Annotated in this window: 49 protein-coding genes (1 of these 49 only partly in view); 29 read left to right on the top strand and 20 right to left on the bottom strand. The window is 31.9% G+C overall.

The window, feature by feature from the left end; all coding sequences use genetic code 11:
* The 3 genes in view from KHA98_RS07415 to KHA98_RS07405 are tightly spaced (at most 39 nt apart) and all read right to left on the bottom strand, a layout consistent with a single transcriptional unit that may run on beyond the window.
* Positions 1–1,059, bottom strand: partial view of a bifunctional UDP-3-O-[3-hydroxymyristoyl] N-acetylglucosamine deacetylase/3-hydroxyacyl-ACP dehydratase gene (locus KHA98_RS07415; RefSeq protein WP_213256845.1) — the 5' portion only. 330 nt of this gene lie to the left of the window's left edge; only the first 1,059 of its 1,389 coding nucleotides appear in the window; the start codon lies at positions 1,057–1,059; its stop codon lies beyond the left edge, outside the window.
* Positions 1,052–2,095: a UDP-3-O-(3-hydroxymyristoyl)glucosamine N-acyltransferase gene (gene lpxD, locus KHA98_RS07410; RefSeq protein ID WP_213256844.1), complete on the bottom strand. Its 1,044-nt coding sequence runs from the start codon at positions 2,093–2,095 to the stop codon at positions 1,052–1,054. The genes KHA98_RS07415 and lpxD overlap by 8 nt, the downstream gene beginning before the upstream one ends.
* Positions 2,096–2,134: 39 nt before the next feature.
* On the bottom strand, positions 2,135–3,364 hold the full coding sequence (locus tag KHA98_RS07405) for an HD domain-containing protein (protein ID WP_213256843.1): 1,230 nt from the start codon (positions 3,362–3,364) through the stop codon (positions 2,135–2,137).
* Between the two features lie 221 nt (positions 3,365–3,585).
* Between KHA98_RS07405 and porX the strand changes: the two genes are divergently transcribed.
* The 5 genes from porX to KHA98_RS07380 all read left to right on the top strand — a co-directional run bounded on the left by porX (position 3,586) and on the right by KHA98_RS07380 (position 7,944).
* Positions 3,586–5,139: a T9SS response regulator signal transducer PorX gene (porX, locus tag KHA98_RS07400; RefSeq protein WP_213256842.1), complete on the top strand. Its 1,554-nt coding sequence runs from the start codon at positions 3,586–3,588 to the stop codon at positions 5,137–5,139.
* Positions 5,140–5,356: 217 nt separating this feature from the next.
* Positions 5,357–5,764, top strand: coding sequence for a tRNA (adenosine(37)-N6)-threonylcarbamoyltransferase complex ATPase subunit type 1 TsaE (gene tsaE / locus KHA98_RS07395; protein WP_213256841.1), 408 nt, complete (start codon positions 5,357–5,359; stop codon positions 5,762–5,764).
* A 4-nt stretch (positions 5,765–5,768) separates the two neighbouring features.
* On the top strand, positions 5,769–6,236 hold the full coding sequence (locus tag KHA98_RS07390) for a GNAT family N-acetyltransferase (protein WP_213256840.1): 468 nt from the start codon (positions 5,769–5,771) through the stop codon (positions 6,234–6,236).
* An 85-nt stretch (positions 6,237–6,321) separates the two neighbouring features.
* A complete protein-coding gene (locus tag KHA98_RS07385; RefSeq protein WP_213256839.1) occupies positions 6,322–7,521 on the top strand; it encodes an alanine dehydrogenase in 1,200 nt (399 codons plus the stop codon).
* 36 nt (positions 7,522–7,557) lie between these two features.
* Positions 7,558–7,944, top strand: coding sequence for a DUF4258 domain-containing protein (locus KHA98_RS07380; RefSeq protein WP_213256838.1), 387 nt, complete (start codon positions 7,558–7,560; stop codon positions 7,942–7,944).
* A gap of 61 nt (positions 7,945–8,005) precedes the next feature.
* Here KHA98_RS07380 and KHA98_RS07375 read toward each other — a convergent pair whose 3' ends face one another.
* On the bottom strand, positions 8,006–8,677 hold the full coding sequence (locus tag KHA98_RS07375; protein WP_213256837.1) for a uracil-DNA glycosylase: 672 nt from the start codon (positions 8,675–8,677) through the stop codon (positions 8,006–8,008).
* A gap of 111 nt (positions 8,678–8,788) precedes the next feature.
* Here KHA98_RS07375 and KHA98_RS07370 point away from each other — a divergent pair, with 111 nt between their 5' ends.
* Positions 8,789–10,954 (top strand): endonuclease MutS2, encoded by a 2,166-nt coding sequence (locus tag KHA98_RS07370; protein ID WP_213256836.1) that lies wholly within the window; start codon positions 8,789–8,791, stop codon positions 10,952–10,954.
* Between the two features lie 340 nt (positions 10,955–11,294).
* Here the strand turns inward: KHA98_RS07370 and KHA98_RS07365 are convergent, their stop codons facing one another.
* Positions 11,295–11,879: a glutathione peroxidase gene (locus KHA98_RS07365; RefSeq protein ID WP_213256835.1), complete on the bottom strand. Its 585-nt coding sequence runs from the start codon at positions 11,877–11,879 to the stop codon at positions 11,295–11,297.
* 874 nt (positions 11,880–12,753) lie between these two features.
* On the opposite strand from KHA98_RS07365, the gene KHA98_RS07360 reads away from it, so the two are divergent.
* The 4 genes from KHA98_RS07360 to KHA98_RS07345 all read left to right on the top strand — a co-directional run bounded on the left by KHA98_RS07360 (position 12,754) and on the right by KHA98_RS07345 (position 15,315).
* Positions 12,754–13,284: an RNA polymerase sigma factor gene (locus KHA98_RS07360; protein ID WP_213256834.1), complete on the top strand. Its 531-nt coding sequence runs from the start codon at positions 12,754–12,756 to the stop codon at positions 13,282–13,284.
* Positions 13,284–14,072, top strand: a complete 789-nt coding sequence (locus tag KHA98_RS07355; RefSeq protein WP_213256833.1) for an anti-sigma factor — start codon at positions 13,284–13,286, stop codon at positions 14,070–14,072. The genes KHA98_RS07360 and KHA98_RS07355 overlap by 1 nt, the downstream gene beginning before the upstream one ends.
* 93 nt (positions 14,073–14,165) lie before the next feature.
* The gene (locus KHA98_RS07350; protein ID WP_213256832.1) at positions 14,166–14,555 is read left to right on the top strand and encodes a DoxX family protein; all 390 of its coding nucleotides are present in this window, start codon (positions 14,166–14,168) and stop codon (positions 14,553–14,555) included.
* A 22-nt stretch (positions 14,556–14,577) separates the two neighbouring features.
* Entirely contained in the window at positions 14,578–15,315 is a 738-nt protein-coding gene (locus KHA98_RS07345) for a DUF3667 domain-containing protein (RefSeq protein ID WP_213256831.1), read from the top strand.
* A gap of 88 nt (positions 15,316–15,403) precedes the next feature.
* Here KHA98_RS07345 and ccsA read toward each other — a convergent pair whose 3' ends face one another.
* A complete protein-coding gene (ccsA, locus tag KHA98_RS07340; RefSeq protein ID WP_213256828.1) occupies positions 15,404–18,625 on the bottom strand; it encodes a cytochrome c biogenesis protein CcsA in 3,222 nt (1,073 codons plus the stop codon).
* Between the two features lie 314 nt (positions 18,626–18,939).
* Between ccsA and KHA98_RS07335 the strand changes: the two genes are divergently transcribed.
* On the top strand, positions 18,940–20,625 hold the full coding sequence (locus tag KHA98_RS07335) for a glycoside hydrolase family 28 protein (protein WP_213256826.1): 1,686 nt from the start codon (positions 18,940–18,942) through the stop codon (positions 20,623–20,625).
* Positions 20,626–20,677: 52 nt separating this feature from the next.
* Here the strand turns inward: KHA98_RS07335 and KHA98_RS07330 are convergent, their stop codons facing one another.
* The 3 genes from KHA98_RS07330 to KHA98_RS22885 are packed head-to-tail and all read right to left on the bottom strand — an operon-like array spanning position 20,678 to position 23,307.
* Positions 20,678–21,415 carry a hypothetical protein gene (locus KHA98_RS07330; RefSeq protein WP_213256824.1) on the bottom strand — a complete coding sequence of 246 codons (738 nt, stop codon included), beginning with the start codon at positions 21,413–21,415 and terminating at the stop codon, positions 20,678–20,680.
* 6 nt (positions 21,416–21,421) lie between these two features.
* Positions 21,422–22,405, bottom strand: coding sequence for a hypothetical protein (locus KHA98_RS07325; RefSeq protein ID WP_213256822.1), 984 nt, complete (start codon positions 22,403–22,405; stop codon positions 21,422–21,424).
* A 2-nt stretch (positions 22,406–22,407) separates the two neighbouring features.
* Positions 22,408–23,307: a hypothetical protein gene (locus KHA98_RS22885; RefSeq protein WP_246522217.1), complete on the bottom strand. Its 900-nt coding sequence runs from the start codon at positions 23,305–23,307 to the stop codon at positions 22,408–22,410.
* A 153-nt stretch (positions 23,308–23,460) separates the two neighbouring features.
* On the opposite strand from KHA98_RS22885, the gene KHA98_RS07315 reads away from it, so the two are divergent.
* The 11 genes from KHA98_RS07315 to KHA98_RS07265 all read left to right on the top strand — a co-directional run bounded on the left by KHA98_RS07315 (position 23,461) and on the right by KHA98_RS07265 (position 36,659).
* A complete protein-coding gene (locus KHA98_RS07315) occupies positions 23,461–24,222 on the top strand; it encodes a Rossmann-like and DUF2520 domain-containing protein (protein WP_213256820.1) in 762 nt (253 codons plus the stop codon).
* On the top strand, positions 24,206–24,733 hold the full coding sequence (locus KHA98_RS07310) for a KdsC family phosphatase (RefSeq protein WP_213256818.1): 528 nt from the start codon (positions 24,206–24,208) through the stop codon (positions 24,731–24,733). Before KHA98_RS07315 ends, KHA98_RS07310 begins: the two co-directional genes overlap by 17 nt.
* A gap of 83 nt (positions 24,734–24,816) precedes the next feature.
* Entirely contained in the window at positions 24,817–25,743 is a 927-nt protein-coding gene (locus KHA98_RS07305; RefSeq protein ID WP_213256816.1) for a geranylgeranylglycerol-phosphate geranylgeranyltransferase, read from the top strand.
* Complete coding sequence (locus tag KHA98_RS07300) at positions 25,736–26,320, top strand: Maf-like protein (protein WP_213256815.1); 585 nt, start codon at positions 25,736–25,738, stop codon at positions 26,318–26,320. The genes KHA98_RS07305 and KHA98_RS07300 overlap by 8 nt, the downstream gene beginning before the upstream one ends.
* A 10-nt stretch (positions 26,321–26,330) precedes the next feature.
* Positions 26,331–26,861 (top strand): mechanosensitive ion channel domain-containing protein, encoded by a 531-nt coding sequence (locus KHA98_RS07295; protein ID WP_213256813.1) that lies wholly within the window; start codon positions 26,331–26,333, stop codon positions 26,859–26,861.
* Between the two features lie 111 nt (positions 26,862–26,972).
* Complete coding sequence (locus KHA98_RS07290; RefSeq protein ID WP_213256811.1) at positions 26,973–28,073, top strand: AI-2E family transporter; 1,101 nt, start codon at positions 26,973–26,975, stop codon at positions 28,071–28,073.
* 86 nt (positions 28,074–28,159) lie between these two features.
* Positions 28,160–29,989 carry a hypothetical protein gene (locus tag KHA98_RS07285; protein ID WP_213256809.1) on the top strand — a complete coding sequence of 610 codons (1,830 nt, stop codon included), beginning with the start codon at positions 28,160–28,162 and terminating at the stop codon, positions 29,987–29,989.
* 193 nt (positions 29,990–30,182) lie between these two features.
* Complete coding sequence (locus tag KHA98_RS07280) at positions 30,183–30,692, top strand: hypothetical protein (protein WP_213256807.1); 510 nt, start codon at positions 30,183–30,185, stop codon at positions 30,690–30,692.
* A gap of 469 nt (positions 30,693–31,161) precedes the next feature.
* Positions 31,162–33,693 carry a PIG-L family deacetylase gene (locus KHA98_RS07275; protein ID WP_213256805.1) on the top strand — a complete coding sequence of 844 codons (2,532 nt, stop codon included), beginning with the start codon at positions 31,162–31,164 and terminating at the stop codon, positions 33,691–33,693.
* Between the two features lie 123 nt (positions 33,694–33,816).
* Positions 33,817–35,553 carry a sodium:solute symporter gene (locus tag KHA98_RS07270; protein ID WP_213256803.1) on the top strand — a complete coding sequence of 579 codons (1,737 nt, stop codon included), beginning with the start codon at positions 33,817–33,819 and terminating at the stop codon, positions 35,551–35,553.
* 476 nt (positions 35,554–36,029) lie between these two features.
* Positions 36,030–36,659 (top strand): MCP four helix bundle domain-containing protein, encoded by a 630-nt coding sequence (locus tag KHA98_RS07265; protein ID WP_213256801.1) that lies wholly within the window; start codon positions 36,030–36,032, stop codon positions 36,657–36,659.
* 11 nt (positions 36,660–36,670) lie between these two features.
* Here the strand turns inward: KHA98_RS07265 and KHA98_RS07260 are convergent, their stop codons facing one another.
* From KHA98_RS07260 to KHA98_RS07230, 7 genes are all read right to left on the bottom strand, one after another.
* On the bottom strand, positions 36,671–37,084 hold the full coding sequence (locus KHA98_RS07260) for a nuclear transport factor 2 family protein (protein WP_213256799.1): 414 nt from the start codon (positions 37,082–37,084) through the stop codon (positions 36,671–36,673).
* 2 nt (positions 37,085–37,086) lie between these two features.
* Complete coding sequence (locus tag KHA98_RS07255) at positions 37,087–37,611, bottom strand: TetR/AcrR family transcriptional regulator (RefSeq protein ID WP_213256798.1); 525 nt, start codon at positions 37,609–37,611, stop codon at positions 37,087–37,089.
* Between the two features lie 155 nt (positions 37,612–37,766).
* Positions 37,767–38,609, bottom strand: a complete 843-nt coding sequence (locus tag KHA98_RS07250; protein WP_213256796.1) for a DUF2911 domain-containing protein — start codon at positions 38,607–38,609, stop codon at positions 37,767–37,769.
* Positions 38,610–38,679: 70 nt separating this feature from the next.
* Positions 38,680–39,342: an HAD family hydrolase gene (locus tag KHA98_RS07245; protein WP_213256794.1), complete on the bottom strand. Its 663-nt coding sequence runs from the start codon at positions 39,340–39,342 to the stop codon at positions 38,680–38,682.
* Positions 39,343–39,442: 100 nt separating this feature from the next.
* Positions 39,443–40,156: a tRNA threonylcarbamoyladenosine dehydratase gene (locus KHA98_RS07240; protein WP_213256792.1), complete on the bottom strand. Its 714-nt coding sequence runs from the start codon at positions 40,154–40,156 to the stop codon at positions 39,443–39,445.
* A gap of 118 nt (positions 40,157–40,274) precedes the next feature.
* Positions 40,275–40,922: a TatD family hydrolase gene (locus KHA98_RS07235; protein WP_213256790.1), complete on the bottom strand. Its 648-nt coding sequence runs from the start codon at positions 40,920–40,922 to the stop codon at positions 40,275–40,277.
* The gene (locus KHA98_RS07230; protein ID WP_213256788.1) at positions 40,922–41,521 is read right to left on the bottom strand and encodes a DUF1684 domain-containing protein; all 600 of its coding nucleotides are present in this window, start codon (positions 41,519–41,521) and stop codon (positions 40,922–40,924) included. Before KHA98_RS07230 ends, KHA98_RS07235 begins: the two co-directional genes overlap by 1 nt.
* Positions 41,522–41,619: 98 nt before the next feature.
* Between KHA98_RS07230 and KHA98_RS07225 the strand changes: the two genes are divergently transcribed.
* From KHA98_RS07225 to KHA98_RS07200, 6 genes are all read left to right on the top strand, one after another.
* Positions 41,620–42,837 (top strand): MDR family MFS transporter, encoded by a 1,218-nt coding sequence (locus KHA98_RS07225; RefSeq protein ID WP_213256786.1) that lies wholly within the window; start codon positions 41,620–41,622, stop codon positions 42,835–42,837.
* Positions 42,838–43,000: 163 nt separating this feature from the next.
* Entirely contained in the window at positions 43,001–43,369 is a 369-nt protein-coding gene (locus tag KHA98_RS07220) for a BlaI/MecI/CopY family transcriptional regulator (protein ID WP_213256784.1), read from the top strand.
* 4 nt (positions 43,370–43,373) lie between these two features.
* A complete protein-coding gene (locus tag KHA98_RS07215; RefSeq protein WP_213256782.1) occupies positions 43,374–44,954 on the top strand; it encodes a M56 family metallopeptidase in 1,581 nt (526 codons plus the stop codon).
* A 118-nt stretch (positions 44,955–45,072) separates the two neighbouring features.
* Entirely contained in the window at positions 45,073–46,830 is a 1,758-nt protein-coding gene (locus KHA98_RS07210) for a M56 family metallopeptidase (RefSeq protein ID WP_213256780.1), read from the top strand.
* A 281-nt stretch (positions 46,831–47,111) separates the two neighbouring features.
* Complete coding sequence (locus tag KHA98_RS07205) at positions 47,112–47,252, top strand: SsrA-binding protein (RefSeq protein WP_213256778.1); 141 nt, start codon at positions 47,112–47,114, stop codon at positions 47,250–47,252.
* 63 nt (positions 47,253–47,315) lie between these two features.
* A complete protein-coding gene (locus KHA98_RS07200) occupies positions 47,316–48,161 on the top strand; it encodes an EamA family transporter (protein ID WP_213256776.1) in 846 nt (281 codons plus the stop codon).
* Between the two features lie 63 nt (positions 48,162–48,224).
* On the opposite strand, the gene KHA98_RS07195 is transcribed toward KHA98_RS07200, so the two are convergent.
* Positions 48,225–48,779 carry a fasciclin domain-containing protein gene (locus tag KHA98_RS07195; protein WP_213256774.1) on the bottom strand — a complete coding sequence of 185 codons (555 nt, stop codon included), beginning with the start codon at positions 48,777–48,779 and terminating at the stop codon, positions 48,225–48,227.
* A 213-nt stretch (positions 48,780–48,992) separates the two neighbouring features.
* On the opposite strand from KHA98_RS07195, the gene KHA98_RS07190 reads away from it, so the two are divergent.
* The gene (locus tag KHA98_RS07190) at positions 48,993–49,523 is read left to right on the top strand and encodes a biopolymer transporter ExbD (RefSeq protein ID WP_213256772.1); all 531 of its coding nucleotides are present in this window, start codon (positions 48,993–48,995) and stop codon (positions 49,521–49,523) included.
* Between the two features lie 113 nt (positions 49,524–49,636).
* Here KHA98_RS07190 and KHA98_RS07185 read toward each other — a convergent pair whose 3' ends face one another.
* The 3 genes from KHA98_RS07185 to rpsA form a co-directional block, all read right to left on the bottom strand.
* The gene (locus KHA98_RS07185) at positions 49,637–52,237 is read right to left on the bottom strand and encodes a DUF7619 domain-containing protein (RefSeq protein WP_246522215.1); all 2,601 of its coding nucleotides are present in this window, start codon (positions 52,235–52,237) and stop codon (positions 49,637–49,639) included.
* Between the two features lie 107 nt (positions 52,238–52,344).
* A complete protein-coding gene (locus KHA98_RS07180) occupies positions 52,345–54,966 on the bottom strand; it encodes a DUF7619 domain-containing protein (RefSeq protein WP_213256770.1) in 2,622 nt (873 codons plus the stop codon).
* A 137-nt stretch (positions 54,967–55,103) separates the two neighbouring features.
* Positions 55,104–56,882 (bottom strand): 30S ribosomal protein S1, encoded by a 1,779-nt coding sequence (gene rpsA / locus KHA98_RS07175; RefSeq protein WP_213256767.1) that lies wholly within the window; start codon positions 56,880–56,882, stop codon positions 55,104–55,106.
* Positions 56,883–57,671 lie beyond the last annotated feature (789 nt).

The raw sequence follows: 57,671 nt of genomic DNA, 5'->3' as shown, positions 1-57,671 counted from the left end.
TTTCATTCCCACAACATGACTGTCAGACATTTCTATAATTCTGTCAATTAATAAAAATGGAGGTCTGTGTGGCAAAACAGCCATAATTTTATGAATATCCATCAATGGCTCCTGATTTAGATCGTAAACCGGAACATGATTTCTTTGTTCAATTTTGATAATTTTTGCTAATTTTTTAGCAAACTGAGTGTTTACATAATGCCCTGGTTTGTTAGCAATAATCTTTCCTTGAATTCTAACTCCAATTAAAGATAAATCTCCAACAACATCAAGCAATTTGTGTCTTGCAGCTTCATTTGGGTAATGTAAAGTGAGATTATCTAAAACTCCGTTTGGTTTAACAGATATTTTATCTTTTCCAAAAGCTTTCTTTAAATTTTCCATTGTAGCTTCAGATATTTCTTTATCTACGTATACAATAGCATTATTTAAATCTCCACCTTTTATAAGTCCGTGCTCTAATAAAGATTCTAACTCATGCAAGAAACTAAAAGTTCTTGAATTTGCAATTTCGTCTTTAAAATCGGCAATACTTTTCATTGTAGCATTTTGAGTACCTAAAACTTTAGTACCAAAATCAACCATTGCAGTTACCTGATAATCATCACTTGGCATTACAAGGATTTCGCTTCCTGTAGTTTCATCTGTAAACGAAATAACTTCTTTTACAACATATACATTACGTTTAGCGTCTTGTTCTTCGATTCCTGCGTTTTCGATTGCTTCAACAAAATATTTTGATGAACCATCCATAATTGGAAGTTCTGAAGCATTCAATTCTATGATAACATTATCCAGATCACAGCCAACTAATGCAGCCAAAACGTGCTCCGGAGTCTGAATTTTTACACCTAATTTCTCTAAATTGGTACCTCTTTGGGTATTAACAACATAATTAGCATCAGCCTCAATGACTGGTTGACCTTGCAAATCTACTCTTATAAAAGTGAAACCATTATTAATAGGAGCAGGTTTAAAAGTCATTGTAACTTCTTTTCCAGTATGTAATCCAACTCCTGTTAGTGAAATTTCATTTTTGATGGTCTTCTGTTTAACCATTATTTCCATTTTTTGGGTTTATTATTTGTTTCTTTAATTCTTCAACTTCGGCTACAATTTTAGGGAAGTTTTTAAAATGAACATACGATTTATTAAAATCTGTATATCCAAGTGATGGAGTTCCTTGCAGAATCTCGCCATCTTTAATGTTTCTTGCTACACCAGACTGCGCCTGAAGTCTAACATTATTTCCTATAATTAAGTGGCCTGCGATACCAACTTGCCCGCCAATCATACAGTTTTCTCCAATTTTAGTAGAACCTGCAACACCAGATTGGGCTGCAATAACGGTATTTTTACCAATTTCTACATTGTGAGCAATCTGAATCTGATTGTCTAATTTAACTCCGTTTCTAATAATTGTAGAACCCAGAGTTGCTCTGTCTATTGTTGTATTTGCACCAATATCTACATTATCTTCTATAACAACATTCCCGATTTGAGGAACTTTGCTGTAAACACCTTCTTCATTTGGCACAAAACCAAAACCGTCTGCACCAATAATAGTTCCTGAATGAATAGTACAATTATTTCCTATTATAGTTTCAGAATAAATTTTAGCGCCTGCAAAAATATACACATTATCGCCAATAACAACATTATCGCCAATAAAACTGTTTGGGTATATTTTTACATTATTACCTAACACTACATTTTGTCCCACGTAACTAAAACTTCCTAAATACAGATTTTCTCCATATTTAGTACCTTCAGAAATAAAAGAATTAGCTTCTATTCCTGTTTTGTTCAATTTTACCTGATTATAAAAGTGTAAAAGTTTAGAAAAAGAAGCATAAGCATCTTCAACCTTTATCAATGTTGTAGTAATTTCCTGTTCAGGCACAAAGCTGTCATTAACTATAGTTACTGAAGCTTTTGTTGTATATATATAGTTGATATATTTAGGATTAGCCAAAAAAGTAAGTGATCCTTCCTCGCCTTCTTCGATCTTAGATAGTCGAGAAACTTCTGCATTGGGATTCCCAACAACTTCTCCTTCTAAAATTCCTGCTATTTGTTCTGCTGTAAATTTCATCGCGACAAAAATATAAAAAATAGATTTTAAATGTTAATTTTAGATAAGTTGTTTTGGAAAACAGATGTAATATTTTGTCACCAATTTAGATAACGATTTCAAATTCAACTGATCAGAAGCTTCTACAACATCCTCAATTGTTTTATCTTTTTTCAAAATTCGTATCGGTTCTGCTTCTTTACTATAAGCCTGGTTTTTTATTTTACCGCTAAAAATAAAATATCCAGCTTCTGATTGCGAGATATGATGTTCTTCTGCAAACTCTTCTTTCATAACCTGAGATTCTTCAGCCGGGATTTTCTCTGCACTTAACTTTATTTTAAGCAAATCTCTGTTAATGATCATTTTACTTAAAGTAGAAAGTATAAAATCATCTTGTCTTTGCCATGCTTTCAAAGCGCTTATAATGTCAAAATCATCTAGTTGAGAAAATAAATCTAACTTTTCGGCATCAAAATCTTCAAGCGCTATTTTGTTTTGCATAAAATACAAAAGCGGTTCGCTACAAGGCAGCTTTACTCCTTTTAAAGTCAGTTCTTTTGCTCTTTTTAAAACTTTCATCAAAATTAATTCGGCTACTAAACTTGTTTTATGCAAATAAGCCTGCCAATACATTAACCTTCTCGAAAGTAGAAATTTCTCTACAGAATAAATTCCTTTTTCCTCAATAACCAAAACATCGTTTTCAACATTCATCATCTGAATTAAACGCTCTGAATTTACATTTCCTTCTGCAACTCCTGTATAAAAACTGTCACGTTTCAGGTAATCCATTCGATCCATATCTAATTGACTTGAAATCAATTGCAACATGAATTTTCTGTGGTATTCTCCTCTAAAAACCTGAATAGCCAAACTTAATCTTCCGTCAAACTCTTCATTCAGCTGATTCATAAACAAAAGCGAAATAGCTTCATGATGCACATCTTCAACAATACTTTTCTCCATTGCGTGAGAAAAAGGCCCATGCCCTATATCGTGAAGTAAAATTGCAATTAATAGTGCATTTTCTTCTTCTTCAGAAATGACAACATCTTTAAATCGAAGCGTATCTATCGCTTTTTGCATTAAATGCATACAACCAAGCGCGTGATGAAAACGGGTATGATTGGCACCCGGATACACTAAATACGATAATCCCATTTGTGAAATACGGCGTAAACGCTGAAAATAAGGGTGCTGAATTAAGTCGTAGATAAGTTCGTTCGGGATGGTAATAAACCCGTAAATGGGATCATTGAATATTTTTAACTTATTGATATGAGTCACTATTTGGTTATTTTTTAGGTCAACAAATATAACTAAATAACTACAAATCATTTTGAGTTTTTTTCTTAAATAATAATCCTAAATACTATTGAATATCAAACTACTACCTAAACTCAACAAAAAATATATCATTAAATCTCTAATAGAAATTCTGAAATTTATACTATTTTTAATACTTTTTAAGTTCTATACTTCTAAATTGCATTAAAATTAATTTTGTTATGGATAAGATAAAAATACTTTGGGTCGATGACGAAATCGATCTTTTAAAGCCTCATATATTATTTCTTGAAAAGAAAAACTACGAAGTAACGACTTGTAACAACGGTCTGGACGCAATTACGCTATTTGAAGAAGATAACTTTGACATTGTTTTTCTTGATGAAAACATGCCCGGAATGAGCGGTTTGGAAACCCTTTCTGAAATGAAAGAGAAAAAATCGGCCATCCCGATGATTATGATTACAAAAAGTGAGGAAGAATATATAATGGAAGAAGCAATCGGCTCTAAAATAGCCGATTACCTGATAAAACCAGTAAATCCTAATCAAATTTTACTGAGTTTGAAGAAAAATCTTGACGATTCCAGATTGATTACTGAAAAAACAACTTTAGATTATCAGAAAGAATTCAGAAAGATTTCAATGGAATTAGCCATGGTTAATTCCTATGAAGATTGGGTTGAATTGTACAAAAAACTTCTTTTTTGGGAATTGAAACTAGAAGACATCAACGATACTGCAATGATTGAAATTCTGGAATCGCAAAAAGTAGAAGCCAATTCTCAATTCGGAAAATATATTGAAAGAAATTACGAAGATTGGTTTGCTCCAAAAGCAGATAAACCAATTCAGTCACATAATTTATTTAAAGAATTAGTAGTTCCTGAGCTTAAAAAGAAAGACAAACCCGTTTTATTTGTTGTAATTGACAATTTAAGATACGATCAATGGAAATCTTTTGAAACTGTAGTTTCTAATTATTACAAACTGGAAAAAGAAGTTCCTTATTTCTCTATTTTGCCTACCGCTACACAATACGCCAGAAATGCTATTTTCTCAGGTTTACTGCCTATTGAAATGGAAAAGCAATTTCCGCAATATTGGAAAAATGATATTGAAGATGGAGGAAAAAATCTTTACGAAGCTGAATTTCTTTCGGCACAATTAAAACGCTTAGGATTAAATATTAAGGAAGATTATTTTAAAATAACCAATTTTGCAGGCGGAAAAAAACTCGCAGAAAATTTCAAAGCGTTAAAAGGCAATGATTTGGTAACGGTTGTTTACAATTTTGTAGATATGCTTTCACATGCAAAAACTGAAATGGAAGTAGTTAAAGAATTAGCTTCAGATGACAAAGCTTATCGCTCATTAACATTAAGCTGGTTTAAAAACTCTCCTTTGATAGAGATTATCCAGCAGGCACAATTATTAGGTTTTAAATTGATTCTAACCACAGATCACGGAACTATTAATGTAAAAAACCCGTCTAAAGTTGTTGGAGATAAAAATACCAGTCTGAATTTACGCTATAAAACCGGGCGTAGTTTAACCTACGAACAAAAAGATGTTTATGTGGTAAAAGAACCTAAAACTATTGGTTTACCCGCTATAAACATGAGTAGCTCGTTTATTTTTGCCAAAAATGACTTTTTTCTGGCTTATGTAAACAACTACAACCATTATGTAAGTTATTACAAAAACACTTATCAGCATGGCGGAATTTCATTAGAAGAGATGATTATTCCTTTTCTGGTGTTTAATCCAAAATAAAGATATATTGCCACGAATTACTCGAATTGATACAAATTTTCAGCCTTTCTATATTAAAAATGTAATTAGTGTTAATTAGTGAAATTCGTGGCAATAAAAAATCGCTTTACGGCAAGCCCCAAATAAGCTGCAAATTAAAAATCCTTTAAAATCTTTTAATCTGTGGCAAAAATAATTCAATAAAATTCGTGAAATTCGTGGCAAAAATAACATCACAATGAATATCGTTTTTTCTTTAGATCAAATTCAGGAAGTAGCAGAAAAAATTCTGGCTTCAAATCCTAAAAAAATTATTCTTTTTAACGGGGAAATGGGAGTTGGAAAAACAACTTTAATCAAACAATTATGTAAAAGTTTAGGTGTTCAGGACGCAACAAGCAGTCCAACCTTTTCTTTAGTTAATGAATATTATACCTCTGATAACAAAATAGTTTACCATTTTGATTTTTATCGATTAAATAAAGAAACCGAAGCTCTTGATATGGGAGTTGATGATTATCTATATTCCGGAAACTGGTGTTTTATAGAATGGTCAGAAAAAATCACTAATTTACTTCCTGAAGAATATTCTACTATAAATATTGAGTTATTGCCTGATGGGAAAAGAAATTTAGAATTAGCATAAAACAATGAATAATACAGTAGAAATAATCCCCTTTTCTCCAGATTTAAAAGAGCATATTAAAACTTTAAATATTGCCTGGCTTGAAAAGTATTTTAAAGTAGAGGAAAAGGACAAAATCACACTTTCAAATCCGCAAGAAGAAATCATTGACAAAGGTGGATTAATTTTTTATGCCAGACATCAGAATGAAATTATTGGAACCGTTTCATTAATCAAAACCAATGATTCAACTTTTGAGTTAAGTAAGATGGCTGTTTCAGATAAGGCGCAAGGACTTGGAGTTGGTAATAAACTTCTTGAATATTGTATCGATTTTGCTAAAGAAAATAGCATCAAAACGTTGTTTTTATATTCAAATACTATTTTACTTCCGGCAATTCATTTGTATCGAAAATTTGGTTTCGTTGAAATCCCTTTAGAGGCAGGTGTTTACGAAAGAGCAGACATTAAAATGGAGAAAAAGATATCTTAACATTTGCGTTGTAGTATTAGCAGAATTTTTGCATTCATTTTAAAACTTTTTACGTAATTTGTACCTTTAATTTTTTGCATAACCCATGTCAATCACATTAACTCCATTTACAAAACAACAATTATTGCCACAAGAAGAAAAACTTGAGGTTGGTCGTTTTAAAAGAGAACTTTTCATAGGAATACCTAAAGAAACAAGCTATCAGGAACGTCGTATCTGTCTAACTCCCGATGCTGTAAATTCTCTTACATACGAAGGGCATCGTGTTATGATTGAATCCGGAGCCGGAGAAAGTTCCAGTTATACGGACAAAGAGTATTCTGACGCCGGAGCAGAAATTACAAAAGATACAAAAAGAGTTTTTGGGTGTCCTTTATTATTAAAGGTAGAACCACCAACCTTGGCTGAAATTGAAATGATAAACCCGGAAACTACGATCATTTCTGCTATTCAGCTAAAAACTAAGAAAAAAGCTTACTTTGAAGCTTTAGCACAAAAAAAAATAACAGCATTAGCTTTTGAATATATTAAAGATGAAGATGGCTCATATCCCGCTGTAAAATCTTTAAGCGAAATTGCAGGAACAGCTTCTATTCTTATTGCGGCCGAGTTAATGATTACTGACGAATTCGGAAAAGGACTTCTATTTGGAAATATTACCGGCGTCCCTCCTACTGAAGTTGTTATTCTCGGAGCTGGAACGGTTGGGGAATTTGCTGCAAAAACTGCCATTGGACTTGGTGCAAGTGTAAAAGTTTTTGACAATTCAATTACAAAATTACGTCGTTTACAAAACAATTTAAATCAAAGAATATTTACTTCTACGATTCAGCAAAAAGCACTTTTAAAGGCTTTAAGACGTTGTGATGTTGCTATTGGAGCCATGCGCGGTAAAGAACGCTGCCCAATTGTAGTCACCGAAACTATGGTAGAACACATGAAAAAAGGTGCCGTAATTGTTGATGTAAGTATTGATACAGGTGGTTGTTTCGAGAGTTCTGAAGTAACAACACACGAAAAACCAACTTTTATAAAAAATAATGTTTTACACTATTGTGTACCTAATATACCATCGCGTTACTCTAAAACAGCTTCATTATCAATTAGTAATATGTTAACGCCTTATCTTCACCAAATAGCGGAAGATGGCGGTTTAGAGAGTGCTATTCGTTGCAACAAAGGTCTTAAAAACGGAATCTACTTATATCACGGAATCTTAACAAATAAAGCCATTGGCGACTGGTTTGATTTACCAGACAACGATATTAATTTACTTGTATTTTAAAGGAACTTTAATGTACCTTTGCAAAAATTTTATTTCATGAAGTTCGTACACCGTTTTGCATATTATTTGATTGGCTTAGTTATGGGATGCTTTTTTGTAGCCCTTGTGTTTAGTGGAAAAGATACCCGTTGTAACTATTTTCCAAATGCCAGAGTTTTAAATGATTTAAGAACTAAACCTTTTCAGTATTCAGATAAAGCAATTCAGACTTTAAACGAAAAATGGATTGATACTGCAGATATCAAAAGCACGCTGACTTTTGGAGATGTTGATTTTGATCAAAGTAATGTTCCGTTCAATAAAGGAAAACTTTATGTAATTGAAGGAAAAACTGCTAAAAATCAGGAAATTGTTTTAAAAGTAGTTAACTACGAAAAGAAAGCCGTTTTAGAAGAAATTATAAAAAAAGAAACTAAAGAATAGTTCTTATACTATTTAAGCCTAAAATTTATATTTCTATATATTTATTTTAGGCTTAAACATTTTAAAACCACTCAATTTCATCAATTCCTTTTGATTTTAGAAAAGCATTTGTTTGGCTGAAATGCTTATTTCCAAACCATTTTCCCTGATTAGCACTCATTGGTGACGGATGTCCGGATTCTAAAATATAATGTTTTGAACGATCAATTTTTGATCCTTTTTTCTGTGCGAAGCTTCCCCATAACAGGAAAACGACATTTTCTTTTTGATCAGAAATCGCCTGAATTACTGCATCTGTAAAAAGATTCCATTTTAAGTGTTTATGACTATTTGGACTATCTTTGCGAACCGTTAGCGTAGCATTTAAAAGCAGAATTCCTTGTTGCGCCCATTTTTCAAGATTACCTGAACTGGGCATAAAAATCGAATCTAAATCGGTATTAATTTCTCTGAAAATATTGCGAAGTGAAGGCGGAATTTTAACATCATCATTTACAGAAAAGCTTAAACCATTGGCTTCTCCTTCTCCATGGTAAGGATCTTGCCCAATAATTACAACTTTTAAATCCTGAAAACTGCAGTTATTAAAAGCAGAGAAAATCAATTCTGCCGGAGGATAACAAGTATGCGTTTTATATTCAACATCCAAAGCCTCCGTTAAGGTGGAAAAATATGGTTTTTGAATTTCGTCTTTTAAGACCGCTTGCCATTCAGGAGATAAATTAATTTTCATTTTAAAAATTTTATTACAAATAACGCAAAGTTTTTTTCAAACTGCCAATTAATAATGCATTTTAGTTTTAAAACTTTGTAACTTTGAAATCTTTACAACTTACGATATATAATGATATCTATTACAGAAAAAACATTACAAGATTTACAATTTCCAACGGTGCTCGAAACAATTTCGGCTGGCTGTAATACAGACATTGGAAAAGAAAAAGCTTTACAAATAACACCATTTAGAGACAAAGAAACTTTGATGCAGGCTTTAATGCAAACATCGGAATATGTCTCTTCTTTTGAAAACAACAACGCCATCCCGAATCACGGATTTGAGGCTATAACACATGAAATTAAGTTTCTGGCAATAGAAGACAGTTTTCTTGAAGTGGGCAGTTTTAGAAAAATTGCCAATCTTTCTTCAACGACAAATTTCTTATTGAATTTTCTTAGAAAGTTTGATGACTATTATCCGAATCTAAATGCAAGAGCTTCTCGTGTAGAATTAACTAAAGACATCATTACATATATTGATGCAATCGTTGATAAATACGGAGAAATTAAAGACAACGCCTCTCCTGCACTGTTGAGTATTCGTCAGAATATGAACTTAGTTCGCGGAAAAGTAAACCAAAGTTTTGGAGTTGCTTTAACGCAATATAACGGATTAGGATATCTGGACGATATTAAGGAAAGTTTTGTACAAAACCGCCGAGTTCTGGCTGTTTTAGCAATGTACCGACGTAAAGTTAAAGGTTCAATTCTGGGAAGTTCCAAAACCGGAAGCATCGCTTATATTGAACCGGAAGCTACTTTAAAATATTCTCGCGAATTAGCTAATCTTGAGTATGAAGAAAAAGAGGAAATCACAAGAATCCTTAAAAACTTATCAAATTCTATTCGTCCCTATTTACCTTTATTAGTTGAATATCAAGACTTTTTAAGTGATATTGATGTTGTTGCAGGAAAAGCAAAATATGCCAACCGAATCAACGGAATATTACCAACAATTACAGAAGAAAGAAGATTGTTTTTTAGAGAAGCCTATCATCCTATTTTGTATTTAAACAATAAGCAAAAGAACGAAGTTACGCATCCGCAAACTATTGAATTAAAACAAGATAACCGAATTATTGTAATCTCGGGACCAAATGCGGGTGGAAAGACAATCTCGCTTAAAACAGTTGGTTTACTTCAATTAATGCTTCAGTCCGGAATGTTGATTCCAGTTCATGAACGCAGCGAAACTTTCTTATTTGATCGAATCTTAACGGATATTGGAGATAATCAATCTATTGAAAATCACCTAAGTACTTATAGTTACCGATTAAAAAACATGAATTACTTCTTGAAGAAATGCAATAAGAAAACCATGTTTTTAATTGATGAATTTGGTACAGGTTCTGATCCTGAACTTGGTGGAGCTTTAGCCGAAATTTTCCTGGAAGAATTTTATCACCGTGAAGCTTTTGGAATTATCACAACGCATTATTCAAACTTAAAAATCCTTGCAAACGAATTGCCTTATGCAACCAATGCAAATATGATGTTTGATGAACAATCATTAGAACCGATGTACAAACTGGCTTTGGGTCAGGCAGGAAGTTCATTTACATTTGAAGTGGCACAAAAAAATGGCATTCCGTTTGGATTAATTAATCGTGCGAAAAAGAAAATCGAAGTTGGAAAAGTACGTTTTGATAAAACTATCGCAACACTTCAAAAAGAGAGATCTAAGCTTGAAAAAACTTCTTTAAACTTAAAAGAAGAAGAAACAAGGGCACGTGAAGAAAGCAAAAAGATGGAAAATATCAATGTAAAAATCAAGCAAAAACTGGAAAGCTATCAGGAGTTATATGACAGTAACCAGAAAACCATTTACATTGGACAAAAAATAGAAGACATCTCTGAGAAATACTTCAACAACAAAAATAAAAAAGAACTTATAGGAGAGTTTTTGAAAATCGTTGAAATTGAAAATTCAAAACGTAAAAAAGCTACTCCAAAAGAAACTAAAGCAATTATAGAAAAGAAAAAAGAAGTTATTGCCGAAGTTACTGTACACGTTGAAGAAATTCGAAAAGAGAAAAAAGAGAAAAAGCTTAAACCGGTTATTGAGAAACCTAAACCAATTTTAAAAGTTGGCGACAGAGTTAGAATGTTAGATGGAAGATCGGTTGGAAGTATCGATTCAATAGAAAAAAATAAAGCAACAGTAAATTACGGAATCTTCACTTCTAAAGTTAGTTTAGATGAATTGGAATTGGTTGAAGCGTTGAAAAAGTAAAATTTTACTAATCGTTTATGTTTTTAATATTTCAAACTTAAAAACAGCCAAAAACGATGCAAAATACTAGCAAAGCTAAAATAAGAAGATTTAAGAAGTTATTTTCTAAAAGACACTCCGTAACATGATTAGTTTTAGAAAATGCATTTAATAAATTATATGGAAGCCGTTTTTTATTCATAAAACTTATTACTTCTTACTTTTTAATAGATATTACAAATGATACATTTTTTAGAAAGAGGCTATAATTTTAGAATTTACCTTTTTTTTTAATTGAATAAAAAAATCCACAAACTTGAAATTTCAAATTTGTGGATTTTTATTTTTTAGAAAAGTATCATTAACTTTTTATCCAATTAATAACTTCTGGTTCTGTCACCAAAGTTTTTGGTTTAATTACTTTAACCAATTCTCCTTTTTCATTGATTAAGTATTTTTGAAAATTCCATTCAACTTCAGAATCCTGTAAACCATTTTTAGATTTTTGAGTCAGGAATTTATAAACTTCACACATATCATCTCCTTTTACAGAAACTTTATCCATCATTGGAAAAGTTACACCATAATTTTGCTGACAGAAAGTTTGAATTTCTTTATTACTTCCAGGTTCTTGTTCTGCAAAATTATTTGCAGGAAAACCAACTATCACAAAACCTTTATCTTTATATTCTTTGTAAACGGCTTCAAGATCTTTATATTGAGGCGTTAATCCGCATTTTGACGCAGTATTTACAATCATTACTTTTTTTCCTTTTAAAGAAGCAAAATCAAAAGTGTTTCCTGATAAATCTTCCACCTTAAATTGGTAAATGTTTTCTTTTGCCATGACTTTATCTGTTTTAGACTTGGTTTTACTTGTTTGAGCCTGAAATTGTGCTGTCATTAATAAAAATGCTCCACAAGCTAGATATACTATTTTTTTCATTGTTTTAATTTTTTATAAAATTAGCTAAAAATCTTTTTGCCAAAGTGATTCCGACTTCTATTTTCCCATAAACTTTCGTTAAAAAATGAAGCCTAACGTTAATCAGACGTTAGGCTTCCCCCCATACAAACAAATCAAACCATGAATTAATTTTCAATATCTTTTACTTTGCTAAGTAAGAATCTCATATTTTGAAACGATTTCAATTTCTTTGAATTCGCTGACAATTATTTTTTAAGTAGTTGATGCCACCCAGTTGTGGTGAATTTTATATGTAAAACTTAATTTGAATTCCCAATTATTCATTTCAATGGCGTTTATAAAGGAAAATTTATTCGTTGTTTGGAAACTGCTGTTTATTCATAAAAATTCGTTTGGAAGTCCAGGGACACCAACTATTAAATTACTACTTCAGGTTTAAAACAATTTGACCCGATATTTCTTTTTTAAAATCCGTTTTACTAAAAGTCGAAAGTGATAAAACACTTGTCAAACCAACTATTAAAATTTTTAAGCTATTTACTTTTATCATAACATTAAATTGCAATTAGTAAGATTTTATCTGCTGCTTATTATTTTTGGTTTTCTTTTTTGTATTTCTTCTAAATTATAATCTATCAGTATTTTACAAACCAATTTCATATTCTGCTATTCTAAGCAAACTATTAATTTTTGGTTTATAATAGCATTTACGTAATTGGATTGCTTTTGGTTTTAAAAAAATGAAAAAAAAGTGATATTTTTTTTCAATCCCTTATTTTCCTAGGTTTAAGACTGTTAAAAAAAATATAATTTCACGAAAAAATAATTTATCTTTATAACAGTAATGCAATATTGATTAATAAATTTTTGTTTAAACTTAAAATCCCAATCTATGAGTCAAGAAGAATTGTTAGTTTTAATTTACAAAAAAGACGAAAGAGCTTTTACCCATTTGTACGATATGTACTCGAAAAGTTTGTTTTCGGTTATTAACGTATTAATCAAAAATCGAGAAGAAGCCGAAGATGTTTTACAGGAAGTTTTTGTGAAAATCTGGAAAAACATCGATTCATACAATGAAAGTAAAGGCCGTTTTTATACCTGGATCCTTAATATTGCCAGAAATACTTCGATCGATACATTGCGCTCAAAAAATTTTAATAACAATCAAAAAAACCTTCCATCCGATAATTTCGTAAATCTGTTAGATGACAGTAATAAACTGGTCAACAAAATTGATACAATAGGTATTCAGGAGTTTGTAAAAAAACTAAAACCAAAATGTATTGAAATTCTTGATTTGTTATTTTTTAAAGGATATACCCAACAAGAAGCTTCAGAAGAATTGGCAATGCCACTGGGAACTATCAAAACTCAAAACAGAAACTGTATTAACGATTTACGTAATTATTTAAAAATCTAATGGAAGCACAAGAATATATAGAATCAGGAATTCTGGAACTTTACGTTTACGGCTTATTAACCGAAACAGAAAATTTAGAAATAGCCGAAGCGGCTAAGAAAAGTCCGGAAGTAGAACAGGAAATTATTTCAATCGAAAAAGCGATTGTAGCTTTATCATCGAGCTTCTCTCCTTTCCATTCAGTAGCTAATTTTGAAAAAATTAAAGCAAGATTAGAGCTTAAACATGGAAAAGTAGTCGATATGAAACCAGCTTCAAGCTGGAGTCAATATGTGGGCTGGGCAGCTGCCGTACTTCTATTACTTGGTTTAGGATATCAAACTCTCGAACTGACAAAAACAAAAGAAGCTATTGCTACTGTAGGATCTGAAAAAAGTAAAATCGAAAGAGATTATGCTTATTTAGGACAGCAAAATAAAGAAATAGAGAAAAACTTAACTATTGTAAGAGATATCAAAAATACGGGTGTAACTCTTGGCGGACAAGCGGTTTCTCCAACTTCTTTTGCAAAAGTATACTGGAATAAAGATACCAAAACGACTTATATTGATGCTGCTGGTTTACCGAAACCTCCAAAAGGAATGGTTTATCAGGTTTGGGCATTAAAACTTAGTCCGGTACTTACGCCAACAAGTATTGGTTTATTGAGCGATTTTGAAGGAAATTCTCAAAAAATATTTGCTGTAGATCGTACAAACGAAGCAGAAGCTTTTGGAATTACGCTGGAACCAGCTGGTGGAAGTTTAACTCCAACTATGACTCAGCTTTACACTTTAGGAAAAGTTTAAAATTGAATCTTTCATAAAAAGAGGAAGCGCATATTAGTTTTAATATGCGCTTTTTTATTATTTTTATTTTATCAAACTACCAAATACCACATCATGAACGGAAATTTACTTCTAAGAGTTGCAGTTGCAATTATCTTACTTACCCATTCTATCTTCGGAATGTTTAATAATGGTGTTAATGATTTTGGAAATTTATTCCTGAATCAAATTGGCTTTGCCCCTTTTGGTGTATTTCTGGCCTGGTCAATTAAATTATCTCACGTTATCGCAGCGATTCTTTTATTAATGAATAAATACATTAAATTTGCCGGTTTTGTAACCATTTTTGTTCTTTTAATGGGAATAATTCTGGTTCATTTTAAGGAAGGCTGGTTTGTTGTAGGCGGTGGCAGAAATGGCGCAGAATACAACTTCTTATTAATTGTCGTTTTATTGGCAATCATGTTTCCAAACGGTTTTAAAAACATACAATCCAAGAATTAATTATATAAACAACTGCATTTAAATGGAAATAATTTGCAAAAATTGCCATCAGGTTTTTAAGGGACATTATTGTAACAATTGCGGGCAGCCCGCCGACACACATAAAATTAATGTTCATTTTTTATTGCATGATATTCAACATGGTTTACTACATTTTGATAAAGGTATCCTTTACTCTTTAAAACAATTATTTACAAGACCAGGACATTCCGTTCGTGAGTTTATAGATGGAAAAAGAGTGAAGCATTTTAAACCTCTATCTTTGGTTGTTGTTTTGGGGACACTGTATGGAGTTTTGTGTCATTTCTTTCATATTAACTTATTTCCAAGTTCGACAGGTACAAATATTGAGCTAAACGAATTCAATGAGTGGGTTTCTACACACTTTTCATGGGTTACTATTGCAACCATTCCTCTTTACACTGTTGGAACTTATATTGTTTTTAGAAATCAAGGCTATAATTTTGTTGAATTTTTTGTTCTGAATACGTTTAAAGCTTCTCAAAGACTTTTTGTTCAAATTTTGACATTCCCAATATTATTCTATTTAAACGGGACACCAAATATTCAAAAATTTAGTGCTCTAACTTATTTCATTGGTATCATATTAATATTCTGGACCAACATTCAGTTTTTTAATAAAATGTCAAAAACCAGAGCATTTTTCTTAAGCATCTTAAGTCATATTATTTTTCTAATTTGCATTTTTATAGTCACTATATTTATTCTTGCAGTAGCAGGAAAATTGCCTGTAAATTAAAACTCAAATTTAAAACCTAAATAAAACAGAAAAGGGTTCAACTATTAAGCTGAACCCTTTTTTATGAATTAATAATTACCTGAAATAATTATTTCTTTTTTACTTTTTTAGTCTTGTAATATTTATGGTATTTAGGATACGTTACAGCTCCAATTATTGCAATAGCTGCCAACGAATAATAAATCCAATTTAAAGAATGCGCTTCTCCACTTGCGTACGAGTGTAAACCAACTAAATGGAAATTTACTCCGTAATAGGTAAACAAAATCGAAATAAAAGCAAACATTGTCATTAAGTTAAAGAACCATTTTCCTCTTAAAGCGGGCACAAAACGAGCGTGAATAACAAATGCATAAACCATAATTGAGATTAAAGCCCAGGTTTCTTTTGGATCCCATCCCCAGTAACGACCCCAGCTTTCATTTGCCCATTGTCCTCCAAGGAAGTTACCAATTGTTAACATAATAAGACCAATTGTTATTGCCATTTCGTTGATATAACTTACTTCTTTGATGTGTAACTCCATTTTCGCTTTATTTTTTTCATTTGTAAAGAAAATCAAAACTAAAGCAACAAAACCTAAAATCATTCCTAAAGCGGTTGGACCATAACTTGCTACAATTACAGCAACGTGAATCATTAACCAGTAAGAGTTAAGAACTGGTTGCAAGTTTGCAATTTCCGGGTCAATCCAGTTCATATATGCTGCCATCAAAATCATTGCCGTAACAAAAGCAGATGAAGCAACAGTTAATTTAGATTTTCTGTCAAATGCTAGTCCAAAGAACATTGTTGACCAGGCTACATAAACTATAGATTCGTAAGCATTACTCCAAGGTGCGTGACCAGATATATACCAACGCGCCACTAAACCTAATGTATGAAGAACAAATAATAAGCCTACAACAATATGAAAACCATTCACGGTAATACGAAGCCATTTTTTTTCAAAGAAGATATTTAAAATGGTAAAAAGCAACATCAAAATGGATGCTGTTATATACCAATAAGGTAAAACTTTGAAAACATCATATTTGTTATAAGCAATTTCCGCATCAATCTTTTGTTCGCTTGGGCGAACTTTAGCGCCAAATTTCTTCTGAAAACCATTAATACTTTCAACCAATTGATCTGCAGTATCCCAGTTTTTGGAAATTGAGGCATTGTTAAGGGCGCTAAAATATAATGGAAGGATTTGATTCACATAAGTAGAATCCATTCCTTTAAAACCTTTGTGATCACGTTCCAGATAAGAAACCCATTTATTGTTTGGATCGTTTGGAACCGGGAAAACTCTTAAAATACTTCCGCTTAAAGCAGATTCCATTAAATTAACTTTTTTATCTGTTTCGATAAAATCTTTCTCAAACTGATTTGGATTTGCTGCTTTGTACGCTGCATCTAAATAAGGCGAAAGTTTATAATTACCGTTTTCATCAAAAAATTTAACAAAAGGTGCATTTGCTGCATCTTTATCTACACCAATAATTTTTCTAATACTATCATTTCCTGTTCTCAAATAGATAATCGGAACCTGAATCCAAACCTGAGCGTATTGCGTCATTGATAAGAAAACCTGATCAGAATTCATTCCGTTATATTTATCGTCGTGGCTTACTTTTCTAAGTAATTCAGATGAAAACGTGTTAATCGGCTTCATCCTTCCACCGGCATCCTGAATAATCAAGCGACCAAATTTTGCGGCGTGAGATTCCGGTGCTTTATAAATAGTCAATAAAGAATCTATTTGTTTCTGACTTGGCGCTGCGGTAACATGATTAGCATGATCGTTTGGATCTGCTGAGTGATTATGCTCATGTGTATGTCCCGGAGTATGTACATGTGGAGCCTGAGCAAAAGTATTGATGCTCAACATTAAAACCAAAATCGTAATTAGTTTTTCTTTTTTCTTCTGAATAGCGTCTAATTTCTTTTTCAAATCACCAAAACGAGAATACTTTGTAAACATAATAGCCATTAAACCGATGTATAGCAGATAATATCCGAAATAAGTAATATTGGTTCCCCAAAAATCGTGGTTTACAGAAAGTACAGTTCCTTTTTCATCCGGATCAAATGACGATTGAAAGAAACGATATCCTTTGTGATCTAATACATGATTCATAAAAATATCAGCATCAAAAGTTTCTGTAGAATCCTGAACTGTTACTTTACTCTTATATGATGAATAACTTTTTTCTGTTCCAGGATATTTATCCGCAATAAAATCATTCAATTTAATTTTAAACGGTAAAATATAAGCTTTACTTCCGAAGAAAATACTGTATTCAATTTTACCAATTTTTACTGTCTGAGGCTCACCTACAGATCCTTTAGAACCTAGAAGACGAACTTCTTTTTCTTGTCCGTCAGCTTTCACTTTTACAATCAAAGCGTCTGAATGAGATTTTGCTTTAAAGTCATTACTAGATTCATAATCTACAACTCCTTTAATTGCCGGATCTGGAAATACAATTCTAATATCTCCAATACTATAAAGAGAACGCATCATTAAAGGCTGCACATTATCTTTAGTTACAGTACCTTTTAATTTATCTGCCATTCGCATAAACTCTCCTTCAAAAGGAGTCTGAATAGTATATTTTTCCCCTGTAGTATTAATGTTTATTGCACCATCAGTCTGTTTGTTTAAAGCAAACAATACATTATGTATATTTTGAACTTCACCTTCTTTCAGGAAATGCTCTTCACGTCCGCCCGCTCCTGCTTCAACCAACTTTAAATAAAGTGTTCCTTTTGGATCTGGCTTAATCATTTCTTTTGCTCCCATGATGTAGTTTACATAACTCACTTCAAAAGGAGTTTCGTCAAACTTACCAGAAAGCGTAAAATCGTTGTTGGTCACTGGCGATAACAAAAGACTTTTATCAAAAACTCTGCGTTTCATTTCACCTTTATATTCACCATCAGCAAAAACGGTAATAAATGTTTTATCAGAAAAAATTTGATTTTCTGCAGCGCCTTCGCGAATTGGCATCATTCCTTCATAACTGATATAACGTGTTATAAAAGCTCCCAAAATGATAAAAACAAAGGCAATGTGAAGCAGTAAAGTTGCCCATTTTTCCTTTTTAAGCAATTGATAACGTTTGATATTACCAAAGAAGTTAATCATAAAAACGGCCATTATAGCCTCAAACCACCAAGTATTGTATATTAAAATTCGGGCTGTATCTGTGTTGTATTTACTTTCGATAAAAGTTCCAACACCCATTGCGATTGCAAATGTTAAAAAAAGAACGGCCATTAATCGTGTAGAAAACAAAAAAGAGAATATTTTTTTATCCATTTTTGAGGAATTACATTGTATAAAAGTGCCACAAAAGTACTTAAAAATGTTGAGTTCCAATATTTGTCATTTGTTAATTAAAACCAAAAAAAGAACCGCTTTTTCAATAAAATGCAGTTCAAAAATAGGCTTTTTACTACTTTAAAGGGGTTTTGAAAAATTTCTACAAAAAGCGCATCTTTTTCTACAAAAATGTAATCGATTACATTTTGTTTTTGTATTTTTATCGGCAGGAAATTTCTATTTTGCAATTTAATACAGTTTCAAAATAAGAATTTCATCTATTAACTATCTCTTTTATAACACAATTAAGAATGAAAATCAAACCAACCAACCTTCTTATTGCCTTTACTGTATTAGTATCGTTTTTGTCCTTTAATGCAAATGCTCAAAAAGCAAAATCAACCTCTTCTTATCCTGATCTTGAATTTAAAATGTCTAAAGTTCAGGAACCTGTAATTCCAAAAAACAGTGTAAACATTAAAGATTTTGGAGCTATAAACGGAGGTTATATCCTAAACACTAAGGCTTTCGCCGATGCAATAGAGGCTGTTTCAAAAAAAGGAGGCGGAAAAGTAATTATTCCTCCGGGAATCTGGCTAACGGGTCCGATTATTCTAAAAAGTAATATTGAATTGCATGCTGAAACTGGTGCCTTGATTAAATTCTCAACCGATAAAAGTTTATATCCAATAATCGAAACCAGCTTTGAAGGCCTAAATACATGGCGATGCATCTCTCCTATTTATGGTAAAAATCTGGAGAATGTCGCTTTTACAGGAAACGGCGTTTGGGATGGTTCCGGAGAAGTCTGGCGTATGCTGAAAAAAGAAAAAGTTACAGAAAGTCAATGGAAAAAAGTAATTGCTTCGGGAGGTGTACTCAATGAAGCAAAAACAACCTGGTACCCATCTGAACAATATCAAAAAGGAAATAAAAACGCAGATCAGAACATTCGTCTGGATCTTAAAACCAAAGAACAATTTGAAGAAATACATGATTTTCTTCGTCCGGTAATGGTGAGCATTCAAAATAGTAAAAGAGTTCTTTTTGACGGGCCGGTATTTCAGAATTCACCAGCTTGGAATATTCATCCGCTAATGATTGAAGATCTAATTGTTAGAAATGTTACCGTTCGTAATCCGTGGTATTCACAAAATGGAGACGGTCTTGATGTAGAATCCTGCAAAAATGTTTTAATAGAAAATTCAAGTTTTGATGTTGGCGACGATGCAATTTGCATTAAATCCGGAAAAGATAAAGATGGTCGAGATCGTGGTGTTGCCTGCGAAAATATTATAGTAAGAAACAATATTGTATATCACGGACACGGTGGTGTAACAGTAGGAAGTGAAATGTCGGGAGGCGTAAAAAACCTTCATGTTTCTAATTGTACTTTTATGGGAACTGATGTTGGACTACGTTTTAAAAGCACACGCGGACGTGGCGGTATTGTAGAAAACATCTTTATTTCGGACATTTTCATGACTGATATCCCATCTCAGGCTATTTCTTTTGATTTATATTATGGAGGAAAATCTATTGCTGAAACATTGGCTGAAGGCGGAACACAAGTTAAAAACAAAATCATGCCTGTTAATGAGGAAACACCGCAATTCAAAAACATTTCGATTAAAAACGTAACAATAGCCGGAGCTTATCAGGCAGTATTTTTACAAGGTTTACCGGAAATGAATCTTGAAAACATTGAAATTTCCAACTTAACTGCAAAAGCACAAAATGGTTTTTCTATTATAGATGCTAATGGAATTAAAATAATCAATGCAAAAGTAGATATCGAGAAACCAACCGTTTTCGAGATTTACAATAGTAGAAACATGATTTTTAATAATATAGATTTCAAATCAACTTCAGAAAAAGCAATTTCTATTAACGGAGAATTAAGTCAGAATATTCAATTTATTTCCAGTCCAAACATCGATTTTTCTAAAAAGACAACTATTGGAGAAACGGTTTCAAAAGGTGCTGTGAAATTCTAAATTTATAAAAAGAAACCCGTCACTTAAATATTATAGTAACGGGTTTCTTATTTTATTTACTAGCTATTTTTTCTTTAAGATTCTTTATTTCTTTATTCTGACTTTTATTTTCCTCTATCAAACCTTGAATACTTTTGTTTTGATCAATTACATAAAGAGTCAATTCTTCAATTTTCTGCAAAAGCTTAGCGTTCATTTCTCCTAAACTAATCCCATTTTTTAAAACTTCTTCTTCACTTGGAATATTCTCTAAATGTCCTTTTTCGGCAATATGTTTTTCAACTTGCTCAAGTGTTGGTAAATTATACTCTTTTTTAAATACAAAATCAGACCAGTTCTGTAACTCTACTTTTACTTCTTTTGATCGTACTGTTCCGTTGACATCTAACGCGTTTTTTGGATCGATTGTTCCTATACCGACTTTTCCATTTACAGTTTGATTACCTGTGAAAGTATTTGTTCCTCTTGTTGCTAACTCAAACCAAGGAGTATTAACTGATTGATTAACTACACCAAATTTTCTAAAAAATAATCTATCATTCCCTAAAAATGAAGATGTAATTTGCAATTGACAATCGTTAGCAGGATTTCCTTGCCTAATTGCAAGGACATGCTGCCAACCATAAGAATCAGGGGTCGCGCCACCGGTAAGATTTAAACCACTATACACTCCGGATGTTAGAGAAACATTAAGATCAGTAATTATTGGAGCATATCCATTCCCAATCTGTTGTGCGAAAACAACTGAATTAATGAATAAAAAGATAGTTGATGTAATTATATTTTTCATACTGAATTATTTGTTTTCAATATTTTTTAATCTATTTTTTATCTCGATATTTTCTTTTTTTATCTGTACATTCTCCTTTTTCATCTCTATACTCTCTTTTTTCATTTCAATCATGTATAGAGTCAATTCTTCAATTTTCTGCAAAAGTTTAGCATTCATTTCTCCTAGATAAATACCGTTTTTTAAAACTTCTTCTTCACTTGGAATATTCTCTAAATGACCTCTTTCAGCAATATGTTTTTCAACTTCCTCAAGTGTTGGTAAATTATACTCTTTTTTAAATACAAAATCAGACCAGTTCTGTAATTCTACTTTTACTTCTTTTGATCGTATTGTACCGTTTACATCTAATTTGTTTCTTGGAATTAATGTGCCGATCCCTACATTTCCATCTATAAGAAAAAGTTCATTCATATTCCCTTTTGAATATGAACTTAATAGTAATCCCAATCTGGAATTTGCACCCTCTGCATAAGTTAAATGACTCTTTATTTGTGGTCCATGCAAATCATCTCCATAAGATGTGAAAGTAATTGTACTTCCTTTTCCATTATAATTTTCATAATTTCTTAAAATCAGACTTCCACTAATATCTAACTTCGCTAAAGGATTTGTATTACCAATACCAACATTACCATTAAAAAATTGATTCCCGACAAAACTATTAGATCCTCTCGTTGCAATTTCAATCCAACTTGGATTAGAAGCCTCTCCTGCGGTACCAATTTTTCTAAAAAATAATCGATCATTAATTTCAAATGATGAGGACATTTGAAATTGATAGTTATTATTTGGATCAGTATGTCTAATTACAAATAAGTGCTGCCAATAAAAAGAATTCGGAGATATTCCAATTGCATTTTGACCACTATAAACTCCTGATTTTAAAGGAAGCGTAAAGTCATTTATAATCGGAGTAAATCCATCTGCAATTTGTTGGGAAAAACCAATATTTGTAATTAATAATGTAATTATAGCTATTTTTTTCATTTTTATTTCTTTTCAAGTATAGTTAATCTTTCTTTCATCTCAACATTTTCTTTTTTCATTTCAATCATGTATAGAGTCAATTCTTCTATTTTCTGCAAAAGTTTAGCATTCATTTCTCCCAAATCAATTCCATTTTTTAAAACTTCTTCTTCACTTGGAATATTCTCTAAATGTCCTTTTTCGGCAATATGTTTTTCAACTTCCTCAAGTGTTGGTAAATTATACTCTTTTTTAAATACAAAATCTGACCAGCCCTGTAATTCTACTTTTACTTCTTTTGAGCGTATTGTTCCGTTTACATCTAATTTGTTTTTCGGATTTTTTGTACCAACACCAACTAGTCCGTCAATAAGAAAAACTTCATCCATAAAACCTTTAGAATAGGAACTTAAAACTAATCCTGTTCGAGAATTTATACCATCAGCATAAGTTAAATAACTTCTTATTTGGGGACCATACAATTCACTCCCATAAGAAGTAAAAGTTATTATATTACCTTTTCCATTATAGTTTTCATAATTTTTTAAGATTAGATTTCCAGTTTCAGTACTACCATTTTCTTCTATCATTAGTAATTTTCTCCATCCACCCCATTTTGTATCTTTAGGAAATGCATTTCTATAAAAAATACCTCCATCATTAAAATTTAGTTGATGATTTTTCCCTCCAGTATTATCTGCACTACTCCATGGTGAAATAGTGATATTTGCCGAGAAAAATCCATCACCCGGAACACCAATTGCTCCTCTTTGTTTAAAATCTGCTCGAATGCTAGTTGATGAAAAATCAGGTAAATCATTAACTGCTCTACTGTCATTCACTAATAAAGAGCTTGCTGTTTGTGCATTAATATTGTATGTAAAAACACATAAAAAAAGTAGTTGAACTATTTTTCCTTTCATAATCTATTGGTTAGTTTATTTTAAGTTTATTATGCTCCAAATATATAATCAAATTTTGATTTGTGATAAAGAATACCAGCTTAAATAAGAAAAGTAAGACGACAGAAATAAAAGGCTATTTTCATTTAAAAAAAATAACACTAATTTTGTCGTATGATTCGAATAACGCTAATTGGTTCCGGAAATGTCGCACAACATTTGATCAAGGCTTTCACGAAAAGTGAAGCTGTTGAAATTGTCCAGGTATTTTCCAGAAAAAAAGAAGCTTTACTTCCTCTTATTGATTCAGATAAAATTGTCAGTGATTATAACGCTTTAAAAGAATCAGACTTATTTATTATTGCGGTTTCTGACAATGCTATTTCAGAAGTTTCCAGTCAGATTCCTTTTCAAAATTGTCTTGTTGCTCATACCTCGGGAACTGCTTCATTGGATACTTTAGATTCAAAAAACAGACGAAGCGTTTTTTATCCGCTTCAGACATTTTCTAAAAATAAAGCGATTGATTTTTCGGTGATTCCAATGTGTTTAGAAGCAGAAAATCCTGTCGATTTTGATCTTTTGGAGAAAGTGGCAAGATGCATTTCAAATGCCGTTTTTTCAATTAGTTCAGAACAACGAAAAGCACTACATGTAGCGGCTGTTTTTGTGAATAATTTCACTAATCATTTATATCAGATTGGACAGGAGATTTGTAGCGAGCATCAGGTTCCTTTTGAAGTCCTAAAACCTCTAATTCAGGAAACTGCAGAAAAAATCAAAACCTTAGATCCTGTTGACGCACAAACTGGTCCGGCAAAGCGCAATGATTCAAATACAATCGACGCGCATCTGGATTATTTAACTAATGAAAATCAAAAAAATATTTATAAAATTCTAACACAATCTATACAAAATAATGGCAAAAAGTTATAAAGAAATAATGAATGACATCACAACATTTGTTTTTGATGTTGATGGCGTACTTACCGATAGTTCTGTTTTTGTAACCAATGAAGGAGAAATGCTTCGTACGATGAATATTCGTGATGGTTATGCAATGAAAGCAGCTATAGAAAGTGGTTATCATGTCTGTATTATTTCTGGAGGAAGCAATGAAGGCGTTCGTATCCGATTACAAAACCTTGGAATCAAAGACATTCATTTAGGAACTCCCGACAAAGTAAAAACGTTTAAAGAATATACTGAAACTTACAATATAAAACCGGAGCAAGTGTTATATATGGGAGACGATATCCCAGATTTTCATGTAATGAAATTAGTAGGATTACCAACCAGCCCACAAGATGCAAGTCCGGAAATCAAAAATATCTGTCGTTATATCTCGCACGTAAAAGGCGGACGAGGCGCTGCACGTGATGTAATCGAACAGGTAATGAAAGTACAAGGAAAATGGATGGAATACTTTAACGGACAACACGACTAATTTAATTGTGAATTGTTAATGGTAAATTGTTAATTCAAAAACCTTTGCCCCTTTGAACCTAAAACCTTAGAACCTAAAAAAAAATGAAATATCTAAAACTCGTTCGCTATCAAAACCTACTTATGCTTGCTTTTATGCAACTATTGTTTCGTTATGCCTTTTTAAAACAGCAAAATATACCTTTGGCTCTGGCAGACTGGCAATACGGATTATTAGTTTTAAGCACTGTTTTATTAGCCGCGGCCGGTTATGTAGTAAACGATATTTTTGATGTAGCAACAGATTCTATTAACAAACCAAATAAGGTTCTTATTGGTAAAGGAATCTCTGAAACCCGAGCTTACAATATTTATTTTGGACTAAATATTACAGGTGTTGCAATTGGTTTTTATTTATCTAATGTTATTCTAAAACCAAGCTTTGCCTCTATTTTTATTTTAATCGCTTCTTTGCTTTATTTTTATTCTACAAGCTTAAAGCAAATCATGATTTTGGGTAATTTTATTATTGCATTATTATTGGCTTTTAGCGTAATTATAATTGGGATTTTTGATTTATTTCCTGCAACAGTTCAGGAAAATCAGGCGCAAATGGCAAGCTTTTTTTCTATTTTAATTGATTATGCTTTATTTGCCTTTATGATTAATTTTATTAGAGAAATAGTTAAGGACATAGAAGATGTAAATGGCGATTACAATCAGGGAATGAATACTTTACCAATTGCAATTGGAATTAGCAGAGCAGCAAAAATAGCTTCAGGTTTTGCTATTATTCCTTTTATATTATCCCTGCTTTACATCAATGCCTATTTTATGGAAAACAAACTTTATGCAGCAACCTTATATTCGTTTGCTTTTGTTTTGGCTCCATTATTATATTTTATTGTAAAAGTATTTACGGCAAAATCTCCAAAAGAATTTCATCATTTAAGTAAAGTTTTAAAACTAATTTTACTTTTCGGAATATTATCTATTTTGGTAATTACACTTAATATTAAGTACAATGCTTAAAGAAAAACTTAAAAAATACACTATAATTCTGGCTTCAGGATCTCCAAGAAGACAGCAATTTTTTAAAGATTTAGATCTTGATTTTGAAATCAGACTAAAAGATATTGAAGAGATTTATCCTCCTGAACTAAAAGCGGTTGAAATAACCGATTTTTTAGCCGAATTAAAAGCCAGCGCTTTTGAAGGAGAGCTGAAAGAAAACGAAATACTTGTGACGAGCGACACCATTGTCTGGCATCAGAATAAAGCGCTTGGAAAGCCAAAAACTGCCGAAGAAGCATTTGAAATGATCAAATCAATGTCAAACACGACACATGACGTTATTACTTCTGTTTGTTTTAAAACAAACAGTACTTCTAAGCTATTGCACGATATTACAAAAGTGACTTTTAATGAGCTTTCAGATGAAGCCATTTTATATTATATCGAAAATTACAAACCTTATGATAAAGCAGGAGCTTACGGTATTCAGGAATGGTTTGGTTTTATGGCCGTTGCAAAAGTTGAAGGCTCTTATACCAATGTTATGGGACTTCCGACTGCTAAAGTTTACGAATATTTGAGTACATTAGTATAAAAATTATCTTATGTTTTCTTTTAAAGAGTATAGTCAGGAAATAATTACGACCATAGTTCTTCTTTTAGCTTTAGTTGCGCTACGAATTATAATTGCCAAATTAGTTAGGCGTTATGCCAGCAGCAGTCAGCTATTAGAACACAGAACAAATCTGGTTATCAAGTACATTCACATATTAATGAATATCCTGGTAGCTATTAGCCTGATTGTAATTTGGGGAGTTGAGACTAAAGATATTTTCATTACTGTATCTTCAATTGCCACTGTAATTGGCGTCGCAATGTTTGCACAATGGTCTATTTTAAGCAATGTAACATCAGGAATGATTCTGTTTTTTTCATTTCCGTTTAGAATTGGCGATACTATTAAAATTCACGATAAAGATTTCCCTATTGAAGCCGAAATTGAAGATATTAGTGCTTTTCATGTGAATCTGAAAACAAAAGAGGGGGAAAAAATTATCTATCCCAACAATTTATTACTTCAAAAAGGCATTTCGATTATGCCTGTACGATACGAAGACAAAGAGTTCTTTGATTAAATCCTGTATGGAAATTTTGTAAGGTCTATAGAAAAAGCTGCAACGTTATAATTGAATTAAATTATAATATTTGTTATACCAATTTGATATTTTCTATAAAACCTCACCAAAATGATTCAAACTATAAAATTGCCGTTTTATGCGAAGCTTGCTTGCATTCTAATAAGTTTAATTTCATTTGCCTATATTTTTTGTATCGCAAAAGATATTATTACGCCAGTCCTTATGGCCTTTTTATTTTCCGTTTTATTAGTACCTCTCTTTACTTTTTTCCATACAAAACTCAAATTTCCGCGACATCTCGCTGCTGCAATCTGTATTTTGCTTTTCCTTTTATTTATTATCGGAATCTTAGTTTTTATTTCTTATCAGGTAACCAATATGGCCAATGATTTTGAAACCATTAAAAAGAATGCAAATTCATTCCTGATCGAAATCCATAAATTTATCAGGGAGCGTTTTCACGTGAGTATTGGCGAGCAGAAAAAATATCTTGATACGGTTACCAAAGATTCCGTCAAAAACGGAAATGCTACTTTAGGTTCTGCCATAATATCCATTAGCGATCTTCTATTAGATTGCACTATCATTCCTATTTACACCTTTTTGTTTTTGCTTTATAAAGATCATTTTATTCTTTTTTTAGCAAAATTGATTAGTAAAGAAAATCATGCCACTTTAAAAGATATTTTATCTCAAATAAAAGTTTCAATAAACAATTACATCGTAAGTCTTATTCTCGAAATGATTGTAGTTTCGGTTTTAACGAGTTTAGGACTTTGGATTATTGGAGTAAAATACTTTATTCTATTAGGACTTATCACCGGAATTTTAAATCTTATCCCTTATATCGGAATATTAATTGCCGGAATTATAACGGTTTTAGCTTCCTTAACCGGGTCTGCAGAAACGTCTATTATTTTAGGAATTCTGATTGTAAATGTTATAGTGCAGTTAATTGATAATAACCTACTCGTTCCTCTAATTATCAATTCAAAAGTAGAAATCAATGCATTTGTTTCTATTATTGGAATTATCGTTGGTGGCGCGGCAGCAGGAATTTCAGGTATGTTTTTGGCAATTCCGCTTTTAGCAATTGTAAAAATTATTTTCGACAGAATTGAATCTCTCGAAGCCTGGGGCTATGTTATGGGAAATCATATGCCCAAAAAATTCATCTGGAGAATTCGAAAAGCTAAAGCTGAGAATTAAAATAATCACACTTTTTAGCCAATATTCGCCTTTTTTACCCTATATTCATATAATAATCATCTAAAATCGAGTCAAAAAAAATCTGAATGTTTCTAAATAAAAAAATAATAGTTTTTATTTTGCTATGCTTTTGTTTTCAAGGCGTTCAGGCACAAACAGTTCCATCAAAAACTAGTAATCCTCCCAAAAAAGACAGTACAGAAGTTTATAACCGTCTTCGAAATTATTCTAAAAAAAATAAATTTACCCAAACACTACATAAACTTCTTTTTAAATCAAAAAAGCCAAAAAAGAAAGAAGAACTTCTTGTACAAACCGATACGCTGAATTACAATGGTAAAATCATTCGTAAAATCAATATTGTGACTTTAGATCCTTTTGGATATTCGGTTGCAGATACCACTCAAGTGCCAAGAAATTGGGGAGAACGAACCGGTAATCGGCTTCACTTAAAAACCAAGAAAATTGCCATTAAGAATTTACTTCTTTTCAAAAAAAATTCTACTTATGACAGTTATAAGGTACAGGAATCGGAACGTTTAATTCGTTCTCAGAAATATGTTACAGCGGTTAGAATATCAAATCAATTGGTTAGTCCTGCCTCAGATTCTGTAGATGTTACGATTCGTGTTTTGGATTCCTGGAGTACAATTCCTAAATTTTCAATATCAAGTAATCAGGTTTCTGTTGGATTTAAAGAGAAAGATTTCTTTGGAAGCGGACAACAACTCGAATACCGTTTTACCAATCGATTTGATGATGGCCGAAATGCGAATGAAGTGATCTACACCGTTCCAAATATAAAAAACACTTATATCGGAACGACATTATACTATAAAATGGATCTGGATAATAATTATTCTAAGAGTATTAATGTTGAACGTCTGTTTTATTCTCCCCTTACACAATGGGCTGGCGGAGTTCAGGTAGGTCAAATATTCAGAAAAGATACTTTGCAGGCGCCGGATATGACTTATGCCTATCAGCCATTTAAACATAATTTTCAGGATTTTTGGGGAGGAAAAGCAACAAAAGTGTTTGAGGATGAAAACGGTATTACCAATTTAGTAACAACTGCACGTTTTTTGAATAATGATTATACTGAAACTCCATCTGAAATATACGATCCGACACACTTTTATTCTGATGAAAAGTTAATTTTAAGCGGAATTGGGCTTAATCGAAGAAAATTTATAAAAGACAGCTATATTTTTAGAAATGGACAGACCGAAGATGTACCTATCGGACGAATTTATGGTATCACTTTAGGATATCAATACAAGAATACTTTATGGAGGCCTTATGCAGGAGCGCAATTTTCTTTTGGAAATTATTACAGACTTGGATTCCTGAGTATGAATTTTGAAGTAGGAAGTTTTTTTGATAAGTCCAAAACTTTTGAGACTGCATTTTTAATGGAAACCAATTATTTTACCAAACTCTATAATATAGGAACATGGAGATTAAGACAATTCGTTAATCCGAAATTGGTTATTGGTTCTAATCGTGTTGATATTATTGGAGATAAACTTAATATAAATGAAGAAAATGGTCTTGCGGGATTTAATAGCGCACTCTACGGAACCAGTAAATTGGTTTTATCACTTCAAACCCAGACCTATTCGCCACATTCCGTTTTAGGTTTTCGTTTAAATCCGTTTTTTAATTATTCAATAGCCGTTTTAGGAAATCCTGATAGTGCCATGTTAAGAAGCAAACCGTATTCAAAATTTACATTGGGAGTAATCGTTAGTAATGACTATTTGGTTTTCAGTTCATTTCAACTGTCATTGTCATATTATCCAAGTATTCCTTATCAGGGTGATAACGTATTCAAAACTAACACATTTGAAACAACCGACTACGGTCTTCAAAGTTTTGAACTGGCAAAACCAAGAATCGTAGATTATAAATAATCTTAAAAAAAAAGAATATTTTTTTTATTCTCTAGACACTACAAAATACCTAATAAACAAGAAGTTGTAATTACACTACATAAAACCAACTCGTTGAAATGCATATTTTATCCGACGAAATGCATCCTGTTTTTATTTTTGGCACAGTATATGAATATTACTTAGCAAGAGTAACATTAAAAAACTAAAAAAAATGAAAACAATAAAAATAGCAATCGCCGGATTATTCCTTTTGGTTGCAAATGCCACACAAGCTCAGGTATCGATTAATGTTAATATTGGTACTCCACCAGCTTGGGGACCTGCCGGATATGCAGAAATGGAATATTACTATCTTCCGGATATCGAAGCGTATTACGATGTTCGTGCTTCACAGTTTATTTATTTTGGAGGAGGAAGATGGGTTAGAACAACTTATTTACCAAGACAATACAGAAACTATGATTTATATGGTGGTTACAAAGTAGTTTTAAATGATTACCACGGAAGAACACCTTACACTTACTTTGATCGTCATAGAGTAAGATATTATAAAGGATACCATGGTGAACCACAAAGACCTTACAGAGCAAGACCTGTTTACGGCTACAATGACCGCCATGACCACAGAGATTACAAACATTATGACAAAAAACATCATGGTAAACACGATAAACATGACAGACATGATGATGATCACGATGATCACCACCACAGAAGATAATAATTACTAAATAACCCTTCATAAAAAAGAGTATCATAACAATGATACTCTTTTTTTATGCACTTTTAATATATTATAAATAACTCAAATTGAATAATATGTACTAAAAATACCCATTTACAACTATTTTCAATATTTTACCTTATTGTATTACAATTATACCCTATATTAGCAGTCTGATTCAAATAAAATAGATTATAAAAGATAGTATTGTGACCATTACGAGAACTTTACAACCAAACAGAAAACAAATTGAAATAACTTTCTGTAATCCTAAGAAATACCACCTGATTTAAATTTTTAAATCAATTCTTTAAAAAAAAGCTGTTAGAAATATCTAACAGCTTTTTTTTGGATCAAAATTTATCAAAATAAGAAATCAATAACCAAACATTAACATTTCATTTAAATACTGTTCCGTAATATAATTAGTATTTTTGAAGCACTTTCAAAACATTTAACTATAACCATGCGAAAAATTCAGTTACTAATATTTTTATTTTTTTTAACAGGGATTTCAATTTCTTTTGCACAACAACCACAAAAACTAAACTCTGTCGAAATTTACAACCAAATCAAAAAATTAAACTTTTTAGGTTCGGTTCTTTATATTGCAGCACATCCGGATGATGAAAATACAAGATTGATTTCTTTTATGGCAAACGAAATGAATGCCAGAACCGGTTATTTATCGTTAACCCGAGGTGATGGCGGACAGAACTTAATTGGTCCGCAATTGCGCGAATTACTCGGTGTTATTAGAACACAAGAATTAATCGAAGCTCGAAAAATTGATGGTGGGGAACAATTTTTTTCACGTGCAAATGATTTTGGTTTTTCTAAAAACCCGGATGAAACTTTAAAAATCTGGGATAAAGATAAAGTACTGGCTGATGTCGTATGGACCATTAGAAAATTTCAACCCGATGTGATTATTAATCGATTTGATCACCGTTCTCCGGGTACAACTCACGGACATCATACATCGTCGGCTATGCTTAGTGTTGAAAGTTTTAAACTCACAAATGACCCTAAAGTATATCCCGAGCAATTAAAATATGTAACACCATGGCAGGTAAAACGTCAGTTTTTTAATCCTTCCTGGTGGTTTTATGGAAGTCAGGAAAAATTTGACGCAGCAGATAAATCCAAATTTACAAGATTTGAAACCGGAGTTTATTACACCGGAATTGGAAAATCAAATCAGGAAATAGCTGCTTTAAGCCGAAGTCGCCATCAGTCACAAGGTTTTGGAAGTACTGGATCTCGCGGTACAGAAATTGAGTATCTGGAACTTATTAATGGAGAACGCGCCATAGAAAGAGACAATTTATTCGATGGAATCGATACTTCCTGGAACCGCGTTAAAAATGGAAAACCAATTGGGGAATTTATCTCTAAAATCATTTCAAAGTACGATTTCAGCAATCCATCTGCAAGTATTCCTGATCTAATAAAAGCCTATTCTATGATTGAAGCTTTAGACGATGATCATTGGAAACCATTAAAAGCTGCAGCTATTAGAAATATCATTGCTTCTTGTTCGGGTTTATATCTTGAAGCAGTGGCGAGCGAACAGGAAGCAACGCCGGGAAGTACTATTAAAGTAAGTCTTGAGGCCATTAACAGATGTGCTGTTGAAATGGAACTATCAAGTGTTACCACACTTCCTGAAAACAAAAACTTGGTTCAAAACCGTATTTTAAAAAACAATAACGACCAAAATATCAGTATTTCAATTCAGCTTCCAACTACTCTTGAATATACGCAGCCGTATTGGTTAAAAGAAAAAGCAACTGTTGGAATGTACACTGTTTCTAATCAGGAAAACATTGGTATTCCGGATATTATAAGAGAAGTAAAAGTTATTTTCAATATAAAAATAAACGGAATCGAAATTCCGTTTGAGCGTACAGTAGTTTACAAATATAATGACGGCGTAAAAGGCGAAATGTACAATTTTCTTGATATCGTTCCTGAAGTAACCACTTCAATCTTAGAAAGAGTATTAATCTTTAAAGATACCAAAAGTAAAATGATTCCGGTAAAGGTACGTGCCGGTAAAGATGCTGTAAAAGGAAATCTACAATTAGAATTACCGCAAAGCTGGGCAGCTTCACCAAAACAAATTCCATTTACTTTAGATAAAAAAGGAAATGAGCAAACCTTCTATTTTGAAGTTACGCCTCCTGTAAATCCGGAAGAAGCGGTTATTAAAGCGGTTGCAATAACAGATAATAAACGTTTTGACAAAGACGAAACCATTATAGATTACCCACATATTACCAAACAAATGGTTCTAAAACCTGCCGAATCAAAAGGTATTCGAATTGATTTGAGAACGTCTGGCGATGCCATTGGCTACATTATGGGTGCTGGTGACGAAGTTCCGGAGAGTTTAGCTCAAATGGGATATAAAGTAACTATTTTGAAACCCGAAGAAATTACACCCGAAAAACTGGATTCTTTTAGTACCGTTATCACCGGAATTCGTGCTTACAATACCGTAAATACTTTGGCTAACAAACAAAAAATACTATTTGATTTTGTAAAAAGTGGTAAAAACATGATCGTGCAATACAATACTCCGGGAAAACTGGTAACCGATCAGATTGCGCCATATCCTTTAAAAATTTCTAATGATCGCGTTACAGAAGAAAATGCAAAAATCACTTTCTTAGCGCCAAATCATCCAGTTTTAAATACTCCAAATAAAATCAGCGAAAAAGATTTTCAAGGCTGGACTCAGGAACAGGGATTGTATTATCCTGATCAATACGATCCTGCCTTCACTCCTATTATTTCATCGCACGATAAAGGCGAATCTGCAAAAGATGGCGCTTTACTAGTGGCGCCGTACGGAAAAGGATATTATATTTACACCGGTTTAAGCTTCTTTAGAGAACTACCGGAAGGTGTTGCAGGTGCGTATCGATTACTGTCGAATATTATCTCGCTAAAACAACCTATAGAAGCTCCTAAACAAGAATTAAAGCAATAAACATTCATAAAAATGGAAGCTAAAAAAACAAAAAAATGGAAAAAAAGCTACACCTACGTTTTGGTGGCAAATGCTATTTACATCCTTATTTTCTTCTTAATCATGCAATTATATTCATAACCTATGCAACTATTTGATTGGATCGTACTTATTGTTACTCTTTTATTCATTGTTGGATATGGTTCCTGGAAAACAAAAGGAAGTAAAAATGTTGAAGACTTTATTTTAGGAAACAACGAAACTCCATGGTATACCGTGGGACTTTCTGTAATGGCGACACAGGCAAGTGCCATTACTTTTTTGTCTACTCCCGGGCAAGCTTACCATGACGGAATGGGTTTTATACAATTCTATTTTGGATTGCCCATTGCAATGATTGTCATCTGTATGACTTTTATTCCTTTATATCATAAAAATAAGGTTTACACCGCTTACGAATTTCTTGAAAAACGTTTTGATGTAAAAACCCGTTCTCTTGCAGCAATTCTTTTTTTGGTGCAAAGAGGCTTAGGAACCGGACTTACCATTTATGCTCCGGCCATTATTTTGTCGGCATTATTGGGTTGGAATCTGACTTTTATGAATATTGTAATTGGTCTTTTGGTTATTATATACACCTTTTCCGGTGGAACAAAAGCAGTAAACGTAACACAGAAACAGCAAATGTTTGTGATTATGTCGGGAATGTTTATCACTTTTTTCCTGATTTTGCACTATCTGCCAAATGATATGACTTTTACAAGTGCCATGCATATTGCGGGTGCCAATGATAAAATGAATATTGTAGATTTCTCTTTTAATCCCGAAGAAAAGTATACAATCTGGAGCGGAATTACCGGAGGTTTTTTCCTTGCACTTGCCTATTTTGGAACTGACCAATCTCAAGTTGGACGTTATTTATCCGGAAAATCAGTAAAAGAAAGCCAAATGGGATTAATCATGAACGGACTTTTAAAAGTTCCGATGCAGTTCTTTATTTTATTGACCGGAGTTATGGTTTTTGTATTTTTTCAATTCAATCCTGTTCCTTTAAATTTTAATCCGAATAATAAAACGATTGTCGAAAAATCGGTTTTTAAAGAAGAATATCATGTTCTGGAGCATAAACTGGAAAAACTTTCAGAAGATAAAAAAGTAATCAATTTATTGTACATCGATCAGCTGAATCAGGATTTTGACAATCCGATTTTGCGTAAAGAATTAGTCGCTTTATCAAACAAAGAAAAAGACCTGCGCGACAAAGCAAAAGAAATTATTTCTAAAGCCGACAGCAATAGCGAAACCAATGATAAAGATTATGTCTTTTTTCATTTCATTCTGCACTATTTACCAAAAGGTTTAATTGGTTTATTACTTGCCGTTATCATTTCTGCAGCAATGTCATCTACTGCTTCAGGATTAAATGCATTAGCTTCTACAACAGCGATTGACATCTATAAGCGAAATCTAAAAACCGAAAAATCAGAGAAACATTATCTTCATGCAACTAAATTTTTTACATTGTTTTGGGGAATTATAGCCATCCTTTTTGCTTGTGTCGGAACTTTGTTTGAGAACTTAATTCAGCTTGTCAACATTATCGGATCTATTTTTTACGGCACTGTTTTAGGTATATTTCTTGTTGGTTTCTACTTTAGAAAAGTTCAGGCAAAAGCGATGTTTTACAGTGCAATCATTAGTCAGATTACCATTTTCGTCATTTATTATTTCATGATTTATATCTACCCGAGTGGTCAGGAAAAATTAGGTTATTTATGGCTGAATTTTATTGGAGCAATTTTGACTATAGTATTAGCATTTTTGATGCAGATTTTATTTTTTAGAGGAAAATCAGATCACGAGGAAGTAATCTTAGAATAAGCTAATAAAACCCATTGGGTATAATTAAAATAGTATAAATTTTGATGCGAATTAGACAGATTCGTTATCACGAAATCGCGGACAAAAACGGATTTGTATAAAGAATTAAAAAAAATCTGCTTTTGTCCACGTTTTTACGAAGTAAATCCGTTTTATCCGCGTGCTATTTTATTCAAAGGAGTATTTTTAAACATAATTTAATCCAACGAGGCTATAAATAGTATTTCTTTTAAAACGCAGATTCCTAGCCCTGATGGAAGCGACATCCTTTTATGGCGGGGTTCGCCATAAAAGATACAGCGGACAGCAGGAAATAGCTCCAAAAGAATCTATTACACTAATAAAAGTATCATCTTCAAGTATAATTCTCTACAATTTGTAAGTAAAAAATATTATTTTAGTATATTCAAAGACATATTGAGACTAAAAATTTGAAAAGATTAATACTTACAACCCTTTTTTCACAACACATCACTATGAAAGATCAAAAAAAATACAGCAATAAAACCAAAGCTGCTTTTATATTACTTATTGTGATGCTTATTATTTTGTTGGGGAACTTTAATACACTTCAAAATTCTAAAAAAGTAAACGAGAATATCAACGCCATTTTTAATGACAGATTAGTAGTTGCGCACTATATTTTTCAGTATTCTAAGGAACTTCATTTTATAAAAGCTGAAGCCGAAAAACTGGATTTAAGTGACAATATTAAGAAAGACGAGATCGTTAATACGCTTACAATTATCCATAATATTGATGATCTGTATGCCAAAACTGTGTTGACTAATAAAGAGAAAAGCCATTTTGACGCTTTCCTTGCTTCCTGCAAAGAAATCAATACACAAGTTGAAAATAAAAACTGGGGAAAGATTGCTTATTCAAGCGCTCAGGCTCTTAAAACCTTAGAATCGTTATCACAAATTCAGATTGAAGAAGGCAAAGCAAAACTAGCTGCTGCCAATGCCATGTATAATAAAAACAACAGTTTAGGACAGCTCCAAATTGCCTTACTTATCATTTTGGGAGCGATTACTTTTTACCTTTTAATTGTAAAAAAAATAAAAAGATCGATAAAGATTCCGGAGCCGCCTAGCCTTAATTAATATATTATTCTTTATTTAAGTTTTCTTTCTTCTTCTGTAATAGAAAGATCGTTTATACTTGCAAATCTTTTTTGCATTAAACCGTTTGCATCAAATTCCCAGTTTTCGTTTCCGTAGGCTCGAAACCAGTTTCCGTCAATATCCTGATATTCATATTCAAATCGTACAGCGATTCGGTTTTCTGTATGAGCCCAGTATTCTTTTTTAAGTTTATAGTTTTTCTCTTTATTCCATTTTTGAGTTAAAAACTGAACAATCTCTTCACGTCCGTTTACAAACTTATCTCTGTTTCGCCATTCACTATTTACCGTATAGGCTTTTGAAACTCGTTCGGGATCCTGACTGTTCCAGGCGTCTTCTGCTAATTGAATTTTTTCTAATGCCGTTTCATACGTGAAAGGAGGCAATGGTAATTTCTGTTCCATTTTTATAAATTTAAAGTTTCAATAATTTTTCTGGTTTGCATAATAAGCTGATTTGATTTAAACAACTGACTTTCGATAATGCAACTCTCAAAAAGCAGGTATATATGATCCGACAAAAGCGAATCGCTAATAATCTCAGCAAAATAATTCCGTAAATCATTTTTATGACTCTGGATCACGTTGAGAATCTTCACATTATCAGATTCAATCTCTGATAAGATATTCAGAAAACTACATCCTCTGAAATTCTCCTTTTCATTCATATAAATCAAAAAATCTAACGAAGCCGTAACCTTTGCTTTGGAGTTTTTCTCTTTTGAAGTGAATTTTTGCAATTCATCAAACCAAAAATCATGTCGCTGATTTAAAAATGCAACGCACAAATCTTCCTTAGACTTAAAATGCTGATAAAAGCTTGCTTTAGCCACTTTCGCTTCTTCTATAATCTGGTTAATGCCCGTTGCGTTGTAGCCTTGTCTATGAAATAAGGTAAATGTTTTTTCTAAAATTCGTTCTCTCGGTGCCATATCTATTCGTAATTACATTGCAAATATAAATAATTTCAAAACACAAACAGACAAGTCTGTCTATTTATTTCACTAAAAAAAATCCAAACTCCAAAACAAACGCTTTGGAATTTGGATTTTATAAGTTTTGAAATTTATAATTCAAACAAGAATTATTATCTACTCCACTCCGCAATACTGTCTTTATTCATTTTTACATAATCCTGATTGTTTGCAGTCTCAGCAGCAGCCAAGGAAGCTTTTGCAGTTTCAACTGCTCCTTTTTTATCACCTTGTTTTGCCTGAATCAATGATTTAAGTCTTAAGATAAAATAAGGTTTATCAGTACTCATGTCTAAAGATTTATCAACATAAGTTCTTGCTGTTTCAATATTTCCGTTTGATTGAAATAAATATTGAGCTGCTGCAAAATAATCATTTGCAGTTGGACCCGCTAACGTTTTTTCGATACTTGCTACAGCCATTTTTGCTGTTGGAACTTCAAATTTTAAAGCTACATGAGAGTTTTCCCAAGACATTTCCAAATAACCATAATTTGGATCTAAACCGTTAATTCCGATCGTGAAAGTCTCAACCGGTGTTGGTAATGCATTTTCTTTAACCGTAGTTCTTAAAGCAACGTATGCATCGCTCCAGTTTTCTGGTAATCCCCAATTGTCTGTAGAAAGATAAAAAATTACCTCCCAGCTTTCGATTTTTGGAATAGTGTAAATCGCGTATTTTCCTTTTTTCAACGTTTTTCCGTCGATAACAACATCATCACTAAAGTTAATGATTGTATTTTCGTTTGCACCAGTTCTCCAAAGTTTTCCAAATGGAACTAAATTTCCAAAAACCGCTCTTCCACGTGCTCCCGGTCTTGAGTAAGTAACTTCAACATCCGTTAAACCAACCGTTTGTTTGATATATCCTTTTGGACTCGCTTGTGGTGTTTTTACTTGCGCTTCAGAGACAAAAGGCGCTATTATAAGGGCTAATGCAATAAGTATTTTTTTCATATTAGGATTTTGTTTATTTTGTTCAAATTTACAAATTCAAACAGCGAACAAATGTTAAATTTTATATAATTCAAGTATCTAGCTGTGATATTTTTACAGCATTTAATTCTGAAAAATGATCAATTACTAAATCCGCTTCAGATAAGTCCTGTAATTTTGAATGTTGGCTTTTATAACCCACACAATATATTCCAGCGGCTTTTGCTGCTTTTACTCCATTTGTGCTGTCTTCAATAATAATACTCTCCTCTTTTGGAGCAATTGATAATGAAGCGGCATGAATAAAAATTGCCGGATTTGGTTTTGACTGTGGAAAATCTTCTCCGCTTACAATATGCGAGAAATACTGATGCAGATTGAATCTTGTAAAAACACGGTCAATTGTAACCTTAGAAGCAGACGAAGCTAAAATTAACTGAATGCCATTTGCATACAAATCTTTAATTAAATCTTCAACACCTTCCAGTAAAAACAAATCTGCTTTGGTATCGAATGCATCATTAAAAATATTTCTTTTTCTCTGAATTAAATCTTCAACTTCCTGATCAATTACAGGGAAAATTTCTTTTAATGTCTGAAAAGTATTTCGCGTCGAAAATCCTGTAAACGTAGTGTACATTTCTTCCGGAACTTCAATATTTAATTCTGAAAATTGCTTGTAATACGAATAACGGTGAACGGGTTCTGTATCTACAATTACACCGTCCATATCAAAAATTACTGTTTTTATCATTTTTTTTTAAGGTTCTAAGGTTCTAAGGTTCTGAGATGCTAAGGTTCTAAGGCTCTTAGCTCCAATCTTAGAAGCTTAGTACCTTAGAACCTTAGTACCTTTATTTAGTAAGCAAATATCTAATCACTGTTTCTGCGGCATGAAGACCAAATAAACCAGGCATGTAGCTGTTTGTTCCGTAGAACGATTTTTTAAAGTTTTTACCATCAGTTAACTTCAGACTTTTTTCATCCTGAATTTCAGAAGAGAAAACAACTTTCAGTTTGTTAATTTTCATGGTTCTTAATCGTTTACGAATTGTTTTAGAAAAATAACAGTTAACGGTTTTAGAAATATCTGCAACTTTTACTTTAGATGCCAACATCTTTCCTCCTGCTCCCATGCTACTTATAATCTTAACTCTTTTGCGTTTGGCTGCAATAATTAAGTTCAGTTTTGGCGTAATACTATCAATGCAATCCAATACATAATCAAACTCTGGAGAAACAATTTCAAAAGCGCGTTCCGGAGATAAAAATTCCTGTACACGAGTTAGTTTTAATTCCGGATTAATATCCATTAAACGATCTCCAACAATTTTAATTTTTGGTTCCCCAACAGTAGAATGCAAAGCCGGCAATTGTCTGTTAATATTGGTAATATCAACTACGTCACCATCTACAATGGTCATATTTCCAACTCCAGCTCTCGCTAAAAATTCAGCTGCAAATGATCCTACACCACCTAATCCAACTACTAATACATTTGCATTTTGTAAATTTTGCAATCCTTCTTTTGTAAATAAAAGCTCGGCTCTTTCTGTCCACTCTGCCATATAATCTTTTTTTGTTATTTTTTGTTTTTCAGGTTTAAAGGTTTCAAGTTTCAGGTTTGTGAATCTTAAAATTATCCCCAAACTAGTTTACTTTTCACCTTTCACATTTTACATTTTTCTACCTTTCAAATACAATTTTGTAATTACTTGAAATAATAGCCTTTAATTCACTTATTTCTATATTTTTATATTCAGCTGCTAAATTATAAACCTCCTGAATATTCTCTTCTATTGTATCAGTCTCTAAAAAGAAACGATCGTTTGGAATATCCTGAAAAACAGTTTTCAAATCTGGATTTTTTAATAGATATTTTCCAAACGAAATATAAAATCCTGCTTTAATTAATTGTTCCGCAATTTGTTTATTTTTTGAAAAACCATGAATAATCATCGGAACTGTAATATTCATTTTCTTCTTAATTGCTATCACTTCCTGAAAAGCAGCAACACAATGAATAACTACTGGCTTGTTGTATTTTTGAGCTAATTCTAATTGTTTTTCAAAAACGATAACTTGTTGATCTAAAGGGATCTCAATACGTTTATCTAAACCACATTCCCCAATTGCTAAACAATTCTTAGTTTGTAGTTTTTCTTCAATAATTTTCAGTTCTAAATCAGTTTGATCCTCTTTAATATACCAAGGGTGAATTCCGATAGAATAATAAGCAATTGTTGCATCAAACTCCAACGGATATTGATTGACCAATTCTAATACATTAGATTGATTTGTAAACTGATGTGTATGAAAATTAAAGAATTCCATTAATGAAAAGCTTTTACTCCTGCTTTGATTTCGATATTCAAATCATTTTCTAAAGGAACCAACGGACAAGAATACTTGTGATTATAAGCGCAGTATGGGTTATATGCCTGATTAAAATCGACTACAATTGTATTTCCTTTTGGGATTTTAAGATCGATATATCTTCCTCCTATATAACTTTCTTTACCTGAGGTTAAATCAGAAAAAGGTAAAAACAAATGATCTTTGTATTCCTTTTGTTTTGAAAGTTCAATATTTCTATAAACATTCAACTTCATCTGAACTCCATTTATACTGAAATAGATCGTTCCGTATTTGATATATTTTGGCGTTCTTGTTCCTGTAGTTTTCATTTCGAAAACTTTCTCATTTTTTGCCTTTTCAAATTTTGCATTCACAAAATATTTGTCACTTATTGGGTAAAAATCTAATGTTTTAAAAGTTTTTAAATCTTCTTCCATAAGCGGACTTGTCTTAGCGTCAGCATATTCAGAATTAATTTGTTTCTGAAATTTCTGTGCATCAGCAGGACTGAACTTTTTCTGACAAAAGCCATAGTTAAAAATCATCAGAACAATAAGTACAATAGATTTTTTCATCTTTGAAATTTTATGCAAAAATAGTTTAAAAGTAATAAAGCAGCAACCGCAATTCGTGACAAAGTTTCCTAACTTTGTTGCAAATAAGATAATTTATAATGCTCAAAACTGCCTTTAGCCATTACATCAACAATTTTCGCGGATTTTCAAGAGAAATTTGGATACTTGCCATCGTTACTTTTATTAATCGTGCGGGAACAATGGTGCTTCCTTTTCTATCTAAATATTTAAAAGAAGACTTGCATTTTACTTACAATCAAGTAGGTTGGATAATGGTGGCTTTTGGTTTAGGGTCTATGTTAGGTTCATGGCTGGGCGGTAAACTATCAGATAAAATTGGTTTTTACAAAATCATGATTTTTAGTTTATTCACTAGTGGAGTTTCGCTTTTTTTCGTGCAATATATTACTACGTTTTGGGCGCTTTGCGGTGCCATGTTTGTCTTAATGACGATTGCAGATATGTTTAGACCCGCAATGTTTGTTTCTTTGGGTGCTTATGCGAAACCAGAAAACAGAACACGTGCCCTGACTCTTGTGCGTCTTGCCGTAAATTTAGGTTTTGCAGCCGGGCCCGCGCTTGGAGGTTTAATCATTATGGGAATTGGATATTCCGGTTTGTTTTGGGTTGATGGAGCTTCATGTATTATTTCTATTTCCATTTTTGCTTTATTGGTGAAAGAAAAGAAAAAAGCAATTCATGATGATAAAAATGAAAGTGCGGGAGATATAAAATCAGTGTTTCATGATAAAATCTTTTGGGTTTTCTTATTTGTAAGTTTTGTAACTGCGATGATTTTCTTTCAGCTTTTTACGACTCTGCCTTTATATCATAATGAGAAATTTGGTTTGAGCGAATTTCAGACCGGATTATTAATGACCTTAAACGGACTCTTAATTTTTGCTTTGGAAATGCCAACAGTTGGTTTTATGGAGCGAAAAGGCTTTCCTAAAATCAGAATTATTATTCTTGGGTCTTCTGTAATGGCGCTGAGTTTCTTTTTATTGCTAATTAATGTTTGGGCAGGAATACTGGTTATAAGTATGATTTGTATTTCGATAGGCGAAATTTTAACCTTCCCTTTTTCTAATGCTTTTGCTTTAAGTCGTGCTCCAAAAGGTCAGGAAGGCCGTTATATGGCCTTGTATACCATGAGTTTTAGTTTAGCGCATATTATAAGCTCAAAATTAGGGTTCGAAATTATTACACGTATGGGCTATCAGACCAACTGGTTTTTTATGGCCAGTATTGGTGTAATTGCAACGCTTTGTTGTTTATGGATTAAAAAAGCGCTGGTACGCGAAAAAATATCTTAAAGTTTATTTTATTATAAATATTTAATTTTCAATTCATTACATTTGAATTGAATTGCTTTTTCATGCCCAATTCTGACTTCAAACTTAAAAAATAGTTAAATAACTACTTTTATAGTTGCGTAACTATAAAAATAGTTGTAGGTTTGAATTAAAATTAGAAAACATGCAAAAGTTAACCAACAAAGAAGAAGAAATCATGCAGATTTTATGGAAGCTTAAAAAAGCATTCGTAAAAGAGATTCAGGCAGAAATTACTGAAGATCAACCGCATTATAACACACTTTCGACTATAGTTCGAAATCTGGAGGAAAAGGGCTTTGTGGCGCATAATGCATTCGGAAATACACATCAGTATTATCCGGTTGTAACTTTAGAAGCGTACAGCAAAAAGTACATGAAAACGGCAATTGATAACTATTTCAATAGTTCGTATAAGAATATGGTTTCATTTTTTGCAAAAGAAGAAAAAATTTCTGCTGCAGAATTACGTGAAATTCTTGCAATGATCGAGAATCCAAAAGAAGAAAAATAGTAGTATGGAAGCACTACTTATTTATATTGCCAAATCTGCAGGTTTAGTTATACTATTTTACTGTGCTTATTATTTTTTACTTCGTAAAGAAACATTCTTCAACAGCAATCGCTGGTTTTTGCTAATCGGTTTAATTACTTCGGTTGTCTTGCCATTTGCTGTTTACACCAAAATTATCTGGGTAAAACCTACTCCTGAAACAAATATCAATTTAGCTGAGATTAGTTCTTTACAAAACATTCAAACCAATAATACAGAGATTAATTGGTGGTTTCTATTGTTACTTATTTACAGTATTGGTTTTATACTACTTTTAATAAAGCTGGGAATGGATTTTTACAGTCTGCACAATGTTTTAAAAGGACAAAAAATCCAACAACAAGCAGATTTCAAATTCGTTGACATAAAAGATAATATCGCGCCTTTCTCCTACTTTGACTATATCGTATACAACTCATCAATGTACACGGCATTAGAATTAGAGAATATTATCGAGCATGAAAAAGTACACAGCGATCAAAATCATACTGTTGATGTTCTTATTTCCCGTGTTTTTTGCCTTCTGTTTTGGTTCAATCCAGTAGTATGGCTTTATAAAAAAGCTATTAGTCAAAATCTGGAATTTATTGCAGATAAAGAAGCATCCAAAAAAATAGCTGATAAAAAAGCATATCAATACACGCTTTTAAAAATTACAACACATGAAAGTTGTGTTGCCATTACCAATCATTTTTATCAATCATTAATCAAAAAACGAATCGTCATGTTAAACAAAAATCAATCAAAAAAAAGAAGTACATGGAAGTACTACATGGTAATTCCTGCTCTTGTTGCGTTTGTGCTTTTATTTCAGATAGAAGTAATTGCAAAGGAGAAAAAAGAGGCACACATTGAGGTTTCTAAAATAAAAACCAAATCTGTTGAACTTTTCAAAATCAATAAAACAACTACAGATGAGGAACTAAAGGTTATTGCAGAAAAATTAAAACAAAACCACAATGTTGATTTTACAATTGCAGAGCTAAAACGAAATTCTCAAAACGAAGTAATTGCATTAAAAGTGCATGCAAAAATTGGCACAGAACAAGAACAGGAATATGAGGTTCTTGGTGACAAAGGAATTAAAGATTGCGGAATCATGATTACTACAAATGATGATGGCTCAAAAAAAATCAGCTTAGTTGCAGGTAATCAAGCTGGCAATCCTAATGACAAAGTGAATAATGTTGAAATAATAAAAGTTCAAAATTCTAAAACTAATGTTAACACTAATTCTAATACTAGCACAAAAACTGATTGCACTGTTAGCACCGTTACTAATACTGTTGTAAGCACTGATGCAAATGGAAACGTAAACACAAATGTTACCGTGACCAATAATGATGGACAACAAACCAAAATAACAAATTCTTTCCCGCTATATGTAGTAAACGGAATGGTAATTGGCCATATAGATCCCGAAAATGCAAATTCCTTAAATTCACTTAATATCAAAACAATGACTATTTTAAAGAACATAGACGCTGTTGCAAAATATGGTGAAGATGCTGTTAATGGAGTAATTATTATTGACACAAAAAAGTAATTGCATTTTAAACTAAAATTACACAAAAGCTAATCAACAAAAAAGAAGAGATTTTAGCCCCAGAATTACGTGAAATACTGGTAATTATCGAAACTCCTCAAGAAGCAAAATAAATATTATGGAAGCACTTTTTATTTTTATCGCCAAATCAAGTTCTTTAATTGCAGTATTTTATTTTGCCTATTATTTTCTGTTGCGTAAAGAAACTTTTTTTAACAGCAATAGATATTTTTTGCTTGCAGGTTTATTAACTGCGGTTATTTTGCCTTTGATAATTTATACTAAAGTAGTGTGGATCGAACCAATTCCCGTTTCATATACTTTACCAGCAAATTATAACCATGTTACATCTTTCAGTCCAAAAATTGTCGAAAATGACACTTTTGAGATCAATTGGTTCTTGGTATCCCTGACTGTTTATACTATTGGTTTTTCTGCATTTCTGATCAAATTTGCCATTGACTTTTATAGCTTAAACAATGTTCTTAAAGGAAAAAAAATAAAACAACAAGAAGATTTTAAATTTATTGATGTAGAAGATAATATTGCACCTTTTTCTTACTTTGATTATATCGTGTACAATTCATCACTGTACAGCGAAACAGAATTACAAAGCATTTTGGAACATGAAAAAGTTCACAGCGATCAACATCATACTATTGATGTAATAATTTCGAGGATTTTCTGCATTCTTTTTTGGTTCAATCCAGTTATCTGGCTGTACAAAAAAGCAATTCTGCAAAATTTGGAATTTATTGCAGACAACGAAGCTTCTAAAAAAATAGCCGACAAAAAAGCGTATCAATACACGTTATTAAAAATCACAACACATGAGACTTGTGTTGCAATCACCAATCATTTTTATCAATCATTAATCAAAAAACGAATTGTCATGTTAAACAAAAATCAATCAAAAAAATGGAATTACTGGAAGTATTATGCTATACTTCCGGCACTTGTTGCTTTTGTACTGTTGTTTCAAATTAAAACCATAGCGCAAGAGAAAAATCAGCCTAAGGAAATTTCTAAAACCAATGATTCAGATGATATTTATAACATTAATAAAAATACAACTGATCAGGAATTAAAAGTAATAGCCGAGAAGCTTAAAAAGAATCATGGTGCAGATGTTGCTGTTTCTAATATAAAGAGAAACTCTAAAAACGAATTAATCGGAATTAAAGTCAGCATTAAAAAAGGAACTAAAGAGGTTCAAACCATTGAAATTGATGATGATAAAGCTATAAAAAGCTTTGGAATTTCTGTTTCAACTCAAAACGGCATCGGAAAAATTGGTGTTGTTACAGATACAGAAAGTGATAAGTCAACTAATTATGAAGATCGTGTAGCAGAAATAGCAAGTTATAATGGCTCGGATAGAATTGCTCCGCCAGTTCCTCCTACGCCACCAGCAACACCAGAATTAGAGCCAGCGCCAGTTGCTCCGGTAATGCCAATATTACCAAAAGACTTACAGCTACCGACTTCGCCAATGTCGCATATGCCAAAACCTCCTGTATTACCAAGAAATACTTCGGATAAACTAGCTATGAAAGATTTTGACAAAAAGATGGCAGAATTTCAAAAAAAAATGGACGCATTTCAACCAAAATTGAATGCTTATCAAGATCAGGTAGAAGACATTATGTCAAAACGTGAACTTGTTTATGATAAAGAAATGGAAAAGTATGAAATCGCTATGGAAAAATTTGGAGCTGAAATGGACAAATATGGCACATATATCGACCAGCAATTTGGAGGAGATTTTGAAAAGAAAATGGAGCAATTTGAAAAAGACATGAAGGTGTATGAGAAGAATATGAAAGCTCACGAAAAAGAAATGCGTAAGATGGAGAAAGAAAGTAAAAAATCATAACCATTTCAAAATCAATAAAATTAAAACCAGTGTAATGTCACTGTTTTTTTTATTTTCAATTAGTTTCATTTTTAGTATTTTTTGTTTCATCAGAATAAATGTGAATTCAACAATTAAATGCTTAAAAAAATCAGAAAAAAACAAAAAAACACAAGCAAATACAACAATACAACAATCTGATTATCAGTATCAAACTTTAAAATAACACTTCTAAATTTGGTTAATGACTTTGCCTTTTGTAAAGTCATTTTTTTTATATCTTTGCATGAAATTAACCTACTATGTATAAATTTTTAGCCAAACTAAATAAAATTCTTTTGCCAAGTTTTACCAAACAAGGCTTAGATATTTCAAAAGCCAAAAAATGGCAAATGGCTATTATTGGCTATCGTGCTTATGTAACTAAACGTGCTTTAGGTTAATTAAATTAGAAAATACTTTTGTCCATTTAGTAGAAAGAGAATATCTTTTTCTACAATCTTCTCATGAAAAATAAAGAAATAAACCTTCCTCCTGTTCCGGCAGTGTTACTAGCAATTATTAGTGTACAATGTGGCGCAGCAATTGCAAAAACGTTATTTCCAACGATCGGAGCTGCAGGTACGGCATCAATGCGAATTGGATTTTCAGCATTAATTTTATTATTAGCTTACAGACCAAACTTAAAAGAAATTACATCAGCACAATGGAAACTTGTTATTCCGTACGGACTAGCTTTGGGAGCAATGAATTTAATTTTTTATTTAGCTATTGAAAGAATTCCAGTTGGCCTGGGAGTAACATTAGAATTTATTGGTCCTCTTGTGGTTGCAATTTTTGGCTCAAAACGTTTAGTTGATTATTGCTGGGTTTTACTTGCTGCAATCGGAATTTTATTAATGGCACCCTGGACAAATAGTCGTTTAGATTCATTAGGTGTTATTTTTGCTCTTTTAGCCGGTGCTCTGTGGGCTGCATACATTGTATTAGGCGGTAAAATTTCTAAAATAATGAATGGTGGTCAAGCTGTTACAATTGGAATGTTGTTTGCCGCTATTCTAATTTTGCCTTTTGGTTTCTTCGAAAACGGACTTGCCAATCTTACTCCAAAATTCTTAGGAATGGGTGTTGCACTCGCCTTTTTATCCAGTGCGGTTCCGTTTACTTTAGAAATGAAAGCCCTTGGTCAGCTTCCTCCACGTACATTTAGTATCTTAATGAGTTTAGAACCAGCTGCAGCTTCTGTTTGCGCTTTTATTTTCTTACAGGAAAGTTTAAGTTTTACTGAAATTTTAGCTGTTCTATGTGTTGTAATTGCTTCAGCCGGAAGTACATTAACAGCAAAAAAATAAAAAAAGCCCTGTATAAATCTGCAAGGCTTCTTCAACAAAGTTATTCTAATTTTGGAGGTGCTTTTATTTTTTAGGAAGCAAAACGGCATCAACTACGTGAATTACTCCATTTGACTGATTTACATCTGCAATTGTTACTTTAGATTTATTTCCATTTTCATCACTGATGTATAAATCCTTACCACTCATCCAGGCTGTTAATGTGCCTCCGCTAACTGTTTTAAGTGTAGCTTTTCCTTTTCCGGCTTTGATTGCTGCGGCAATATCAGACGAATTCATTTTTCCGGCAACAACATGATATGTCAAGATAGTTTGAAGCATTTTTTTATTCTCTGGTTTCAATAAGGATTCAACTGTGCCTTTTGGTAATTTATCAAACGCTTCATTAGTTGGAGCAAAAACGGTAAATGGTCCTTTCCCTTGTAATGTTTCAACTAAATCTGCCGCTTTTACTGCTGCAACCAATGTTGTATGATCTTTAGAATTTACAGCATTTTCAATAATATTTTTATTCGGATACATTGCAGCCCCACCTACCATTACAGATTTTTGTGCATTTGATGTAAATACAAACCCTAAAGCTAAAACTGCAACTGCTAAAAATTTTCTAGTTTTCATAATTAATGTTTTTAAGTTATAAGCTCATTTACGGTGATACATTGCTTTCGGTTTTACGAAAAATTAAAATTATTTCAATCATCCTTAAAATATTCTCAAAATCTATTGTTTAATAAGCGTTTAGCGAATAAAATTATTTTCAAACATTTTTAATATTCATTTAAATTTTGTCTCTATTTTATTATTAACTTTAAAATTTAAAACCTGTCAATTATGCAAAATCTACCTAAAAAAGTCAGAAGCAAAAAGTTAAATTCCAGAGTTGATTTAACCGCAATGGTTAGCGTTTCTTTTTTGTTGATTATATTTTTTATGGTTGTTGAGGAATTATCGAAGCCAAAAACTCTAGCTTTAAGTTTACCAGATTATGATAGATATACATGCGGAAGGGTTATTAGTTGTGGCGGTGAAGATCGATCTTACACAATTTTGCTTGGAGATGATAACAAATTAATTTGTTACAAAGGATTATTAGCTTATCCAAAAGTTGCACCAAAAGATTTAACATATGGCAAGGACGGAATTAGAAAAGAGCTTTTTAAGGAAAATAAAATCACCCTCAATTATTCCGCGCAATTAGGAAAAGCAGGAAGAGGGATTGCAGTAATTATCAAACCTAGTAAAAAATGTAATTTTAAAAATCTAGTTGATATTTTAGACGAAATGGCAATTACAGGAATTGAAACTTATGCTATAGTCCCTGAATTCACTCCAGAAGAAACAAAATTACTAGCTTCAAATTAATTTTAAGAAGTATTATTTTCAAAAGAGTTGTCGACTCTGCTCGAACTGACAAACTTTGAACTTGAAACCAAAATAGAACAAAAAAAGTCCCACAGCGATGTGGGACTTTTTATTTATATTTTAATGAATTTTATACTTGAACTACCTTTGTCAGATTTTACTTTTATAAAATAATTCCCTGATTTAAGTTTCGATATATCAATATTTGTAGTCGATTTTGCATTTGGAATTGCAATTACCAATTGACCTAAAATGTCATAAATTTCAAATGATTGCACTTCTATATTCTGGTTCTGCGAAATATTTAAAAACTGATTTGCCGGATTTGGATATAAACTTAAATATTTGGAAAAATTGAAATCTTCAGTTGATAAAGTAGTTTTAAATGTTGAAGTCGCCTTATTTGTCAAAATAGGAAAATTATAATCAAAATAAATGTTAGCATCGTTAGTAAACGTATCTCCAACCACTAATGTTGGTTTTGTCTTTATTTTGAAAGCAACGTAACCGTCATTGCTCGCATCATCAAAAGGAAGATTTATTCCTTCAAAAATAAATTCTACTTTGTTCCCTTCCGAAATTTTAGTTATAAAAGGATGACTAGAACTTGTTGTAATTAATGATGAAATATCAAATTTCGATAAATCAATCATATCTTTTACAACAATATTTTGTGCCATATAAGTTCCTGTATTTTCAAAACGAATCATGTAATGCACATACTCCCCTATTAATTTTGAAGTAATCACCGAACCTTCTAGACACGTTTTATCATTTGGATCGTAAGAACCTACAACAGTCTGATTTAAAGCAAATGTATTATCTAAAGGAGTTTCATCATTGTCTTGCGATGAGATAACGGCAGTGAATTTTAGAATATCTCCATTATTTACTGCAGGTGTACTTGTTGGGGAATTTACTTTTACCGTTAAAAGCATTTCTTTAGATTCATATGGTTTCAGACTTCCAAAATTCCATAATAGGTTATTTGTCGCTTGCGAAGATGTCGCTGGATTTGCTGAAATTACATCCAAAACAGAGTCATCAAAAGTTAGATTTACTGTTCCAGATTGCACTACATTTCCTTTATTCGTATAAATAAGTTTGTAAGTCGCATTAAAACCAGGTCTGGCTGGATTGATTGGTAAAACAGCTATTTCTAAATCTGAATGTATACCATTTGGTGTAATACAAAAATTTTGATTCAACGGACTTGTCTGTGATGGAAAGTCAACATTTACAACTGATGGTGTAATCGAAAAATAAGTAGGATTTTCCAAAACAGGAGTTATAGAATGTGTTCCTGTAGGTAAGGCAATAGAATAATTATTTCCATTGGCTATATAACTTGAAGTGTCAGTTCCGTTAGATATATTAAGCTTTAAATTTGGCAAACTTAAATCTTGAGTATCACAACCGTTATTATCTGCGTCTATTTTATTATCCCCTGAAACAATAAAATATTGCCCAACTGGATTAAATGAGCAATAGGCATTTACACTACAGTTGGTATACCCATAATTATTTAAAAGACTTTGAACTTGCGATAATTGGCTTTCATCTGCACAAACATATACTAAATTTGGATTTTCAGAAAAATTTAAATTTTTAACTTCGTTACTGCCATTTCTTATATACAAAAAGTTAAGTCCATTGTTAGAGCAGTTAAGCTCTTCCAATTTACCTAAATCGCTTACATCCAGCATTTTCAATTGGTTATAAGAACACTCCAATTTTGTTAGACTTTCTAATTGCGTTAAATCTAAAGCCGTAAGCTTATTATTTATACATCTAAAACCTTTAAGCTTTGGCAATCCATTTACATTTAAATATTGCAATTGATTACTACTGCAATTTACATATTCCAATTTTTGCAAACCATTTAAGTTTAACGATGAAATAGCATTTCCGTCACAATAAAGTTCAATAAGATTGGTTGAACCATTTACATTAAGGTTCATTAATTGATTAGAATGACACAGTAAATAACCTAGATTAGTTAATCCGCTAAGATCTAATTGTAATAATTTATTATAATGGCAGGATATTGAGGTAAGACTTGTAGATCCATTTACCTTTAGAGATGTCAACAAATTGCCAGCACAATCTAAAGTTTTTAATTTTAACAAGTTGCTAGCATCCAAAGTTATTAGTTGGTTATTATTACATGTTGCAGCTTCTAAATTTATTAAACCGCTTAAATTCAACGATTCTACTTTATTATTAGCGCACCAAAGAGTTTTTAAATTAATCGCGCCATTAATACTTAATTGAGTTAGATTTTTATTGTCATTACATTGAAGATAATTTAAATTTGACAATCCATCGAGAATTAAAGTCTTAATATTAGAATTATCAAGATTGAAATACGTTACACTTTGAATATTAGAATAATTTAAATAATCAAGTTTAGTCAATAAATTAAAATTAATTGAATTATTGATTGGATTATTACTGCAATTTAAATACTGGAGATTGGTAAAATATTGCAGTCCTTGCAAAGAACTAATGTTCTGGTTGCTAATATCTAAAAAATTTAAACTTAAAGCTTCACTAACTTCTATTTGAAAATTAGAGTTTGTATCGACATTAAGCGTCATTAATTTCATCTTAAGATTACTATCTGGAATATCTATAATTTGGGCATTTCCAAGATTAAAAAAACATAATGCTAAAATTAAAAAGTAAAGTTTTTTCATATGTGGTATTTTCATACAAAAATAACTTTTTAAGATAATAACACAACTTTATTTGTTAAAACTTCTTAAAATAAAAAGTATAAAGCAAAAAAAAGTCCCACTTTGCGGTGGGACTTTCTATTTTAAATCTTAATGAATTTCATACTTGAGCTACCTTTGTCTGATTTTACCTTTATAAAGTAATTACCGGTTTTTAGCTTAGAAACATCAATATTCGAAGTTGTTTTTGCGTTTGGAATCGCAATTACTAATTGACCTAAAATATCGTAAATCTCAAAAGATTGTATTTCAATATTCACGTTTGATGTAATATTAAGCTCGTTATTTGTCGGATTTGGATACAATGTAAGGTACTTTGAAAATTCAAAATCCTGAATTCCCAATGTTTTAAATGTAGAAGTTGCTTTATTGGTTAAAATCGGGAAATTATAATCAAAGTAAATATTTGCTTCGTTTGTAAAAGAATCTCCCACAACAAGTGTTGGTTTGGTTCTGATTTTAAAAGCTACATAGCCATCATTATTTGCATCATTAAAAGGAAGATTGATGTTTTCGAATATAAATTCAACTTTGTTTCCTTCTGAAATTTTAGTTACAAAAGAATGGCTCGAACTTGTTGGAGTTAAAGTTAAAATATCAAATTTTGACAGATCGATCATATCTTTTACTACAATGTTTTGTGCCGGATATGTTCCGGTATTTTCAAAACGAATCATGTAATGTACATATTCACCAATTAAACTTGGTGTAATAACAGAACCTTCTAAACATGTTTTGTCATTAGGGTCTAGTGACCCTAAAACAGTCTGATTTAAGTTGAAAATATTATCTAATGGCGTTGTATCAGTCTTCTCTGAAGAAATTGATGCGACAAATTTTAAAACATCACCATTGTTAACAGAAGGAACATCTGTGGGTTTGTTGGTTTTTAAATTAAATATTATTTCTCTTCTTTCAAATGGTTGAAGATCAATAAAATCCCATTCTATATTATTTATAGATCTTTTATTAAAAGTAGGATTTGAAGAAACATAGTCTAATAATGCATCATCAAAAGTTAACTTAATTAAACCAGATTGCGTCATTGTGCCTTTATTATTGTAAACTAATTTATATTTAGCACTAAACCCTGGACGCGCAGCTTCAACAGGAATCAGAGTTATCTCTAAATCAGGGTATAAACCATTTGCGGCAATACAAAAATCCTGAGTAAGAGAACCATTTACTACAGAAAAAGTTGCATTAATGCTTGATGGGTTTACAGTATAATAATTTGGATTCTCTAACTGTGGTGTAATTACATAACTTCCCGCGGCTAGAGACATGGAATAAGAACCCAGGCTATTAGATATCAGGTTTCCGTCTATAGAATTCCCTTTTACAGAAAATTTCAAATTTGGAAAAATAATATCCCCCGCATCGCACCCATTTGCATTCTCATCATATTTACTTGTTCCGTATAGAGAATAAAAATCACCTCCTGGAACGAAAGAACAATAACTATTCACATTACAATTTGTATACCCAAGTTGATTCACTAGATCTTGAATTGTTTTCAGCTTAAAATCGTCAGTACAAATATATTTTAGATTAGGACATTTAGTTAAATCTAAATACAACCGTTTATCCGGCGATCCATTTTTTAATGATATATTAATTAAATCTGAATTTGTATCTAAATCCAAAGTTGTCAGTTTCTTAAATTGACTGACATCCGCTGATATTAATTTATTATTGTATAAAACTAAAACTTCAAGGTTTGGACAATTTGTTATATCGAATTCCTGCAGCAAATTGTTTTCAGCTTGAATAGAAGCTAATTTTGGCAACTCAGTTAACTTAAATAATGTTAGTTGATTACCTGCAACTCCTAAATACTCAAGCTTCAATAAATTACTTAAAGCGATAGAACTAATTTTGTTATAATTTAGTCCTAGTGATTGCAGATTATCTAATCCAGTAGATTCAAATGAAGTAATTTGATTTGCAGCACAATATAAATTTTTAAGTTTAGGTAAATTTCCAAATTTTATTGTTTGTAATTTGTTACTAGCACAATCAAGCATTTCAAGATTAATCAAATTACTTATATCTAAAAATGTAAGCTCGCTATTATTACAAATTACCGATGTAAGACTTACTAAATCGTTTATATTTAAAGAAGTAAGTTTTGTTTCACTACAGGTTAATAATTTAAGATTAGTTAATCCTCTCAAATCCAAAGCAGACAGCGAGTAATTGGTTTCACAATTAACTTCTGTAAGTTTTGTTGAAGAAGTCAAATCTAAACCACTAATATAATTGTATGAACAGTTTAAGATAGTGAGTTTTGTTTGATTCCCTGTGAACAACGAAGTAATTTTGTTATTATTACAAATTAAGGTTTCTAGTTTTATCAAAGTAGTTATATCAAGACTCGAAATCCTGTGTTTGTAGCAAATTAATGTTTTAAGATTCGTAAATTTAGCTATCCCGTCTAATGAAAAGATAAATCCATTAGCGCCATCACCATGAACATCTATATAGCTAATTTGCAGAGCTTCACTCTCCTGTATTTCGCCATCATTATTAGAATCTATTTTAATTACATTTCCATTTAAGTCTTTAATGACTGCAGTGTTATTAATTATTCCTGGAGTTCTTAATAACATATTCTTAAAACGCGTGTCCGGAATATTTACAATTTGGGCATGTAAACCGTTAAAAAAGCATAAAACTGTAACTAAAAAGTAGAGTTTTTTCATAAGTCGTATTTTCATACAAAAATAGCTTTTTGAGATAATAACACAACTTTATTTGTTAAAACTTCTTAAAATAAAAAGTATAAAACAAAAAAAGTCCCACATTTCTGTGGGACTTTCTATTTAGAGGAAACTAAGAATTATTTTTTCTCAGTTTTTTCCATTTTAGCTTTTAATGCAGCTAATACATCATTGTTATCTCCTAAAGTTGCAGCTGGTGCATTAGTAGAAGAGTTAGATGAAGTATTTTCAGTTGCAGCTTTCACGTTTTTCTCTTCTTCTTCTCTGAAGATAGCAGTGTGAGAAGCAACTACTCTTTTGAATTCTTTGTTGAATTCGATTACTTTGAAATCAGCAGTATCACCTTTTTTCAATTTCTTTCCGTCTTCTTTTTCAAGGTGACGAGTTGGAATGAAAGCAACGATATCATCTCCGAATTCTACAGTAGCTCCTTTGTCAACGATTTCAGAAATCTCACCGTTGTGGATAGTTCCTACAGCGAAAGAATCTTCGTATTGATCCCAAGGATTAGCAGTAGTTTGTTTGTGACCTAAAGATAATTTACGTCCTTCAACATCTAATTCTAATACAACTACATCAAGTTTCTCACCAACATTTACAAATTCAGATGGGTGTTTGATTTTCTTAGTCCAAGAAAGGTCAGAAATGTAGATTAATCCATCAATTCCTTCTTCTAATTCTACGAAAATACCAAAGTTTGTAAAGTTTCTAACGATACCTGTATGTTTAGAACCTACTGGGTATTTAGAAGTAATATCAGTCCATGGATCTTGAGTCAATTGTTTGATACCTAATGACATCTTACGATCGTCTCTGTCTAAAGTTAAGATAACTGCCTCAACAACATCTCCAACTTTCACGAAGTCCTGAGCAGAACGTAAGTGAGTAGACCATGACATTTCAGAAACGTGGATTAAACCTTCAACACCTTCAGCAACTTCGATAAATGCACCGTAATCAGCGATTACAACTACTTTACCTTTTACTTTATCACCAATAGTTAAATTAGCATCTAAAGCATCCCATGGGTGAGCGTTTAATTGTTTCAATCCTAATTGAATTCTTGTTTTCTCATCATCGAAATCAAGGATTACAACGTTTAATTTTTGGTCTAATTCAAGAACTTCACTTGGGTGGTTGATTCTACTCCAAGAAAGGTCAGTAATGTGAATTAATCCGTCAACACCACCTAAGTCAATGAACACACCATAAGAAGTAATGTTTTTAACAACACCTTCTAATACTTGTCCTTTTTGTAATTGACCGATGATTTCTTTTTTCTGTACTTCAATATCAGCCTCGATAAGCGCTTTGTGAGATACAACAACGTTTTTGAATTCGTGGTTGATTTTTACCACTTTGAATTCCATCATTTTGTTTACATATACATCGTAGTCTCTAATTGGCTTAACGTCAATTTGAGATCCTGGTAAGAACGCCTCGATACCGAATACGTCAACGATCATACCTCCTTTAGTTCTACATTTAACAAAACCATTAACGATTTCTCCAGTTTCATTAGCTGCAATAACTCTATCCCAAGATTTGATAGTACGTGCTTTTCTGTGAGATAATACTAATTGACCTGTTTTGTCCTCACGGATGTCGATTAATACTTCTACTTTGTCACCTACTTTTAAGTTTGGGTTGTAACGGAATTCGTTTAAAGAAATAACACCTTCAGATTTAGCATTGATATCAACGATAACGTCTCTATCTGTAATTCTAACAACAACTCCTTCAACTACTTCTTCTTGATCTGTAGCGATGAAAGTTTTTGATACTAGTTCTTCAAACTCTAATAAGTTTTTCTCATCTACTGCATCAATTCCTTCTTGGAAGTTATGCCAGTTAAAATTTGCTAAAAACTCTTCTTGTGATTTTAATTGTTCAGACATGCTGATAAAAAATTTGTATTCTGTTTTTCTCAAGTTTCTCTATGCGATAGAAAATACAGAAGTTGTTTTACATAAATGGTTGATTCCTAATGGAAACTCTTCTCTGCCAAAAGGACTGCAAAATTAATACATTTTTCTGAATTTACAAAACAAAAGCCCAATGATTATCAATATCATAATTAGAAGCAGAAGATTTAAGGTTTTTCAACAAGTAACGTCCCGCTATCCGTTATAATCTTTTGTGTCTCGTTCATAAAACGAGACACAAAAGGATTTTCACTTCTATCGGGGCTAGATTAGACGTTTTGTTTTCATAAGACCAAAATTGACAAACCCAAAAGGGTCTAAAACCTACTAGAATGTATTTTCAAAATTCAATTTAACACAACCTATCCGTTAACCGGACTGAAGTCCGGCCCTACAATATAAATCAAGCTAAAGCTCTTTTCTTAGTTCCGAAGGAACAAAATATATTGTAGAGCTGGACTTCAGTCCAGTTTAAATAAAGAATTACAATTATGAGAAATTTAGAAAAACCAAATTTCTATTTATATGAAACGACAAACCCGACAGGCTTTTAAAACCTACACGATTTACTTATAGCATTCAACTCAACCCATCCGCCAACCGGACTGAAGTCCGGCCCTACAATATAAATCGAACTAAAGCTCTTTTCTTAGTTCCGAAGGAACAAAATATATTGTAGAGCTGGACTTCAGTCCAGTTTAAATAAAGAATTACAATTATGAGAAATTTAGAAAAACCAAATTTCTATTTATATGAAACGAC

The organism is Flavobacterium branchiicola (assembly GCF_018383905.1).
In the GTDB taxonomy this organism is placed as follows: domain Bacteria; phylum Bacteroidota; class Bacteroidia; order Flavobacteriales; family Flavobacteriaceae; genus Flavobacterium; species Flavobacterium branchiicola.
Note: the sequence above shows the minus strand (reverse complement) of the source record. Positions and strands in the feature narration are given on the sequence as shown.

Bases quoted from the DNA above. Each gene is read 5' to 3' on its own strand.
- lpxD (WP_213256844.1), bottom strand. From the start codon at position 2,095: ATGAAATTTACAGCAGAACAAATAGCAGGAATTTTAGAAGGAGAAGTT.
- porX (WP_213256842.1), top strand. From the start codon at position 3,586: ATGGATAAGATAAAAATACTTTGGGTCGATGACGAAATCGATCTTTTA.
- tsaE (WP_213256841.1), top strand. From the start codon at position 5,357: ATGAATATCGTTTTTTCTTTAGATCAAATTCAGGAAGTAGCAGAAAAA.
- KHA98_RS07390 (WP_213256840.1), top strand. From the start codon at position 5,769: ATGAATAATACAGTAGAAATAATCCCCTTTTCTCCAGATTTAAAAGAG.
- KHA98_RS07385 (WP_213256839.1), top strand. From the start codon at position 6,322: ATGTCAATCACATTAACTCCATTTACAAAACAACAATTATTGCCACAA.
- KHA98_RS07380 (WP_213256838.1), top strand. From the start codon at position 7,558: ATGAAGTTCGTACACCGTTTTGCATATTATTTGATTGGCTTAGTTATG.
- KHA98_RS07375 (WP_213256837.1), bottom strand. From the start codon at position 8,677: ATGAAAATTAATTTATCTCCTGAATGGCAAGCGGTCTTAAAAGACGAA.
- KHA98_RS07370 (WP_213256836.1), top strand. From the start codon at position 8,789: ATGATATCTATTACAGAAAAAACATTACAAGATTTACAATTTCCAACG.
- KHA98_RS07365 (WP_213256835.1), bottom strand. From the start codon at position 11,879: ATGAAAAAAATAGTATATCTAGCTTGTGGAGCATTTTTATTAATGACA.
- KHA98_RS07360 (WP_213256834.1), top strand. From the start codon at position 12,754: ATGAGTCAAGAAGAATTGTTAGTTTTAATTTACAAAAAAGACGAAAGA.
- KHA98_RS07355 (WP_213256833.1), top strand. From the start codon at position 13,284: ATGGAAGCACAAGAATATATAGAATCAGGAATTCTGGAACTTTACGTT.
- KHA98_RS07350 (WP_213256832.1), top strand. From the start codon at position 14,166: ATGAACGGAAATTTACTTCTAAGAGTTGCAGTTGCAATTATCTTACTT.
- KHA98_RS07345 (WP_213256831.1), top strand. From the start codon at position 14,578: ATGGAAATAATTTGCAAAAATTGCCATCAGGTTTTTAAGGGACATTAT.
- ccsA (WP_213256828.1), bottom strand. From the start codon at position 18,625: ATGGATAAAAAAATATTCTCTTTTTTGTTTTCTACACGATTAATGGCC.
- KHA98_RS07335 (WP_213256826.1), top strand. From the start codon at position 18,940: ATGAAAATCAAACCAACCAACCTTCTTATTGCCTTTACTGTATTAGTA.
- KHA98_RS07330 (WP_213256824.1), bottom strand. From the start codon at position 21,415: ATGAAAAATATAATTACATCAACTATCTTTTTATTCATTAATTCAGTT.
- KHA98_RS07325 (WP_213256822.1), bottom strand. From the start codon at position 22,405: ATGAAAAAAATAGCTATAATTACATTATTAATTACAAATATTGGTTTT.
- KHA98_RS22885 (WP_246522217.1), bottom strand. From the start codon at position 23,307: ATGAAAGGAAAAATAGTTCAACTACTTTTTTTATGTGTTTTTACATAC.
- KHA98_RS07315 (WP_213256820.1), top strand. From the start codon at position 23,461: ATGATTCGAATAACGCTAATTGGTTCCGGAAATGTCGCACAACATTTG.
- KHA98_RS07310 (WP_213256818.1), top strand. From the start codon at position 24,206: ATGGCAAAAAGTTATAAAGAAATAATGAATGACATCACAACATTTGTT.
- KHA98_RS07305 (WP_213256816.1), top strand. From the start codon at position 24,817: ATGAAATATCTAAAACTCGTTCGCTATCAAAACCTACTTATGCTTGCT.
- KHA98_RS07300 (WP_213256815.1), top strand. From the start codon at position 25,736: ATGCTTAAAGAAAAACTTAAAAAATACACTATAATTCTGGCTTCAGGA.
- KHA98_RS07295 (WP_213256813.1), top strand. From the start codon at position 26,331: ATGTTTTCTTTTAAAGAGTATAGTCAGGAAATAATTACGACCATAGTT.
- KHA98_RS07290 (WP_213256811.1), top strand. From the start codon at position 26,973: ATGATTCAAACTATAAAATTGCCGTTTTATGCGAAGCTTGCTTGCATT.
- KHA98_RS07285 (WP_213256809.1), top strand. From the start codon at position 28,160: ATGTTTCTAAATAAAAAAATAATAGTTTTTATTTTGCTATGCTTTTGT.
- KHA98_RS07280 (WP_213256807.1), top strand. From the start codon at position 30,183: ATGAAAACAATAAAAATAGCAATCGCCGGATTATTCCTTTTGGTTGCA.
- KHA98_RS07275 (WP_213256805.1), top strand. From the start codon at position 31,162: ATGCGAAAAATTCAGTTACTAATATTTTTATTTTTTTTAACAGGGATT.
- KHA98_RS07270 (WP_213256803.1), top strand. From the start codon at position 33,817: ATGCAACTATTTGATTGGATCGTACTTATTGTTACTCTTTTATTCATT.
- KHA98_RS07265 (WP_213256801.1), top strand. From the start codon at position 36,030: ATGAAAGATCAAAAAAAATACAGCAATAAAACCAAAGCTGCTTTTATA.
- KHA98_RS07260 (WP_213256799.1), bottom strand. From the start codon at position 37,084: ATGGAACAGAAATTACCATTGCCTCCTTTCACGTATGAAACGGCATTA.
- KHA98_RS07255 (WP_213256798.1), bottom strand. From the start codon at position 37,611: ATGGCACCGAGAGAACGAATTTTAGAAAAAACATTTACCTTATTTCAT.
- KHA98_RS07250 (WP_213256796.1), bottom strand. From the start codon at position 38,609: ATGAAAAAAATACTTATTGCATTAGCCCTTATAATAGCGCCTTTTGTC.
- KHA98_RS07245 (WP_213256794.1), bottom strand. From the start codon at position 39,342: ATGATAAAAACAGTAATTTTTGATATGGACGGTGTAATTGTAGATACA.
- KHA98_RS07240 (WP_213256792.1), bottom strand. From the start codon at position 40,156: ATGGCAGAGTGGACAGAAAGAGCCGAGCTTTTATTTACAAAAGAAGGA.
- KHA98_RS07235 (WP_213256790.1), bottom strand. From the start codon at position 40,922: ATGGAATTCTTTAATTTTCATACACATCAGTTTACAAATCAATCTAAT.
- KHA98_RS07230 (WP_213256788.1), bottom strand. From the start codon at position 41,521: ATGAAAAAATCTATTGTACTTATTGTTCTGATGATTTTTAACTATGGC.
- KHA98_RS07225 (WP_213256786.1), top strand. From the start codon at position 41,620: ATGCTCAAAACTGCCTTTAGCCATTACATCAACAATTTTCGCGGATTT.
- KHA98_RS07220 (WP_213256784.1), top strand. From the start codon at position 43,001: ATGCAAAAGTTAACCAACAAAGAAGAAGAAATCATGCAGATTTTATGG.
- KHA98_RS07215 (WP_213256782.1), top strand. From the start codon at position 43,374: ATGGAAGCACTACTTATTTATATTGCCAAATCTGCAGGTTTAGTTATA.
- KHA98_RS07210 (WP_213256780.1), top strand. From the start codon at position 45,073: ATGGAAGCACTTTTTATTTTTATCGCCAAATCAAGTTCTTTAATTGCA.
- KHA98_RS07205 (WP_213256778.1), top strand. From the start codon at position 47,112: ATGTATAAATTTTTAGCCAAACTAAATAAAATTCTTTTGCCAAGTTTT.
- KHA98_RS07200 (WP_213256776.1), top strand. From the start codon at position 47,316: ATGAAAAATAAAGAAATAAACCTTCCTCCTGTTCCGGCAGTGTTACTA.
- KHA98_RS07195 (WP_213256774.1), bottom strand. From the start codon at position 48,779: ATGAAAACTAGAAAATTTTTAGCAGTTGCAGTTTTAGCTTTAGGGTTT.
- KHA98_RS07190 (WP_213256772.1), top strand. From the start codon at position 48,993: ATGCAAAATCTACCTAAAAAAGTCAGAAGCAAAAAGTTAAATTCCAGA.
- KHA98_RS07185 (WP_246522215.1), bottom strand. From the start codon at position 52,237: ATGAAAATACCACATATGAAAAAACTTTACTTTTTAATTTTAGCATTA.
- KHA98_RS07180 (WP_213256770.1), bottom strand. From the start codon at position 54,966: ATGAAAAAACTCTACTTTTTAGTTACAGTTTTATGCTTTTTTAACGGT.
- rpsA (WP_213256767.1), bottom strand. From the start codon at position 56,882: ATGTCTGAACAATTAAAATCACAAGAAGAGTTTTTAGCAAATTTTAAC.